General features: G+C 70.7%; 47 protein-coding genes (1 of these 47 running past the window's edge). 28 read left to right on the top strand and 19 right to left on the bottom strand.

Features of this window, described 5'->3' with window-relative positions:
• A protein-coding gene (locus tag ACWGDX_RS28820; RefSeq protein ID WP_453630171.1) for a DEAD/DEAH box helicase crosses the window boundary here: on the bottom strand, positions 1-2178 show its 5' portion. Its footprint begins 84 nt before the window's first position; only the first 2178 of its 2262 coding nucleotides appear in the window; the start codon lies at positions 2176-2178; its stop codon lies beyond the left edge, outside the window.
• Positions 2179-2359: 181 nt separating this feature from the next.
• Between ACWGDX_RS28820 and ACWGDX_RS28815 the strand changes: the two genes are divergently transcribed.
• Complete coding sequence (locus ACWGDX_RS28815) at positions 2360-3298, top strand: alpha/beta fold hydrolase (protein ID WP_453630169.1); 939 nt, start codon at positions 2360-2362, stop codon at positions 3296-3298.
• Here the strand turns inward: ACWGDX_RS28815 and ACWGDX_RS28810 are convergent.
• On the bottom strand, positions 3284-4024 hold the full coding sequence (locus ACWGDX_RS28810; protein ID WP_453630190.1) for a TetR/AcrR family transcriptional regulator: 741 nt from the start codon (positions 4022-4024) through the stop codon (positions 3284-3286). The genes ACWGDX_RS28815 and ACWGDX_RS28810 overlap by 15 nt on opposite strands.
• A gap of 140 nt (positions 4025-4164) precedes the next feature.
• On the opposite strand from ACWGDX_RS28810, the gene ACWGDX_RS28805 reads away from it, so the two are divergent.
• Together ACWGDX_RS28805 and ACWGDX_RS28800 are read left to right on the top strand one after the other, a co-directional pair.
• Positions 4165-4977 carry a VOC family protein gene (locus ACWGDX_RS28805; protein ID WP_453630167.1) on the top strand — a complete coding sequence of 271 codons (813 nt, stop codon included), beginning with the start codon at positions 4165-4167 and terminating at the stop codon, positions 4975-4977.
• A gap of 181 nt (positions 4978-5158) precedes the next feature.
• Complete coding sequence (locus tag ACWGDX_RS28800) at positions 5159-5443, top strand: WhiB family transcriptional regulator (protein WP_453630165.1); 285 nt, start codon at positions 5159-5161, stop codon at positions 5441-5443.
• Positions 5444-5486: 43 nt separating this feature from the next.
• On the opposite strand, the gene ACWGDX_RS28795 is transcribed toward ACWGDX_RS28800, so the two are convergent.
• From ACWGDX_RS28795 to ACWGDX_RS28765, 7 genes are all read right to left on the bottom strand, one after another.
• Positions 5487-6407 carry a chitosanase gene (locus tag ACWGDX_RS28795; RefSeq protein WP_453630164.1) on the bottom strand — a complete coding sequence of 307 codons (921 nt, stop codon included), beginning with the start codon at positions 6405-6407 and terminating at the stop codon, positions 5487-5489.
• Between the two features lie 193 nt (positions 6408-6600).
• Positions 6601-7575, bottom strand: coding sequence for an acyl-ACP desaturase (locus tag ACWGDX_RS28790; RefSeq protein ID WP_453630162.1), 975 nt, complete (start codon positions 7573-7575; stop codon positions 6601-6603).
• A 164-nt stretch (positions 7576-7739) separates the two neighbouring features.
• Positions 7740-8516 (bottom strand): dimethylargininase, encoded by a 777-nt coding sequence (ddaH, locus tag ACWGDX_RS28785; protein WP_453630160.1) that lies wholly within the window; start codon positions 8514-8516, stop codon positions 7740-7742.
• Positions 8517-8704: 188 nt separating this feature from the next.
• Positions 8705-10987, bottom strand: coding sequence for an ATP-binding cassette domain-containing protein (locus ACWGDX_RS28780; protein WP_453630158.1), 2283 nt, complete (start codon positions 10985-10987; stop codon positions 8705-8707).
• 130 nt (positions 10988-11117) lie between these two features.
• On the bottom strand, positions 11118-12761 hold the full coding sequence (locus ACWGDX_RS28775; RefSeq protein WP_453630156.1) for an ABC-F family ATP-binding cassette domain-containing protein: 1644 nt from the start codon (positions 12759-12761) through the stop codon (positions 11118-11120).
• 287 nt (positions 12762-13048) lie between these two features.
• Positions 13049-13465 carry a spore wall synthesis regulator SsgD gene (locus tag ACWGDX_RS28770; RefSeq protein ID WP_382859980.1) on the bottom strand — a complete coding sequence of 139 codons (417 nt, stop codon included), beginning with the start codon at positions 13463-13465 and terminating at the stop codon, positions 13049-13051.
• Positions 13466-13643: 178 nt separating this feature from the next.
• Complete coding sequence (locus tag ACWGDX_RS28765) at positions 13644-13931, bottom strand: YciI family protein (RefSeq protein ID WP_453630154.1); 288 nt, start codon at positions 13929-13931, stop codon at positions 13644-13646.
• Between the two features lie 154 nt (positions 13932-14085).
• Here ACWGDX_RS28765 and ACWGDX_RS28760 point away from each other — a divergent pair, with 154 nt between their 5' ends.
• From ACWGDX_RS28760 to ACWGDX_RS28745, 4 genes are all read left to right on the top strand, one after another.
• The gene (locus ACWGDX_RS28760) at positions 14086-14766 is read left to right on the top strand and encodes an endonuclease V (RefSeq protein WP_453630153.1); all 681 of its coding nucleotides are present in this window, start codon (positions 14086-14088) and stop codon (positions 14764-14766) included.
• 272 nt (positions 14767-15038) lie between these two features.
• On the top strand, positions 15039-16268 hold the full coding sequence (locus ACWGDX_RS28755; RefSeq protein ID WP_453630151.1) for a CaiB/BaiF CoA transferase family protein: 1230 nt from the start codon (positions 15039-15041) through the stop codon (positions 16266-16268).
• Between the two features lie 114 nt (positions 16269-16382).
• Positions 16383-17597: an acetyl-CoA C-acetyltransferase gene (locus ACWGDX_RS28750; protein WP_453630149.1), complete on the top strand. Its 1215-nt coding sequence runs from the start codon at positions 16383-16385 to the stop codon at positions 17595-17597.
• A 197-nt stretch (positions 17598-17794) separates the two neighbouring features.
• Entirely contained in the window at positions 17795-19993 is a 2199-nt protein-coding gene (locus ACWGDX_RS28745) for a 3-hydroxyacyl-CoA dehydrogenase NAD-binding domain-containing protein (protein WP_453630147.1), read from the top strand.
• A 163-nt stretch (positions 19994-20156) separates the two neighbouring features.
• Here the strand turns inward: ACWGDX_RS28745 and ACWGDX_RS28740 are convergent, their stop codons facing one another.
• Positions 20157-20891 (bottom strand): MerR family transcriptional regulator, encoded by a 735-nt coding sequence (locus ACWGDX_RS28740; protein WP_453630145.1) that lies wholly within the window; start codon positions 20889-20891, stop codon positions 20157-20159.
• Positions 20892-21044: 153 nt separating this feature from the next.
• Here ACWGDX_RS28740 and ACWGDX_RS28735 point away from each other — a divergent pair, with 153 nt between their 5' ends.
• On the top strand, positions 21045-21527 hold the full coding sequence (locus ACWGDX_RS28735; RefSeq protein WP_453630143.1) for a macro domain-containing protein: 483 nt from the start codon (positions 21045-21047) through the stop codon (positions 21525-21527).
• Positions 21528-21621: 94 nt separating this feature from the next.
• On the opposite strand, the gene ACWGDX_RS28730 is transcribed toward ACWGDX_RS28735, so the two are convergent.
• Positions 21622-22809, bottom strand: a complete 1188-nt coding sequence (locus ACWGDX_RS28730; protein ID WP_453630141.1) for a DUF3103 family protein — start codon at positions 22807-22809, stop codon at positions 21622-21624.
• Positions 22810-23304: 495 nt separating this feature from the next.
• Here ACWGDX_RS28730 and ACWGDX_RS28725 point away from each other — a divergent pair, with 495 nt between their 5' ends.
• Positions 23305-25560, top strand: coding sequence for a glycosyl hydrolase (locus tag ACWGDX_RS28725; RefSeq protein WP_453630139.1), 2256 nt, complete (start codon positions 23305-23307; stop codon positions 25558-25560).
• A gap of 100 nt (positions 25561-25660) precedes the next feature.
• Here the strand turns inward: ACWGDX_RS28725 and ACWGDX_RS28720 are convergent, their stop codons facing one another.
• Positions 25661-26701 (bottom strand): LacI family DNA-binding transcriptional regulator, encoded by a 1041-nt coding sequence (locus ACWGDX_RS28720; protein ID WP_453630137.1) that lies wholly within the window; start codon positions 26699-26701, stop codon positions 25661-25663.
• Positions 26702-27126: 425 nt separating this feature from the next.
• On the opposite strand from ACWGDX_RS28720, the gene ACWGDX_RS28715 reads away from it, so the two are divergent.
• Both ACWGDX_RS28715 and ACWGDX_RS28710 read left to right on the top strand, forming a co-directional pair.
• Entirely contained in the window at positions 27127-29133 is a 2007-nt protein-coding gene (locus tag ACWGDX_RS28715) for a Xaa-Pro dipeptidyl-peptidase (protein ID WP_453630135.1), read from the top strand.
• A complete protein-coding gene (locus ACWGDX_RS28710) occupies positions 29130-30431 on the top strand; it encodes a M14 family metallopeptidase (RefSeq protein ID WP_453630133.1) in 1302 nt (433 codons plus the stop codon). Before ACWGDX_RS28715 ends, ACWGDX_RS28710 begins: the two co-directional genes overlap by 4 nt.
• On the opposite strand, the gene ACWGDX_RS28705 is transcribed toward ACWGDX_RS28710, so the two are convergent.
• Positions 30432-31397 (bottom strand): FAD-dependent oxidoreductase, encoded by a 966-nt coding sequence (locus ACWGDX_RS28705; protein ID WP_453630131.1) that lies wholly within the window; start codon positions 31395-31397, stop codon positions 30432-30434.
• Between the two features lie 128 nt (positions 31398-31525).
• Here ACWGDX_RS28705 and ACWGDX_RS28700 point away from each other — a divergent pair, with 128 nt between their 5' ends.
• Positions 31526-33163: an ABC-F family ATP-binding cassette domain-containing protein gene (locus tag ACWGDX_RS28700; RefSeq protein WP_453630129.1), complete on the top strand. Its 1638-nt coding sequence runs from the start codon at positions 31526-31528 to the stop codon at positions 33161-33163.
• A gap of 165 nt (positions 33164-33328) precedes the next feature.
• On the opposite strand, the gene ACWGDX_RS28695 is transcribed toward ACWGDX_RS28700, so the two are convergent.
• The 3 genes from ACWGDX_RS28695 to ACWGDX_RS28685 all read right to left on the bottom strand — a co-directional run bounded on the left by ACWGDX_RS28695 (position 33329) and on the right by ACWGDX_RS28685 (position 37572).
• The gene (locus ACWGDX_RS28695; protein ID WP_453630127.1) at positions 33329-35749 is read right to left on the bottom strand and encodes a Tex family protein; all 2421 of its coding nucleotides are present in this window, start codon (positions 35747-35749) and stop codon (positions 33329-33331) included.
• Between the two features lie 75 nt (positions 35750-35824).
• Complete coding sequence (locus tag ACWGDX_RS28690; protein WP_453630125.1) at positions 35825-36688, bottom strand: SCO6745 family protein; 864 nt, start codon at positions 36686-36688, stop codon at positions 35825-35827.
• 92 nt (positions 36689-36780) lie between these two features.
• A complete protein-coding gene (locus tag ACWGDX_RS28685) occupies positions 36781-37572 on the bottom strand; it encodes an enoyl-CoA hydratase/isomerase family protein (protein ID WP_453630123.1) in 792 nt (263 codons plus the stop codon).
• Positions 37573-37825: 253 nt separating this feature from the next.
• Here ACWGDX_RS28685 and ACWGDX_RS28680 point away from each other — a divergent pair, with 253 nt between their 5' ends.
• Complete coding sequence (locus ACWGDX_RS28680; RefSeq protein ID WP_453630121.1) at positions 37826-38329, top strand: ATP-binding protein; 504 nt, start codon at positions 37826-37828, stop codon at positions 38327-38329.
• Here the strand turns inward: ACWGDX_RS28680 and idi are convergent.
• From idi to galE, 3 genes are all read right to left on the bottom strand, one after another.
• Positions 38304-38897 carry an isopentenyl-diphosphate Delta-isomerase gene (gene idi / locus ACWGDX_RS28675; RefSeq protein WP_453630119.1) on the bottom strand — a complete coding sequence of 198 codons (594 nt, stop codon included), beginning with the start codon at positions 38895-38897 and terminating at the stop codon, positions 38304-38306. The genes ACWGDX_RS28680 and idi overlap by 26 nt on opposite strands.
• 182 nt (positions 38898-39079) lie before the next feature.
• The gene (locus ACWGDX_RS28670; protein WP_453630117.1) at positions 39080-40018 is read right to left on the bottom strand and encodes a cation diffusion facilitator family transporter; all 939 of its coding nucleotides are present in this window, start codon (positions 40016-40018) and stop codon (positions 39080-39082) included.
• Between the two features lie 142 nt (positions 40019-40160).
• A complete protein-coding gene (gene galE, locus ACWGDX_RS28665) occupies positions 40161-41144 on the bottom strand; it encodes a UDP-glucose 4-epimerase GalE (RefSeq protein WP_453630115.1) in 984 nt (327 codons plus the stop codon).
• 329 nt (positions 41145-41473) lie between these two features.
• Here galE and ACWGDX_RS28660 point away from each other — a divergent pair, with 329 nt between their 5' ends.
• The 15 genes from ACWGDX_RS28660 to ACWGDX_RS28590 all read left to right on the top strand — a co-directional run.
• Positions 41474-43444, top strand: a complete 1971-nt coding sequence (locus ACWGDX_RS28660; protein ID WP_453630188.1) for a DUF5941 domain-containing protein — start codon at positions 41474-41476, stop codon at positions 43442-43444.
• Positions 43441-44190: a phosphocholine cytidylyltransferase family protein gene (locus ACWGDX_RS28655; RefSeq protein WP_453630113.1), complete on the top strand. Its 750-nt coding sequence runs from the start codon at positions 43441-43443 to the stop codon at positions 44188-44190. Before ACWGDX_RS28660 ends, ACWGDX_RS28655 begins: the two co-directional genes overlap by 4 nt.
• Positions 44178-45239 (top strand): iron-containing alcohol dehydrogenase family protein, encoded by a 1062-nt coding sequence (locus ACWGDX_RS28650; RefSeq protein ID WP_365905065.1) that lies wholly within the window; start codon positions 44178-44180, stop codon positions 45237-45239. The genes ACWGDX_RS28655 and ACWGDX_RS28650 overlap by 13 nt, the downstream gene beginning before the upstream one ends.
• Positions 45217-46002 carry a CDP-alcohol phosphatidyltransferase family protein gene (locus ACWGDX_RS28645; protein WP_365905064.1) on the top strand — a complete coding sequence of 262 codons (786 nt, stop codon included), beginning with the start codon at positions 45217-45219 and terminating at the stop codon, positions 46000-46002. Before ACWGDX_RS28650 ends, ACWGDX_RS28645 begins: the two co-directional genes overlap by 23 nt.
• Before the next feature lie 5 nt (positions 46003-46007).
• Positions 46008-46880 (top strand): glycosyltransferase family 2 protein, encoded by an 873-nt coding sequence (locus ACWGDX_RS28640; RefSeq protein ID WP_453630186.1) that lies wholly within the window; start codon positions 46008-46010, stop codon positions 46878-46880.
• Positions 46881-46986: 106 nt separating this feature from the next.
• Positions 46987-47916: an ABC transporter permease gene (locus ACWGDX_RS28635; protein ID WP_453630110.1), complete on the top strand. Its 930-nt coding sequence runs from the start codon at positions 46987-46989 to the stop codon at positions 47914-47916.
• Positions 47909-48694 (top strand): ABC transporter ATP-binding protein, encoded by a 786-nt coding sequence (locus ACWGDX_RS28630; protein ID WP_453630108.1) that lies wholly within the window; start codon positions 47909-47911, stop codon positions 48692-48694. The genes ACWGDX_RS28635 and ACWGDX_RS28630 overlap by 8 nt, the downstream gene beginning before the upstream one ends.
• 412 nt (positions 48695-49106) lie before the next feature.
• Positions 49107-50027 carry a squalene synthase HpnC gene (gene hpnC, locus ACWGDX_RS28625; RefSeq protein ID WP_453630106.1) on the top strand — a complete coding sequence of 307 codons (921 nt, stop codon included), beginning with the start codon at positions 49107-49109 and terminating at the stop codon, positions 50025-50027.
• Positions 50024-50974, top strand: coding sequence for a presqualene diphosphate synthase HpnD (gene hpnD / locus ACWGDX_RS28620; protein WP_363082395.1), 951 nt, complete (start codon positions 50024-50026; stop codon positions 50972-50974). The genes hpnC and hpnD overlap by 4 nt, the downstream gene beginning before the upstream one ends.
• A gap of 109 nt (positions 50975-51083) precedes the next feature.
• Positions 51084-52472, top strand: a complete 1389-nt coding sequence (hpnE, locus tag ACWGDX_RS28615) for a hydroxysqualene dehydroxylase HpnE (protein WP_453630104.1) — start codon at positions 51084-51086, stop codon at positions 52470-52472.
• A gap of 53 nt (positions 52473-52525) precedes the next feature.
• The gene (locus ACWGDX_RS28610) at positions 52526-53584 is read left to right on the top strand and encodes a polyprenyl synthetase family protein (RefSeq protein WP_453630184.1); all 1059 of its coding nucleotides are present in this window, start codon (positions 52526-52528) and stop codon (positions 53582-53584) included.
• A 103-nt stretch (positions 53585-53687) separates the two neighbouring features.
• Complete coding sequence (shc, locus tag ACWGDX_RS28605; RefSeq protein WP_453630103.1) at positions 53688-55691, top strand: squalene--hopene cyclase; 2004 nt, start codon at positions 53688-53690, stop codon at positions 55689-55691.
• Complete coding sequence (locus ACWGDX_RS28600; protein ID WP_453630101.1) at positions 55691-56344, top strand: phosphorylase family protein; 654 nt, start codon at positions 55691-55693, stop codon at positions 56342-56344. The genes shc and ACWGDX_RS28600 overlap by 1 nt, the downstream gene beginning before the upstream one ends.
• 5 nt (positions 56345-56349) lie before the next feature.
• A complete protein-coding gene (hpnH, locus tag ACWGDX_RS28595) occupies positions 56350-57369 on the top strand; it encodes an adenosyl-hopene transferase HpnH (protein ID WP_453630099.1) in 1020 nt (339 codons plus the stop codon).
• A gap of 7 nt (positions 57370-57376) precedes the next feature.
• Positions 57377-57551, top strand: a 175-nt coding sequence (locus tag ACWGDX_RS28590; protein WP_363086316.1) for a flavodoxin-dependent (E)-4-hydroxy-3-methylbut-2-enyl-diphosphate synthase, incomplete at its 3' end; no start/stop codon positions are given.

The raw sequence follows: 57551 nt of genomic DNA, 5'->3' as shown, positions 1-57551 counted from the left end.
CCGGCGGGCGATGTCCCGGTCCGCGACATCGATCGCGTCGGGCGTGGCATCGGCCATCTCGCTGCGCCGGGCGTAGGCGTCGAAGAGGCGGTTCTTGTCGGCGAGGATGTCCAGCAGACGCTGGTCCACACTGTCGACCGCGAGCAGCCGGTGCACCTGGACCGGACGGATCTGGCCCATCCGGTGCGCACGGGCCACCGCCTGATGCTCCAGGGTCGGTTTGACCTGGGGCTCGCAGAGGATGACGACCGACGCGGCCTGCATGTTCAGCCCGACACCGCCCGCCTGGATCTGGCTCAGCAGCACCGCGTGCCCCGGGACCGCGCCGAAGCGGTCCACGATCCGCTGACGGCGGTCCGCCGGGACATCGCCGGAGAGCGGACCGAACACGCCCTCGCCCAGCGCCTGGTGGACCGCGGCCAGCACCTCGCGGAAGTACGAGAAGACCACGACCTTCAGTTCGTTCCCCGCGGCCTCGGTGACCAGCTCCCGCAGCCGGCCCAGCTTGGCCGAGGTCTCCGGCCGCGCGTACGCCGCCCGGCGCATCCGCATGAAGTGCGCGTCGGCCACCGCCGAGCGGTAGGCCGCCAGATCCCCGGCGCTCAGCTCCTCCCACTCGTCCACCCGTACCAGCGCGGGCAGTTCGGCGAGGACGTCCTGCTGGTTGCGGCGCAGATAGGCCGGGGCGACCGCGCGGCGGAAGGCGTGCGCGCCCACGACCGCGTCGGCGCCCTGGACGGCCGGGGCCAGTCCGGGCTGGAGACGCCGGATCAGACTGCGGAACTCCGCCACGCGGTTCTCCATCGGAGTGCCCGTCAGAAACAGCACATGACCGGCGTGTTCGGCCCAGTCGGACATCGCGCGGGATCTGCGGGTGTCCGGGTTCTTCACATAGTGGGCCTCGTCGACGACGAGCATGCGCGGCTCGTCCCGAAGCGTGCCGGTCCTGTCCCCGGGCCCCTCGCGAGCCCGCAGCAACGGCAGTGTGTGCAGCGAGTCGAAGGTGGTGACCGCGACCCCGCCGCGCTCGCGCCACTCCGTGAACGCCTCCTGCCGCTCCGGGCCGTGCACCGGGATCGCCCGCAGTGTGCTCCGGGAGCCGATCTCCCGGGTCCAGTTGATCAGGACACTGCTCGGGCAGACCACCAGGAAGTGCGTACCGCCCAGGGCCGCGAGATGCGCGAGGGCGGCGATGGCCTGGACGGTCTTGCCGAGCCCCATCTCGTCGCCGATGATCACCCGGCGCTGGGCCAGCGCGAATCGCGCCCCGAACGCCTGATAGCCGCGCAGCGACACCCGCAGCCGGGTGTCGTCCAGCGGCTGGGCCCGTACCCGTCCGGCGATCTCGGACGGCATGAAGCCCTCGGCCGCGGCGGCATCGGGGGTCCCGCCCGCCGTCTGCGCCAGCACGCCGTAGTAGTCGGCCGAGCGCAGCTCGAAGTCGACCCAGGCCTCGATCTCCGAGGCCGGCTCCCGCAGCAGATCCACCGACATCTGCGCGAGCAGCAGCGGTACCTCCGCCTCCGCCGCCTCGTCCAGCAGCCGCCGGAGCCGGCTCACCGCGCCGAGCGCCCGAGCCCTGCCGTCCCGTCCGGACAGGGCCAGTCGCAGCCGGCCGCGTGCGGGAGCCGCCTCCGGCAGCAGCGCGCGCAGCTCCGTGGCGAGCCGCTCCGCGGTGTCATGCGCGCGCCGCAGCTCCGGGCCGGCCTCGACCAGCCGGTGCAGGGCGACGACCAGCGCGGTGGTCCGCGGCTCGGGGCGGTCGACATCGATCCGTACGGACACGGTCTCGCCGACGGCCTCGGCGATCCTGGTGGCCGCCGCCACCGCCTGGTCCGCGGTAAGGGCCCCGACCCCGGGCACCTGGCGCAGTGTGTGCCTGCCCGCCTCGTACACCTCGTGCACGGAGGTGAATCCCGCCTGTTCGAGGGCGCCGATGCGTAACCTGCCCGCGGTGACGTCCCGCAGCCGGGACACCGGGATCGCCCTCAACTCGGTCTCCATCAGCTCCCGTTGGAGCGGACCGAAGGCCTCCCGTATGGCGGTGACGGCACGGGTGTGGTCGTCGAGCAGCTGCCGCGCGGTGCCCAGCAGCCGCTCCGCCGCGTCGAGCGCGGCCCTCGCCCTTCTGCCCGCGGGCACCGGATCGTGTCCCGGCGCGACCCCCGCACCCTTCATGGCGCCACTCCGTCCGCCCCGCTCGACCGGTCCGGCCGACCCGTCCCGACCGGGTCATATGCTCCCACGTCCGGCACGGGCCGCCGGTCGGCGGAGAGCGTCACCGAATCCACCTCCAAACTAAACGAACGATCGTGCTAGCATCTTGCCAATTCGCTGGCCGACCAAGGAGATCCGGGCAATGGCACCCACGGCTGCGCTTCTTCGCACCGTCCTGAACACCACCTCGTATCTCGCCCCCGGTCTGGCCGGACGTGCCGCCTTCGCCGTCTTCCGCCGCCCCCCGGGCCGCAGCAGACCGCGCCCCGACGAGCTCGATGTGCTCGCCGCCGCCCGCACCGGACGGATCACGGTCAATGGCACGTCCGTCGTCACCTACCGCTGGGGCGACGGCACACGGCCGGTGCTGCTCGTACACGGCTGGTCCTCGCGCGCCTCACGCTTCTCGCGCTTCATCACCGCGCTGTGCGAACGGGGCTACAGCCCGGTCTCCTTCGACGCCCCGGGGCACGGCGACTCGGCGGGACGGGGTGTGACGCTCCTCGAACTCCGCGAGGCCATAAGGCAGTCGCACGCGGAGTACGGCCGGTTCGAAGCCGTCGTCGCGCACTCCTTCGGGGTGCTCGCGACCTTCTTCGCGCTGCGCGACGGTGTCGAGGCACGCCGGGTGGTCGCGATCGGCGGGGTCGCCGAGTTCGGCCACGCCGTGGAGGGGTTCCGCGCCAAGCTCGGTCTGCGCGAGCGCGTCATCGGGGAACTGCGCGGGTATACGGAGCGGACCCTGTTCCGGGGCGAGCCGGACGTCTGGCGGCGCCTCGACGCCACCTACCGGCCCGAGGAGATCGACGCCGACGTCCTGCTCTTCCACGACGAGGACGACGACACGGTGCCGCTGAGCCAGGCCAGGGCCCTCGTCCAGGCGTACGGAGGGCGTCCGGACGGGGGAGCCGGTGTCCGGCTGGTGGTCACCCGGGGGCTGGGCCACCGGCGGATCCTCGGCGACCCCGAAGTGGTCGCCGCCGCAGTGGACTTCGTACGCTCGGAACAGCCGGGGCCGGGGCCACGGTCCGCGTCGGAGGGGCCCGCCGCCGGTCCCCGCCCCGGCTCAGCCGTTCTCTGAGGCCCGCGCCGGTGCCGGCACCGGCGGCGGGGTCGCCACCGGCGCCGGTCCAGGCGCCCGCGGGGCGGTGAGGTCAGGGGTCTGCGGCAGGGTGTCCGGATCGGTCGCCGCGGCGCGCAGACGGTACAGAATGCCCCGGCCGGCCCGCTCGTAGGCGACCATGTCGCCGTGCAGTACCGACTGGGCGTTGGCCGCCTCCATCAGCGCGATGATCTCGAAGGCGAGCTGCGGTACGTCCAGTTCCGCGACGAAACCGCCCGCGCGCCGCGCCTTGTCGACGGTGCGTTCCACATATTCGACCCACTCGTCACGCGCCGCGGCGATCGCGTCGTGCACCGGTCCGCCGCGCGCGTCGAACTCCGCCGAGACCGCGTAGAAGAAGCACCCGCCGGTGAAGACACGGTCCGCCGAATACGCCAGCCAGTTGCGGCACAGCGCCCACACCCGGGCGGTACCGGGGCTCAGCTCGCGGGTCGGCCGGACGACACACTCGCTGTAGACGTCGCGGGCCGCCCGGACCGTCGCGAGCTGAAGCTCCTCCTTGGAACCGAAGAGCGCGAAGACACCGCTCTTGCTCAGCTTCAGCTCGGTGGCGATACGGCCGAGGGAGAGCCCTTCCAGCCCTTCCACCGAGGCGATGTCCATCGTCCGGCCGAGCACCAGCCGCCGGGTGTGATTGCCGCGCTCGACCCGTCCGTCCACGTGTCCGGCCGTCCGCCCGCCCATGGATGCGCTCATCTCCCCACTGTACTGAACGCACGGTCGTGCGCTCTCCTGCCGCCGACCGGCGGGACACGGTCTGCGGCGCGCCGCCCGCCGGGGGAGACTCGCGGGGAGAGCGGCGGGATCCCATGGAAGGGGTCCCCATGAAGGAGCGCACCATGCTCACCAGTCCCTTCGCCCCCGGATCCCCGGTCTGGGTCGAGCTCAGCACTCCCGACATCGAGGGCGCCACCGCCTTCTACCACGGGCTGTTCGGCTGGACCTTCGTGCCCACGGGTCCCGGCACCGGCGGCTACGGCCTGTTCCGGCTGGGCGGCAGGACCGCGGCCGCCGCCCTGCCCATGCCGGTCGACAAGGGGCCGACGGACTGGTTCCTGTTCTTCCGTACGCCCGACGCGGACGAGACGGCCAAAGCCGTGCATCAGGCGGGCGGTTCCGTTCTGCTGGGACCCATGGACGTCATGGAGTCCGGCAGGACGGCCGTTTTCACCGACTCCGTCGGCGCCCGGTTCGCGGTCTGGCAGCCGGGCTCGACCAAGGGCCTCGATGTCGTCGACGAGCCGGGCAGCCTCTGCTGGTGCGAGCTGTACACCCCGGACGAGAGCGCCGCGTACACCTTCTACAGCTCGGTCTTCGGCTGGGGGACCACCAGTATGCCGATGCCCGACGGCAGTGGTACGTACCGGATGACGCACCCGGCGGGCCGGGGCCCCGAGGCCATGTTCGGCGGCTTCGTCACGCTCGGGTCCGATCCGGCGGAGGCCGGCGGCGGACCGCACTGGCAGATCTATTTCGCGGTGACGGACTGCGACGCGGCCGTGGCGACGGCCGGAGAGCTGGGCGGTACGGTCAGGGTCGCGCCGACCGACATCGAGGGCGTGGGCCGGTTCGCCAAGCTCACGGATCCCTACGGAGCGCGCTTCGCGCTGATGCAGGGTGTGGACCAGCACACCTGACGGCCCCGCCCGTACGCGGGTCCCTTCCCCGGCATGGGCCCCTTCACCGGTGCGGTTCCCTTCGCCGGGTCGGATCCCTTCAGCGGTACGGGTCTCTTCAGCGGCGCCGACACGCCGGTGTCGCAAAGCCATTGACGCTTCGTCAAGCAACCGTTTATCGCGGCCCGGCAGGCTGTCGGGTATGCCGATCAACATCACCGACATCGCCACCCGCGTGACCGCAACGTCCCAGAGCACCGAGCACGAACTCTCCTGGCAGGAGAGCGCGTTGTGCGCCCAGACCGGTCCCGATTTCTTCTTCCCCGCCCCCGGCTCCTCCACCCGTGAGGCGAAGCGGCTCTGCGGCGCGTGCGAGGGCCGTGAGGCCTGCCTTCAGTACGCCCTCGCCAACGACGAGCGGTTCGGCGTCTGGGGCGGGCTCTCCGAGAAGGAACGCCAGAAGCTCCGGCGTACCTCGGGGAACTGACCCGGTCGCGGTGCGGCCGGGCCGGCCCCATGCCCGGCGGACCTCAGTGTGCCGCGATCCGGAAGGTCTCTCCGTACATCTGCCAGCTCAGCGGCGGGTCGAGGGCCATATTGCCGTCCCGCAGGAAGTCCCGCTGAGCGGTGTCGATACGGGACGAGTCGCGCTGCGTGGTGATGAGCCCGGCCTTGATCACGGAGCGCCCGCTGTCCAGGAAGGCGTTCAGATACGCCTTCTCGTCACCGCCCCGGTCCGGGGACTCCGCCCGCTTCAGCGCCGCCTGGCGGATGCCGTAGAAGCCGTGCGCGTCGACACCCGGGCCATGCAGCACCATCGCGTCGTAGTAGATGAACTGCCCGAGCGTGCCGAGTCCGTCCAGCTTGGCGAGCTGGACGGCCGGCTCGAAGTAGATCCGGTCGCGGGCCGCCTCCTGCGCCGCGCGGAAGTCCGGGGACCGCGCGGCCTTCGCCCAGGCGTCCCGGAAGCCGGGGTCGAGCCCCTCGTGCGAGTCGGTGCCGTCCACGGCGCGCAGCGCGGGGAGATACGGCGCGAGCGGGTTGTCCGGATGGCTCCCGGTGTACGACTCGACGAGTTGCAGCATGTCGTTGGTGCCCGAGCAGAAGCCGATGATCCCGGCCGTGTACCCGTTGCCGTCGTGGAAGTCCTCGATCGCGCCGTACAGGCTCCGCCAGTCGAGGGTGGAGCTCTCCGCGCTGGCCACGAGCCGCGCGGCGATCTCCTTCTTCTCCGGAGCCGCGAGGCCGGGGGGCATGCTGTCGATGCGCTCCCGTACCTCCTCCTCGTTCTCCAGAGCGCCGGGCGCCAGCGGATTGGGCGCGCCGCTCCGCCCGGCGTAGGACGGCGGATGGTCGGCGAGCACTCCGGTGTCGTCGCCGGCTCCCAGGATCACGGCGGCGGTCACGACGATGGGCGCGCCGATGAGGAAGAGGCGCGTGACAGGCTTCATCCGGCCCAGCGTACGAGGCGTTCGCGAGGATGGGGAACACTTCCCCGAATACCCGAAAACACGTACGACGGTAGGCCGGATGAAGCCTGGATGAGCGGTGTGCGACAGGGGCCGGCACTCGGCCCGCCGACTGCGGCCCGCCGCACACCGCTCACCGTGCCTGGCTCACAGCGCCCGGCTCAGCGTGCCCGGCTCAGCCGGCGGCGCGCGCGGCCATCCGCGCCTTGCGGGCGGCGAGCTTCTCGTCGAACTTGTTCGCCTCGCTGTTCAGCCCGCCCATGTACAGGCCGACCTCCTCCTGGGCCCGGAGCCCCTCCGGACCCAGCCCGTCGATGTCCAGCACCTTGAGGAAGCGCAGCACCGGCTGGAGCACGTCGTCGTGGTGGATCCGCATGTTGTAGATCTCGCCGATGGCCATCTGCGCGGCGGCCCGCTCGAAGCCCGGCATACCGTGTCCCGGCATCCGGAAGTTCACCACCACATCACGCACGGCCCGCATGGTCGGATCCGGCGCGATCTCGAAGGCGGCGCCCAGCAGATTGCGGTAGAAGACCATGTGCAGATTCTCGTCGGTGGCGATCCGCGCCAGCAGCCGGTCGCAGACCGGGTCGCCCGACTGATGCCCGGTGTTGCGGTGCGAGACCCGGGTGGCCAGCTCCTGGAAGGCCACGTACGCGACGGAGTGCAGCATCGAGTGGCGGTTGTCGGACTCGAAGCCCTCCGCCATGTGTGCCATCCGGAACTGCTCCAGCTTGTCCGGGTCGACGGCCCGCGAGGCGAGCAGATAGTCACGCAGCACGATGCCGTGCCGGCCCTCCTCCGCGGTCCAGCGGTGCACCCAGGTGCCCCAGGCCCCGTCGCGGCCGAAGAGGCTGGCGATCTCGTGGTGGTAGCTGGGGAGGTTGTCCTCGGTCAGCAGATTCACCACGAGCGCGATCTTGCCGATCTCGGTGACCTTCGACTGCTCGGGCTCCCAGGCCTCGCCATCCTCGAATATCCCGGGGAAGTTGCGGCCGTCCGTCCAGGGAACGTACTCGTGCGGCATCCAGTCCTTGGCGACCTTGAGATGACGGTTGAGTTCCTTCTCCACCACCTCTTCCAGCGCGTACAGCAGTCGGGCGTCGGTCCACGCGTCCGAACTGCCGAGGTGGGGAGAGACGAGTGTCACGGGTGCTCCTGGGGGACGGGAGATGTTTTACCTACGGGTTCGTAGGTTACGACACCGTAGGTTAAAGCCGTAGTAAGCCGGAGGCCAAGCCCGTGGCGCTCGAATCCCCTCACGCACAGCGATGGAAGCCCTGTGCGCGCCGCGGGATCGACCGTTACGCCCGGTCATGTGTGCAGGTCGCGCAGGCGTACGGAGAGACAGGTCACACATCCTTCGAGTTTCTCGAACTCACTGATGTCGACCGGTACGGGCTCATAGCCCAGTTTCCCGAACAGCTCCGCCGTCGCGGGCGCGCTCGCCGCCATCAGCAGCTTTCCGCCGCCGAGCAGCACCACATGCCCGCCGTGCTCCTCCGGCACGGGCAGGAAACGCGGGAAGAGGGCGGGCGTGTCGACCAGCGGCTCATGGCCGACGACCGTGCCGTCCGGCAGCGCGGTCACCGCGGACTTGAGATGGAGCACCTTGCTCACCGGTACGGCGACCACCCGCGCCCCGAGCGGTTCGAAGGCGGCGCGCAACTGCCGTACCCCCGCCGCGTTCGTCCTGCCGCCCAGGCCGACGTAGACCGTGTCACCGGCCTTGAGGACATCGCCGCCGTCGAGTGTGCCCGGCTCGCGCACCCGGTTCACCGAGCAGCCGAGCCGGGCCAGTTCCTCCTCCACCGCGGGTGTCTCGGGCCGGCGTGAGGGGGCGCCGGGCCGGGTGATGAGCGCGACGTTCCGGAACATCACGACGGCGTCCTCGACGAACACGCCGTCAGGACAGTCGTCGGCCGGCGCCACCTCGAAGGTCTCCCAGCCGTGCTCGCGCAGCGTCCGCGCGTACCGCTCCCACTGCGCGAGCGCGAGAGCGGTGTCGACGGGCTCGCGCGTGAGATGGGTGACCAGCCCCTCGGCGAGGCGCGGGCTCGGACGGCGGATCAGGGCTTTCCTGCTGGGCACGGGCGGATCTCCAGGTCGGTGGGCACGGGGACACCGCCCATCATGAGAGGTTCCGCTCCTCGTGCGGAAGGACGCCGTCCATCATGACCCGCCGCGCGGGAGCGGGCGAAATGCCCGTCGGTACGGGCGCCCCCCACTGCCACCCGAGCTGCTCACATCCCCCGCGCCCGCCCCTGGTCCTGCCTCCGTTACCGGCCCGGAGCCCGCCCCGGAGCCCGCCTCAGATCCCGCCTCAGATACTCGGCGGTGAACGACGTCGGGTGCTCGGCCAGCAGCCGTGGCGTGCCCTCGAAGACGATCTCACCGCCGTGCTTGCCGCCGTCGGGACCGAGGTCGATCACCCAGTCGGCGCTCTTGACCACATCCATGTTGTGCTCGACGCAGATCACCGAGTTCCCCGCGTCGACCAGCCGGTCCAGCAGCGCGACAAGGGTGTCCACATCCGCCATGTGCAGTCCGGTGGTGGGCTCGTCCAGGATGTACACACTGCCCGTACGGTGCAGCTGAGTGGCGAGTTTGATGCGCTGCCGCTCCCCTCCGGAGAGCGAGCTGAGCGGCTGGCCGAGCGTCAGATAGGTGAGCCCGACGTCATTGAGCGTCCGCAGCTTCCGCCTCAGTGTCCTGTCCTCGAAGAACTCCATCGCCACCGCCGCCGTCATATCGAGTACGTCGACGATCGAGCGGCCCCTCACCCGGTGTCCGAGCACCTCGTCGTGGAAGCGCCGTCCCTCGCAGACATGACAGGTCGTCGTCACCGGATCCATGAAGGCCAGATCGGTGTAGATCAGCCCGCGCCCCGAGCACTCCGCGCACGCGCCGGAGGAGTTGAAGCTGAACAGCCCCGGCTGGACCCCGTTCTCCTTGGCGAAGATCTTCCGGATGGTGTCCATGATCCCGAGATAGGACGCCGGTGTGGAGCGGGACGAAGCGGTGATCGCGCCCTGGTCGATGACGATCGTCTCCGGGTACGCCGTGGTGAGGACACCGGAGACCAGACTCGACTTCCCGGAGCCCGCGACCCCGGTCACCGCCGTGAGCACCCCGGTCGGGAACCGTACGTCGACGCCCTTCAGATTGTGCAGGGCCGCCCCGGTCACCGGGAGCCAGCCGTCCGGCGTACGGAACGCTTCCTTCAGGGGGGTACGGCGGCGCAGACAGCGGCCGGTGAGCGTATCGGCCTCCTTGAGCAGTTCCACCGGTCCCTCGTACACCGCGTGGCCGCCCTCGGTACCCGCTCTCGGACCCATGTCGACCACATGGTCCGCGATCGCCATCACATCCGGGTCGTGCTCCACCACCAGCACCGTATTGCCCTTGTCGCGCAGCCGGATCAGCAGATCGTTCAGCCGGCCGACATCGCGCGGATGCAGTCCCACGCTCGGCTCGTCGAAGATGAAGGTGAGACCGGTCAGTGAACTCCCCAGATGGCGCACCACCTTGAGCCGCTGGCCCTCACCGCCCGAGAGTGTGCTGGTCTCCCGGTCCAGACTGAGATAGCCGAGCCCGATCCCCACCAGCCGCTCCAGCCGTTCCCGGGCGGCGGCCGCGAGCGGAGTGGCCACCGGATCGTCGATCCGGCCCAGCACCTCCACCAGATCGGTGACCTCCATCCTGGTGTAGTCGGCGATGTTCAGCCCGTCGATCCGGGTCGCGAGCGCGGCCTCGTTGAGCCTGGCTCCCCCGCAGGCCTCACAGAGCCGCTCCACGGTGAAGCGGGCCGCCGTCTCCCGGCGCTTCTCGGAGAGACCGGCGGTGTCACGCTTGAGGAAGAGCCGGGTGAAGCGGCTCACTATGCCCTCGAACTTCACATCCACGGAGCCGGACCTCAGCTCCAGACGGACCTTGAAGTCCCCGCCGTGCAGGAGCAGTTCACGCTCCTCGTCGGTGTACTCGCCGATCGGTCTGGACCGGTCGAAGTGGCCGGAGTCGGCGTACAGGCTCCACTCCCAGCTCCCCACCGAGAGTCCGGGCAGCAGCAGCGCTCCCTCGTCGAGCGACTTCGTCCAGTCGATCGCCCGGTCGATGTCGAGCCTGACCACCCGGCCCACACCGTCACAGACGGCGCACATCCCCGAGGGATCGTTGAAGGAGTACGCCGTCGCGGCGCCGGCGCTCGGCGTGCCATGGCGGGAGAACAGCACCCGGATCACCGAGTAGATATCGGTCATCGTGCCGACCGTGGAGCGCACATTGCCGCCGATCGGTTTCTGGTCCACGACCACCGCCACCGAGAGATCGTCGATCGAGTCGACCTGGGGGCGCTCGTACTTCGGCAGGAAGCTCCTGATGAACGAGGTGAACGTCTCGTTGAGCTGGCGCTGCGACTCCACGGCGACGGTGTCGAAGACGATCGACGACTTGCCGGACCCCGACACCCCGGTGAAGACCGTGATCCTTTCCTTGGGGATGGTGAGTGACACGTCCTGGAGATTGTTCTCACGGGCGCCCGTGATGACGATGTTCTGAGGCATGCCCCGACGCTAACCGGGAATCCTGACATCTTCCGTCGAGTTTTCCGGTCGCGCCGGGGCGATGGATTCCGGCAACCTCAGCGGTTCCGGCGGCTCGGGTCGCTCGGCCGGCCGGGCACCCGAACACGTCCTAGGAGTAAGGCAGTTCCGTCTCCAGCACCTCCTCGGCGCTGGTGTCCCGCAGCTCCCCGTCGAGCAGCAGCCAGCGCGTGATGCCGATCGACTCCAGGAACGGCAGGTCGTGGCTCGCCACGATCAGCGCGCCCTCGTACGACTCCAGCGCGGCGGTGAGTCTGCGCACGCTCGCCATGTCCAGATTGTTCGTCGGCTCGTCCAGCATGAGCAGCTGCGGGGCGGGCTCGGCGAGCAGCAGGGCGGCGAGCGAGGCACGGAACCGCTCTCCGCCGGAGAGCGTCCCGGCCGGCTGGTCGGCCCGCGCGCCCCGGAACAGAAAGCGCGCCAGCCGCGCCCTGATCAGGTTGTTCGTCGCGGCGGGCGCGAGGCGCGCCACGTTCTCCACCACGCTCAGCGAGTCGTCGAGCACATCGAGCCGCTGAGGCAGGAAGCGCACCGGCACCTGGGCGAACGCCTCACCGGAGACCGGCTCCAGCTCCCCGGCGACCGTACGCAGCAGTGTGGTCTTGCCCGCGCCGTTGCGCCCCACGAGCGCGATCCGCTCGGGGCCGTGGATCTCGAACCAGCCCCTGGCCTCGGCTCCATGGCGCATCCGCAGCTCGCGCAGGGTCAGTACGCTCCTGCCCGGATGGACCTTGGTGTACGGCAGCTCGATACGGACCTCGTCGTCGTCCCGTACCGCCTCCACCGCCTCGTCGAGACGCTCCTTCGCCTCGGCGAGCTTCTCGGCGTGCATGGTGCGGTGTCTGCCCGCGGACTCCTGGGCGGCCCGCTTGCGCAGATTCATCACAATGCGCGGCTCCCGCTTGCTGTCGTACATCCTCTGGCCGTAGCGCGCCCGCTTGGCCAACTTGACCTGGGCGTCCGCCAGTTCGCGCTTCTGCCGCTGTACGTCCGCCTCCGCGACCCGCACCATGCGCTCGGCCGCGTCCTGCTCCTGGGCCAGTGCCTCCTCGTACGCAGTGTAATTGCCGCCGTACCACTTCACCTCGCCCTCGTGCAGATCGGCGATCTGGTCCACGCGCTCCAGCAGTTCACGGTCATGGCTCACCACGACCAGCACCCCGGACCAGGACGCGACCGCCGCGTACAGCCGCCGCCGCGCGTGCAGATCGAGATTGTTCGTCGGCTCGTCCAGCAGCAGCACACCGGGCCTGGCCAGCAGCAGCGAGGCCAGCCGCAGCAGCACGCACTCGCCGCCCGACATCTCGCCGATGGTGCGATCGAGCCCGATCCCTCCGAGGCCGAGCTGGTCGAGGGTGGCGCGGGCGCGCTCCTCGACATCCCAGTCGTCGCCGACGGCGGTGAAGTGCTCCTCGCTCGCGTCGCCCGCCTCGATGGCGTGCAGCGCGGCGCGGGTCGCGGCGATACCGAGGGCCTCGTCCACCCGTAGCCCGGTGTCGAGCACCACGGTCTGCGGAAGGTAGCCGATGTCACCGGCGACCCTGATCTTCCCTTCGGACGGGGCCAGTTCGCCCGCGATGAGCTTCAACAGCGTTGATTTTCCTGATCCGTTGCGTCCGATCAGGCCGGTTCTGCCGGGGCCGACGGCGAGTTGGAAGCCGTCGAGGACGCTCGTCCCGTCGGGCCATCGGAAGGACAGGGCGGTGCAGGTGATATGGGCGGGGGAAGGTGACATACAGGTCTCCGGTCGCTGCGCGGTACCGCGAAGTACCGCGAGAGGGGCAGGGCAACGGATGGAGACACCGCGGAACAGGAGAGGTCCCGGTCGGGGGAGGACGGCTCGACGGCCGAGGTCACACACGAGAACGCACGGACGAATCCGGTGCGGCACGGTGTCTCAGGACCTCAGACGAGCAACGTCCTACTCCAATCGACGACAACAGGACGGCACCCACGGTAGGAAGCGGCCGAGGTGGGTGTCAAAGCGATTATCGGAGGTGGCCGGGCACGGCCCGGGGGGCGTCAGCAGGCGTCGCGCAGCAGCTCGGTCAGATCGTGGTCCAGATTCAGATGGAGATGCTCGCGGCCGACCGGGACGAGGTCCTCGGAGCGCTCCAGGAAGCGGCGCAGATCGGAGGTGCGCAGATGCACCATCGCGGTGCCCTCGGGAGCGTGGAACTCCACGACCGTACGGCCGTAACCGAAGGGCCGCACCCGGACATCACCGAGACCGACCGGCTCGTACATCCCCGTGGTCAGCAGCTCACGGGAGAACTCCCAGGTCACTTCGGTGCCCTCCAGCGTCGCGAGCGGCGGGAACGCCATGCGGACGGCGAAGGGGTCGGTCCGGTCGTAGCGGAGTGTCGCGGCGACGGTCTCGGTCCTGGGGGCGGACGCGACCAGTCGGGCCTGTACAGCCTGCTCGATGACGGGTGACATGACCTGATCCCCTTCGTCGGACCGCTGGTGGATCGGCGCGGTTCTCTCTCCTACAGAGAGGACGGCTGAGCGGCCCGATCAGTGCTCCGGAAGGTGGGTGACGTACGTCACCTGACGGCGCCGGTTGAACAGGGCCGTGCCGCATGCCCGGCTCCCGGGGGCGGACCCGGCCCTGGATCTACCGGCGGTAGGCGTCCAGCGCGGGAACCGTCCTCGTCGCGGTGAACTCCGTGATCCGGTACGCGCAGACGCCGCCGGCCGTGAAGGGATCGGCCGCCGTCAGCCGCTCGATCTCCGCGCGGTCGTCCCCGACGGCCAGGATCACCCCGCCGTCGGGCGGATTCTTACGGCCCGAGGCCAGGAAGACGCCGGACTCGTAACCGGTGTTCAGCCAGTCCATATGGGCGTCGCGCAGCGCGTCGACCTGGTTGAGGGGCGCGGTGTAGGTCAGTTCCAGTACGAACATGATCGCCAGATTAGCCAGCAGCCGCGTCAGGTCCGGACCGGGGCCGCGACAGATCCGGGCCAGAGTCGCCTCAGATCCGGGTCCGGGTCGCCTCAGATCCGGGTCCGGCCGCTGGACAGGCTCCGGACAAGGGGCCCATTAGGGTGTGATCACCATGACGGAGATCAGGACGCCTCGGGACGAGGCCGAGGCACGCGCCGTCCAGGACGAGCTGCGCGGGCGTGTCGTGCTCGACGAAGCGGGGCCGCCGGCCGGTACGGGACTGGTGACCGGTGTGGACGTGGCGTACGACGACGCGCGCGATGTCGTCGCCGCGGCGGCCGTCGTGCTCGACGCCGCCACGCTCGCCGTGGTGGACGAGGCGACGGCCGTCGGCCGGGTCACCTTCCCGTACGTCCCCGGCCTGCTGGCTTTCCGGGAGATCCCCACGGTCCTCGCCGCTCTCGACGCCCTCGGCTCCGACCCCGGCCTGGTCGTCTGCGACGGCTACGGTCTGGCCCATCCGCGCCGCTTCGGCCTCGCCGCACACCTCGGAGTGCTCACCGGACTGCCGGTGTTCGGAGTGGCGAAGAACCCCTTCACGTTCTCGTACGCACAGCCGGGCACCCGGCGCGGTGACTTCTCGCCGCTGCTGGCCGACGACGGCGAGGAGGTCGGCCGGGCGCTGCGCACCCAGCCGGACGTCAAGCCGGTGTTCGTCTCGGTCGGCCACCGTGTCGACCTCGACACCGCCTGCGCCCACACGCTGCGGCTGACCCCCGCGTACCGGCTTCCCGAGTCCACCCGCAGAGCGGACGCCCTCTGCCGCCGGGCGCTGCGCGAGGCCACGGCGTAGGCCGCCGCTCCCGGCCTTCCCCCGCTTCCCGCTCAGCCTTCCCTCCCCGCTCTTCGCTTTCCCGCTCCCCGCTCCCCGCTGCCCGCCTTCCCGGGCTCCGGCCCGCTCGGTGCCCGTCCGCGTGCCGTGCGGGCCGGAGCGCTGTAGAACGGGAGGGATCTCCAGGACGCGGCGGAAAACCAAGCGCTTGCTCGCTCGGGGGTTGTGCGGAGTGCGGCACCTTCTTAGCATCACTGCTGTTACATCAGTTGTGTCACAGTGCTGGGGGCAGGATGGCAACGACGGAGAACGGCCCGCTGACCGGGGTACGCGTGGTCGAGCTGGCCGGAATCGGGCCGGGGCCGTTCGCCGCCATGACCCTCGCGGACCTCGGCGCCGATGTCGTACGGATCGACCGTCCCGGCGGGGCCGGTCTCGGTATCGATTCGGCCCACGATCTGACCAACCGCAACAAACGCTCCGTGCTGATCGACCTCAAGACCGAGGACGGCGCCGCGCGCGTGCTCGATCTCGCCGAGCGCGCCGATGTGCTGATCGAGGGCTACCGCCCCGGTGTCGCCGAGCGCCTCGGTATCGGACCCGAGGAGTGTCTCGGCCGTAATCCGCGCCTGGTGTACGGACGGATGACCGGCTGGGGCCAGGAAGGCCCGCTCGCCGACCGCGCGGGGCACGACATCGGCTATATCGCGGTCAGCGGCGCCCTCTCCATGATCGGGAAGGCCGGTGAGCCGCCGGCCGTCCCGGCGAATCTGCTCGGTGACTACGCGGGCGGCGCCCTCTACCTCGTGATCGGAGTGCTCGCGGCGCTCCAGCACGCCCGCACTCCGGACGGTACGGGCCAGGTCGTTGACGCGGCGATCGTCGACGGGACCGCCCATCTCACCACCATGATCCACGCCATGATGGGCGCGGGCGGCTGGCAGGACCGGCGGGGAGCGAATCTGCTCGACGGCGGCAGCCCGTTCTACGGCTCGTACGAGACCGCCGACGGCGAGTACATGGCGGTCGGACCGCTGGAGCAGCGGTTCTACAACGAGTTCATCGAGTCGCTCGGGATCGCGGACGAGGTCCCCGCCCGTAAGGACTTCGGCCGCTGGGACGAGCTGCGGGACGCCGTCGCGGCCCGGTTCCGGACGAAGACACGCGCGGAGTGGACGGCGGTCTTCGAGGGGACCGACGCCTGTGTCGCCCCCGTGCTCTCACTGCGCGAGGCCCCCGCCCACCCCCATCTCGCGGCCCGTGGCACCTTCGTCGACCACGGGGGGCTCGTCCAGCCCGCGCCCGCGCCCCGTTTCTCCGTCACACCCGGCTCGGTGCGCCGTGGTCCCGCCAGGCCGGGCGCGGACACCGCCGAGATCGCCCGCGACTGGGGACTGCCGTCGCTCGCCGGGCCCTCGCCCGCCGAACCCCCGCTCACGGAGTCCTCCCTCACGGAGTCCTCTCTCGCCGAGTCCTCCGTCGCCGAGTCCTCGCCGCCCGCGCTCGCGAAGGAGGACAGTTGAACCGAGCGTTGAAGCCGAAGGGGATCGGCGACCGGGCGTCGCCCTCCTGAGCCCCGCCCCGAACCGACCGTGCGCCCCTCATCGCGCCCCTCATCTCAGCGAAAGGCAGTCGCCGTGAGTACCGAAGCGTTCGTCTACGACGCGATCCGCACCCCGCGCGGTCGCGGCAAGGCCAATGGCGCCCTGCACGGCACCAAGCCCATCGATCTCGTCGTCGGACTGATCCATGAGATGCGCCGACGGCTGCCCGGACTCGACCCGGAGGCGATCGACGACATCGTCCTCGGTGTGGTGAGCCCGCTCGGTGACCAGGGTTCGGACATCGCCCGGATCGCGGCGATCGCCGCCGGACTGCCCGACTCCGTTGCCGGCGTACAGGAGAACCGCTTCTGCGCCTCCGGGCTCGAAGCCGTCAATCTGGCCGCGGCCAAGATCCGCTCCGGCTGGGAGGATCTGGTCCTCGCGGGCGGCGTCGAGTCGATGTCGCGGGTGCCGATGGGTTCCGACGGCGGTGCCTGGGCCATGGACCCGATGACCAGCTTCGCGACCGGCTTCGCCCCGCAGGGCATCGGCGCCGACCTGATCGCCACCCTCGGCGGATTCAGCCGGCGCGATGTGGACGAGTTCGCGGCGCTCTCCCAGGAGCGGGCCGCCGCCGCGTGGAAGGAGGGCCGTTTCGACCGCTCGGTCGTTCCCGTCCTCGACCGCAACGGACTGACCGTCCTCGACCGCGACGAGCATCCGCGCCCCGGCACCACCGCCGACTCGCTCGCCGCGCTGAAGCCGTCGTTCGCCGCGATCGGCGAGGCGGGCGGATTCGACGCCGTCGTCCTCCAGAAGTACCACTGGGTCGAGAAGATCGACCATGTCCACCACGCGGGCAACTCCTCCGGCATCGTGGACGGCGCGGCCCTCGTCGCCATCGGCTCCCGGGAGACCGGCGAGCGCTACGGACTCACCCCGCGCGCCAGGATCGTCTCCGCCGCGGTCTCCGGCTCCGAGCCGACCATCATGCTGACCGGACCCGCGCCCGCGAGCCGCAAGGCCCTCGCCAAGGCCGGACTGACGATGGACGACATCGACCTGGTGGAGATCAACGAGGCCTTCGCGGCGGTCGTGCTGCGCTTCGTCGAGGAGATGGGGGTGCCGCTGGAGAAGGTCAATGTGAACGGCGGGGCGATCGCGCTCGGCCATCCGCTGGGGGCCACCGGCGCCATGATCCTCGGCACGCTCATCGACGAACTGGAGCGCAGGGACCAGCGGTACGGACTGGTCACGCTCTGTGTCGGCGGTGGCATGGGGGTCGCCACCGTGGTCGAACGCCTCTGACCGTTCCGCCGGCCCCGGCCGTCCCCGGGCCGGTGTGCCTGTCGCGGCGGTCCGTCCCGGTCCGTCGGTCTCTCCGCCCCAGCGCGCCCAGCCCGTCCGCCCGTCCGCCCTTCCGCCCCTGCGCCCTTCTGCCCGGCCCGTCCGCCTCTCCGCCCCCCTCTCCCCTCGTCCCCCGCCATGGATTACGGAGCAGCAGCATGAGCGAGTCCACCACCCCGGCGTCCTCGGCCATCCGCTGGGAACAGGACGGATCGGGCATCGTCACCCTCGTCCTGGACGACCCCCGCCGGTCCGCCAACACCATGAACGAGACCTTCCGGCACTCCCTCGCGGCGGTCGCCGAGCGCGCGGAGGCGGAGCGGGACGGCATCCGCGGCATCATCGTCACCTCCGCCAAGAAGACCTTCTTCGCGGGCGGCGACCTCAAGGACATGATCAAGCTCGGCCCGGCCGACGCCCAGCAGGTGTTCGACAGCGGCATGGGCGTCAAGCACGCCCTGCGGCGTCTCGAAACCCTGGGCAGGCCCATCGTCGCCGCCATCAACGGGGCCGCGCTGGGCGGTGGTTACGAGATCGCCCTCGCCTGCCACCACCGGATCGCCCTCGACGCGCCGGGATCGCGGATCGGGCTGCCCGAGGTCACGCTCGGACTGCTGCCGGCGGCCGGCGGGGTCACCCGTACCGTACGGCTGCTGGGCATCACGGACGCGCTGCTCAAGGTGCTCCTCCAGGGCACCCAGTACTCCCCGCGGCGCGCGCTGGAGGCCGGGCTCGTCCATGAGGTCGCCGCCACCACGGACGAGATGCTCGCGGCGGCCCGTGCCTTCATCGACGCCCACCCCGAGTCCGCGCAGCCCTGGGACGTCAAGGGCTACCGGATTCCCGGCGGTACGCCGTCGAGTCCACGCTTCGCCGCCAACCTGCCGGCGTTCCCCGCCAATCTGAAGAAGCAGCTCGCGGGCGCCCCTCTCCCGGCGCCGCGCGATATCCTCGCGGCGGCCGTCGAGGGCTCTCAGGTCGACTTCGAGACCGCGCAGACCGTGGAGGCCCGCTACTTCACCGAACTGGTCACCGGGCAGACCGCCAAGAACATGATCCAGGCGTTCTTCTTCGACCTCCAGGCCGTCAACTCGGGGGCCGGCCGGCCCCAGGGCATTCCACCGCGCGAGATCCGCAGGGTCGCGGTCCTCGGCGCGGGCATGATGGGCGCGGGCATCGCCTATTCCTGCGCGCGCGCCGGGCTCGATGTCGTCCTGAAGGACGTCTCGCAGGACGCCGCCGACCGGGGCAAGGCGTACTCCGAGAAGCTGCTCGCCAAGGCGCTCTCCCGCGGCCGTACGACCGAGGAGCGGCGCGACGAGCTGCTCGCCCGTATCACGCCGACCGCCGACCCCGCCGATCTCGCGGGCTGCGACGCCGTGATTGAGGCGGTCTTCGAGGATCCGGCGCTCAAGCACAAGGTGTTCCAGGAGATCCAGGACATCGTGGAGCCCGACGCGCTGCTCTGCTCCAACACCTCCACCCTGCCCATCACCCTGCTCGCCGAAGGTGTCTCCCGGCCCGCCGACTTCATCGGGCTGCACTTCTTCTCGCCGGTCGACAAGATGCCGCTGGTCGAGATCATCAGGGGGGAGCGGACGGGCGACGAAGCCCTCGCCCGCGCCTTCGATCTGGTGCGCGCGATCAAGAAGACCCCGATCGTCGTCAACGACTCGCGCGGCTTCTTCACCTCACGGGTGATCGGGCAGTTCATCAACGAGGGGGTCGCGATGGTTGGCGAGGGCATCGAGCCCGCGTCGGTCGAACAGGCCGCCGCGCAGGCCGGCTACCCCGCCAAGGTGCTCGCCCTGATGGACGAGCTGACGCTCACCCTGCCGCGGAAGATCCGCGACGAGAGCAGGCGCGCGGTGGAGGAGTCGGGGGGCACCTGGGCCGGACACCCGGCGGACGCGGTCGTCGACCGGATGGTGGACGAGTTCGGCCGTACGGGACGCGCGGGCGGCGCGGGCTTCTACGAGTACGACGCGGACGGCAGGCGCGTCAGGCTCTGGCCGGGGCTGCGGGAGCACTTCGGAAAGGCGGACGCGCGCGACGCGCGGGACCTCTTCCCCGACATGCGGGAGCGGATGCTCTTCTCCGAGGCGCTGGACTCGGTGCGCTGTCTGGAGGAGAACGTCCTCACATCGGTCGCCGACGCCAATATCGGCTCGATCATGGGCATCGGCTTCCCGGCCTGGACGGGTGGGGTGCTCCAGTACATCAATGGCTACGAGGGCGGGCTGCCCGGCTTCGTCACGCGCGCCCGTGAGCTGGCGGGGCGGTACGGCGAGCGGTTCGAACCGCCCGCGCTGCTGGTGGAGAAGGCCGAGAAGGGGGAGACGTTCAGCGACGCGTGAGGCCTTGGCCGGGCGCGGCCCGGCGCGGCGCGTCGGGCGAACCCGCCGGCGCGTCGGGCGAACGCGTCCGTCGCCCCTGCCGGGCGCCCCCGCCGGGCGAATCGGTCAGGCGGTCAGGCGCGTGCGGGCCGCTCGGACGGCGTACGGCGGTACCGCCGCGTACTCACTCCGCCTCCGCCTGGAACGCGGCCCGCAGCTCCTCCTTCAGCGACCGCTGGAACGCCGTGACCAGCGCCTGCACCACCAGCGGCTCCATATGCGCGGAGAGCGACCTCACCGCCGCGATCCGCTCCGGGCCGGACCCGTCGTGTCCGTACGCGGGTGACACCTCGTCCCGGAACATCCGGGTCAGCTCGCGTGCCGCCTCACGGGTGTGCTCCAGCAGGACCGTACGGGCCGCGAGGATCGTCTCCTGCGAGATCGGCACGTCGAGCAGTTCGACGCAGAGCCGCAGCAGCGCGGGGTCCAGCCGGTAGGTGTCCGGGCGGTCGGCGCGGGCCAGGGCGCCCATCGCGGCGAGCCGGTCGATGTCCTCCTCCGCCAGCGCCCGTCCCGCCCTGCTCTCCAGCTCCGTCCGGGTCGCGTCCTCGGGCGCGTCCGGCGCCCAGGAGGCGACCAGCGCCCGGTGGATCGCCAGATCGCGCGCGCTGAGACCGGGCGGCAACTGCTCCAGATAGCGTTCGATCGCGGCGAGTGTCATGCCCTGGCGCTGGAGCTCCTCGATCAGGGCCAGCCGGGAGAGATGCCCGGCCCCGTAGTGCCCGACCCTGCGCGGCCCGATGACCGGCGGCGGCAGGAGTCCCCGGGTGCTGTAGAACCGCACGGTGCGCACGGTGACGCCGGCCCGCGCGGCGAGCTCGTCGACCGTGAGCGTAGGCCTCTCGGTCTCGGTGGCCATGGCCCGCACCTCGCTTCCGGCTGGCAAGGGTCGACAGATCGACTCGGTGGAACCCAGTGGAACAGTATTGCTGTGCCATCACCGTTGTGAAAGTGGCGGCCCGGGGAGAAAACCGCGGGGGTGGGTGTCAGTGCCCGCTCGTACGGTGGTGCCATGTCGGAGATCGGATACGTACGGGGGGACGCCACCGCCCCACAGGGCGAGGGCGTCAAGCTGATCACGCACGTCTGCAACGATCTGGGCGGCTGGGGCAAGGGCTTCGTCCTGGCCCTCTCCCGCCGCTGGCCCGAGCCCGAAGCGGCCTACCGCCGCTGGCACAGGGAGCGGGCCGGGAATGACTTCGGCCTGGGTGCTGTGCAGTATGTCCAGGTCGGCCCGTATCTCTGGGTGGCCAACATGATCGGACAGCGGGGCACCAGGAGGGGCGGTAAGGGGGTGCCCGTGCGGTACGACGCGATCGACAGGGCCCTTGCCTCCGTGGCGGAGCGCGCGGCCGAGCTGGACGCATCGGTCCATATGCCCCGTATCGGCTGCGGCCTCGCGGGCGGCGAGTGGTCCGTGGTCGAGCCGCTGATAGCGGAGCGTCTGCTGACCCGGGGCATAGCGGTGACGGTGTACGACATCGATGGGTCTTAGGTCTGTCTCGCCTTGCGCGTGAGGCGACGAGAACCCCGTCCGGTCGGTCGGTCGGTCGGGTCGTGGGACCCGGTGGACCGGACGGGGTTCGGGGTCAGAACTGCTCGACGAAGTACGGGCTGATCGTCATCCACCCGTTGCCCCGGGCGCCGTTGAGGCGGCCGGAGGAGTTCTTGCCCAGGGTGTACCAGGAGTCCACGTAGTCGGGGTCGTTGGTCCACCAGGACGCGGGGATGGCGTCGAGGATGGCGTTCACGAGGGGGATGTAGGCGCCCTGGTCGGTGATGGTGAGCAGGATGTCCGCGATGGCCTTGGCCAGGGCCTGGTAGTTGGTGTCGCCGTCGTCCTCCATCATCACGACATCGGCGAGGTTGTACTTGTAGGACGACCAGTTGACAAGGATCTGGTTCGGGTAATAGGTGGTCCCGTCGTTGTCCAGATACGGCATGGTCACCGTGTCGACCCGGACCTTGCCGTCGAATCCGAAGCCGCTGACGATCGAGAAGATCTCGGCGTCGCCGGAGATCCAGGGCTCCTCGTCGCTCGACAGATAGACGGCGTCGAGACGGGAGGTCCAGAAGCCGGCCGCGGCGGCGCGGTTCCCCGAGGCCCGGGAGCCCTCGGAGGTCCGGGAGCCCTCGGAGTCCTCGGAGACCTCGGCCGAGGACAGGCCGTGCTTGGCGAGTTCCTTGTCGACGACGCCCAGGCCCGCCGCCATGGCCTTGGTGACGTCGATGTCGACGACATAGACGGGCCGGTCCGGGGTCTTCCGCGCGTCCAGTGTGTGCGCCCGGCCCCGGCTGTCGTAGGCGGTGATCGTCTCGGCGTCGTCATCGGTGGTGGCGGCGGCGACCAGCGGGACCGTTCCCGCCGTCAGCGCGCCGCGCATGGAGTCGGCGGCCAGGCGCAGCCGCAGCAGTGAACCGGTGTCGGCGCTCAGCCCCTTGGCGGCGGCGATGCGCTGGTCGCCTTTGGCGACCGTGGACTTGAGGGCCTGTCCGGCCTTCGCCGTGGCCCGGTCGGTCAGCGCGCGCAGATCGACCTGGTCCGAGGCGAGGGCCGCCGAGCGTATCTGCGCCCGCCATCTCTGGTCGTCGAGCGAGGTGGCGATGGCACGGGCGGTCCGGTCCTCCACCAGACCGACCGCCGAGACCGGCGCGGCGCCGGACGGACTCGGCTGCGAGGCGCCCGCCGTCGGGGACACCACGCCCTGGAGGGCGGCGACGGTGACGGCGGAGAGAGCGAGAGCGGTGGCATGGCGGCGCGTGAAACGCGTGCTCAAGGGTTCCTCCTGGAGGCGTGCCGCGTCCGCCTGCGGCGGGGCGGCGGTTGGGGGGAAGCGTTCAGGACGGAGCCGGATCTATGCGGGTAGATTCCGCTGGGAAAAGCATGTCCGTAGCATGCCAATAACGCAAGGACTCCCCGCCTCGCAGTCCATAACCGTCAAGCGGTCGGGCCGGATTGCGCCGCCCTGGCCGCGTACCCCGGGAGGGAGAGTTTTCCTTGGCTTCGCCCCTTGGCCGCATCCTTTGGCTCGCTCCCCTTGGCTTCGGGTGCCGACGGGAGAGCCGTCTGAGAGCGCTCTCGCAAGAGGTCGGGGAGCGTGTCCCGGTGCCCCGCGCTTCGTCAAGACTCGAACGCACGACGGCTGCCGATCTCCGGTGAACTGCCGTCTATGTCAGATGTATTGACACTTCTGTTTCAGGAGTTTTACGTTTCATGGCATCTGAGAGCGCTCTCGGACGCCCTTTCCCCCCATGTCTTCGAGGTGCCGTCCATGTCCGTCTCCCGTGCCAGACCCGTCTCCGCGCTGGTCCTGGTCACCGCCCTGGCCGCTATCGGCCTGGGCCCCGCCGCCGGCCCGGCGATGGCCGCCAACGTCCCCGTGGGTGCGGGGAGTTACTCGGACACCCGCCCCGCCGGCACAGCGGGCCCCACGACCAACACCGGCACCCCGGTCACCCCCAAGGTGACCGAGGCCGCCAGGAACAAGCCCGTGCCCACGAACGACTGGTGGTCGTCGCTGGCCTTCCAGCGCTACGGCGACAACCCGTACTCCACCCCGATGTACGGCCACCCGCTCACCTACCAGGCGACCGCGGGCGGTCTCCAGGTCGGCTATCCGACCACCCCGACGGTCAGCGGCGACGGCCGTCAGTACGAGTACGCGCACAAGGCCGATCTCACACTCGGTCTGACCGGGCTCAACTCACCGGACACCAAGGCCGACAACTGGTCGGACTGGACCGTCACCCCGTACTGGTCGGACGGCGCCCGCACCCTGCGGACCACCATCGGCCACGGCCTGCCCTTCGTCTACGCCAAGGGCACCGGCGGCGACGCCAGGATCACCACCGCCGCCGCGCCCCAGGTCTTCGCCGACCAGGGCAATGTCCTCGGCATCACCGTCGCGGGACACCACTACGCCCTGTTCGCGCCGACCGGCAGCGACTGGTCCATAGCGGGATCCACGCTCACGGCCGGACTCGGCGGGCGTGACTACTTCTCCCTCGCGGTCCTGCCCTCCACGGACGCGCTGGCCACCTACCGGAAGTACGCGTACAGCTTCGTCACCGGCTCGAAGGTGAGCTGGAGCGCGGGCGCCGGCACGGTCAGGGCGACCTACAGCCTCACCACCGCACCGCAGGAGGGCACCGAGACCGGTACGCTCCAGGCCCTCTACCGGCACCAGTGGCTCTACACGACCGACGCGCTCACCCCGTACACCTATGTCTCCTCGCGCGGCACGATGAAGGTCCGTGAGGGCACCTCCTTCACCACCAGCCAGCAGTCGGCGGGGGTGCTGCCCGCCCTGCCGAAGGCCGGCGGGGTCGACCAGGCACGGCTCAGGGGCCATCTGAACGAGGTGGCGAACGCGGCCGATCCGTTCTCCGGCGCGGTCGACACCTACTGGACCGGCAAGGCGCTGGGCAAGCTCGCCCAACTGGTGCCCATCGCCGAGCAGATCGGTGAGACCGCCACCCGCGACAAGCTGGTCGGACTGCTCAAGGGCCGGCTGGAGCAGTGGTTCACGGCGGGCGGCGCGAACGAGTTCTCGTACGACAGGAACTGGAAGACGCTGACCGGCTACCCCGCCTCCTACGGCAGCGACACGGAACTCAACGACCACCACTTCCACTACAGCTACTACGTCTACGCGGCGGCGATCGTCGCCCAGTACGACCGGGCGTGGGCCGCCGACTCCGCCTGGGGCGGCATGGTGAAGACGCTCGTGCGCGACGCGGCCAACCCCAGCCGCGACGACACCGCCTTCCCCTTCCTGCGCGGCTTCGACATCTACGCGGGACACAGCTGGGCCTCGGGGCACCAGGGCTTCGCCGCGGGCAACAACCAGGAGTCGTCGTCCGAGTCCACCAACCTCAGTGCCGCACTGATCCTGTGGGGCTCCGCGACCGGTGACACCCAGCTGCGCGACCTCGGCAGCTACCTGCTGACCACCGAGTCCGAGGCGATCGGCCAGTACTGGTTCGACGCCGACCAGGCGGTCTTCCCGTCCTCCTTCGGGCACGACACGGTCGGCATGGTGTGGGGCAGCGGTGGCGCGTACTCCACCTGGTGGACCGCCAATCCGGAGGAGATCCACGGCATCAACGCCCTCCCGCTGACCGGTGGTTCGCTCCATCTCAGCCGCGAGAAGGACGCGATCAGGCGCAATCTGGCGGAGATGACGCGGGAGAACGGCGGTCCCGCCGTCGAATGGCGGGACATCCTCTGGGAGTTCGAGGCCCTCGCCGATCCGGCGGCGGCCAAGGCCAAATGGGACGCGGGCAACGCGGGCTACACACCCGAGGCGGGCGAGTCCAGGGCTCATACGTACCACTGGATCACCACACTGGACTCGCTGGGCGCTCCCGACGCGACCGTGACCGGATCGATCCCGACCTCCGCCGTCTTCACCAAGGGCGGGGTACGGACGTACGCGGCGCACAACTTCGACTCGGTGGCGCGTACGGTCACCTTCTCGGACGGCAGGACGCTGAACGTACCGGCGCGTTCGACAGCGACCGGATAGGCACCGGGCAGGGGCCACCGCGGCCGTGCACGGCCCGCAGGACACGGCCCGCAAGGCACTGCTCACCAGGCACGGCCCACGACGGACGGCGGGGCTCGGCTCAGGCCGAGGCCCGCCGTACCAGTGTGGTCGGAGTGATCACCGAGGCCGGCGCCGAGGCACCCTCGCGGTCCCGGTCCAGACCGCGCAGCAGCAGCCGCGCCATCAGCCGGCCCTGCCCCTCTATGTCCTGCTGAACGGTGGTCAGCGGCGGGTCGGTGGCCTCCGCGACCGAGTCCATGTCGTCGAAGCCGACCAGCGCCACATCGTCGGGCACCGTACGGCCCCGCTCCTTGAGCACCCGCAGCGCGCCCGAGGCCATCAGATCGTTGGCGGCGAACACCGCGTCCAGATCGGGGAACCGCTCCAGCAGTTCCGCCATCGCGCGCGCCCCGCTCTCCTCGGTGAACGTCCCCTCGGCGATCAGCCCGGCATCCGCGTCCAGCATCACATCGCGGTAGCCGTCGAGCCGGTCGGTGGCCGAGGTCTGGTCACGCGGGCCCGCGATATGCGCGATCCGCCGTCGGCCCAGATCCCGCAGATACCGCACGGCCGCGCGGGCGCCGCCGCGGTTGTCCGCGTCCACATACGGCACGGCCTGGTGGTCCTGGGCCGCCGTCCAGCTCGGCCGGCCTCCGTAGACCGTCGGCACCCCGGACCGCCGGGTGATCTCGGGGATCGGATCGTCGGTGTGCAGGGAGAAGGCGAGCGCGCCGTCGACATGGCCGCCCGCCAGATAGCGGGCGATCCGGTCGTAGTCACCGGGACCTTCGAGCAGGAGCAGTACCAGCTGGGTGTCGCGCGCGGTCAGTTCCTTGCTGATACCGCGGATCTGCTGGGAGAAGAACGGATCGGAGAAGATCCGGATCTCCGGCTCGGCGATGATCACGGCGACGGCGCCGGTGCGCCGGGTGACCAGGGTGCGGGCCGCGTGGTTCGGTACGTATCCCAGCTCGTCGACCGCCCGGCGCACCTTGTCGACCAGCGGCTGCCGTACCCCCGCACCGCCGTTGACGACCCGCGAGGCCGTGGCCCGGGAGACGCCGGCGCGCGCGGCGACAGCTTCCAGAGTGGGACGGAACCCAGGGGACGGCTCGGGCAAGGCGTGCGCTCCTCGTCGGGGACGGATACGGCTGACGGCGCCGGTACGGGTACGGGCGGGCGTCGGGACCTGACGGACGTGCGGGCACGGCCGGACGACAGGACCGATACGGCGGTACCGTACGGCAGCGCCGCATACAGGGGCGAGACGGGCTGCCGCACCACTACACCCTAACCGCTGCGGCGCTGTGGATGAGAGCGCTTCCAAAGCGTCTCATCAGGGGAGTCCCGGCAATCCTGTCACCCGGGAGGGGCACGCCCACGCTCCCGCGTCCCAGCGGCGGGCCGTCGCCGACGCCGTACGGCGGCCGCGCGCCCGACACCCGTACACGCGCGCGGCCGACACTTCGTATACAGGCCTGTGCCTCTCGCGGCCCGCCGACTGCCCTCTTTTGCACGGGAGTTCACCGGGGTACCTTCCGCCCCATGGAGATCCGTGCGCGGCGAGCCCGCTGGTCGTACAGAACCCTGGTCGCGGCGGTCTCCGCCGCTCTCATGGGGGTGCTGCTCACTCCTGCGGGAGCACTGGGCGCGCAGCCCACCGCGGGGCCGGGCGGACCGCGGGTGAAGGAGAGCCAACCGGTCTACTCCTACGACGACGCCATCCGGGAGTCCATCTGGGTGGACACCGGGATCGACGGTGACGGGAACGGCGGGACCGACCGGGTCGCCGTCGATGTGATCCGCCCGAGCGAGCCGGCCGAGCGGGGCCGCCGGGTGCCCGTGATCATGGACGCGAGCCCCTACTACTCCTGCTGCGGACGGGGCAACGAGAGCCGGCGCAAGACCTATGACGCGGACGGGAACCCCCTCGGCTTCCCCCTGTACTACGACAACTACTTCGTACCGCGCGGCTATGCCTTCGTCGCCGTCGATCTCGCGGGCACCAACCGCTCCGACGGCTGTGTCGATGTCGGCGGGCGCTCCGACATCCAGTCGGCCAAGGCCGTGGTCGACTGGCTGAACGGCCGCGCCCGCGGCTACGCCACCCGCACCGGCACCGAGCGCGTACGCGCCGACTGGACCACCGGCGCCACCGGCATGATCGGCAAGAGCTACGACGGCACCATCGCCAACGGGGTCGCCGCCACCGGGGTCGAGGGGCTGGAGACCATCGTCCCGATCAGCGCGATCTCCTCCTGGTACGACTACTACTTCCAGCAGGGCGCCCCCCTCTACGACTCGGGCCCCGATTGGCTCTCCGACTATGTGGAGAGCCCCGAGGCCCGGACCCGCTGCCAGGCGGTGCAGCGACGGCTGATCGACGAGGCGCCGCGCACCGGCGACCGGACCGGTCTCTGGGACGAGCGCGACTACGCGCGGAACGCGAAGAAGGTCCGGGCCAGCGTCTTCGCCGTCCATGGCGCCCAGGACCTCAACGTCCGTGCCAAGCACCTCGGCCAGTGGTGGGACGCGCTCGCCGACGCGGGCGTGGAGCGCAAGATCTGGCTCTCCCAGACCGGCCATGTCGACCCGTTCGACTTCCGCCGTGCCACCTGGGTCACCACCCTGCACCGCTGGTTCGACCACTATCTCCTCGGCTACGAGAACGGCATCGACCGCGAGCCCATGGCGGACATCGAGCGCGCCCCCGACCAGTGGTCCACCGACCGGGTCTGGCCGCCGCGCACCACCGCGACCACCTCGCTGCGTCCCGGTGCGGGCGATGTCGCCGGGGTCGGCACCCTGGGCCGTACGCCCGCGCGGCCCGGCACCACCGAGACCTTCACCGACGACCCGGGACGGAGCGAGACCGACTGGGCCGCCGAGATCGATCTGCCGACCGCGGCCAAGTCCGGCTTCATCACCCGGCCCCTCAGCCGTGATCTGCGGCTGTCCGGCTCCGGTACGGTCACCGTGACCGCCACCCCGTCCACCTCGACGGCCCATCTCTCGGCGGTCCTCGTCGACATCGGCCCCGACACGATCCGGGACTACGCCGCGTCCGGCGAAGGCATCAGGACGCTGACCGAGCGCACCTGCTGGGGTCCGAGCACCACCGCCGACAGCTCCTGCTACCGGGAGACGGAGGCCAGGACGGCCGAGGTCGGCCAGACGGTCTTCAGCCGGGGCTGGGCCGATCTCGGCACCTACGCGTCGGCCGGCCACGGCCGCCCGCTCACACCCGGCAGGCCGTACACCCTCACCGTCGAGCTCGCCGCGACCGACCATGTCGTCCCCGCCGGACACCGGCTCGCCCTGATCATCGCCGGTACCGACCAGGACCTCATCGACCCGCCGTCCACCACCCCCACCCTCACCCTCGATCTGGCCAGGACCAGCGCCGGACTGCCGCTCGTCGGCGGCGCGGCGGCCTTCGCCCGCGCCACCACCGGCGCCGTCCCGCCGTACAGCGCACCCCGTGAGTCCCGTCACCACGGCGTGGCCGAGCCGCGCCGGACCCCTCCGATCCCGGGAGACAGCAGCCGATGACCCGACCACGCGCCACCACGTCCCGTATACGCGGACTCGCTCTGGCGATCACCGCCACGGCCCTCGTCACCTCGCTGGCCGCCGTCCCCGCCCAGGCCACCACCTCGCCCGCCCCGCCGCGCACCGAATTCGAGACGAACGGCGGCGCCGACTGGACCAGCCAGCCGCAGGAGCAGCGGTTCCTGAAGGCCGTCGACCGGGGGAGCGAGCGCGCCACGCTCACCACCATCGGCACGACCGAGCAGGACCGTCCGGTCCAGCTCGTCCGGATCGGCGCCCGGCACACGGCCACCACCGTGCTGCTCGTATGCAGCCAGCACGGTGACGAACCGTCAGGCCGCGAGGCGTGTCTGACCACGGTCCGTGATCTCGCCTACACCGAGGACCGCGACACCCTGCGCTTCCTGGCCCGTACGAGCGTGCTCGTCGTCCCCACCGCCAACCCGGACGGACGGGCCGCCGACACCCGGGGCAACTCCGACGGCGTCGACATCAACCGCGACCACATCGCGCTCAAGACGGCCGAGGGCCGTGCCCTGGCCGCCCTCATCCGTGACCAGCGGCCCGATGTCATCTACGACCTGCACGAGTACGGCGCCACCCCGCCGTACTACGACAAGGACCTGTTCGACCTCTGGCCGCGCAATCTCAACACCGCGACCGCCGTCCACGACGAGTCAAAGGCGCTCTCCGAGCGGTATGTACGGCCCGCCGCCCGCGCGGCCGGCCACACCATCGGCACCTACGGGATCTGGACCGACCCGGTGACCGACGAGCCCATCCGGCAGACCGCAGGTGACGGCCAGGAGCGCATCCTGCGCAACGCGGCGGGTGTCAAACACTCGCTCGGACTGCTCATCGAGAGCCGGGTCAACGCGCTCACCGAAGCCGAGGAGGCCGACCCCGCGCTGAACCACCGCCGCCGGGTGGCCAGCCAGCTCGACTCCCTGGAAGGGCTGTTCACCTTCACCGACGAGCGCAGGGGAGCGATCGTGAGCGCCACGGCCACCGCGCGGCTGGCCGGACTCAAGGACCGCGGCCCGGTCTATCTCGGCGGCGCCGACAACGAACCCGCGGCCCCCGAGCAGATCATCCAGAACCCGCCGTGCGGCTACCGCCTCGACGCGGCGCAGTACGCCGACGTCAAGGACGAACTGGCCCTCCACGGGGTGCTGTCGCTGCCGCTCGGCAAGGGCGCGTTCGTACCGCTCCGCCAGTCGCAGCGGAATCTGGTCCCGCTGCTCCTCGACGAACGCGCGGCGTACCACCTGACCGCGGCGGTACCCGGCGACTGCTGATCAGGAGTCCAGCGCCAGCCGGGCCGCGTCCCGCGCGCAGCCCCAGGCCACGGTGACCCCCGCGCCGCCGTGTCCGTAGTTGTGCACCAACCGCGCGCCCCCGGGCAGGGTCACGGCCTCCAGCCGGACCCGGGGGCGCGCGGGCCGCAGCCCCACCCGGTGCTCCAGTACCCGCGCTCCGGCCAGCGCGGGGTGGATCCGGGCACAGCGCGCGACGATCGCCTCGGCCTCGGCCGGGTCGGGGCGCAGATCCCAGGAGTGCTCCGTCGCCGTACCGCCGAGCAGCACCCCGTACGGCTGGGGCATCACATACGTCATATCGGCGGAGCCGGGGAGGGACGCCACGAACCACTCGTCGATCCCCGGGTTCTCCACGACCACCACCTGCCCGCGCACCGGATACAGCGACGCGTCCGCCATCAGCACCCGGGCACCGATCCCGGTGCAGTCCACCACCACGGGCGCCAGCTCCGCCGGTTCCTCGAAGCCCGTGACCGTGCGCCGCTCCACCGTGCCGCCCGCCGCGCGCAGCCGTTCCTTCAGATAGCGCAGATGGACGGGCATGTCGATCAGCGGGACAGTGGCCCGCAGCGCCTGGCCGAAGCCGGCCGGCAGTTCCTCCCCACGGGCCTCACGCAGTCCGGGGACCCGGGCGGCCCAGCTCCCCAGATCCGTCATCGGGGTGTCCGTCATCAGCCCGGGGACGATACGCACCCCGGTCTCGTCCGGCCGCCGCGCGAGCTGTTCGTACTGGTTCAGCGACCGCTCCAGCCAGGCGCCCACCTCGGCCTCGGGCTCGATGCGATAGGGCCAGAACAGCGCTCCCGCCACCGCCGATGTGGTGCGCCCCAGCGGATCGCGGGTCCACAGCCCGACCCGGTGACCGTCCTCCGCGAGCACCACCGCCGTCGTCAGACCGATGACTCCACCGCCGACCACCAGTACATCCCTCTTACCGCCGTCCATGTCCGGACCGTAGCGGAATCCGGCCTACAGGCCCATATTCCGGTGGACGGACGGGTCGCTCGTCCGCGATCCTTCTCCCCGGCACCCCGGCACCCCCCACCCAGCACCTCGTTAGGATCAGCGGTCTGATGACTGCCACGCTCGTAGCCAAGGATCTCGCCGCCGGACACGGCGACCGCTCGCTCTTCTCCGGACTCGACCTCGTGGTCGCACCCGGCGATGTGATCGGACTCGTGGGCGCCAACGGTGCCGGAAAGTCCACCCTGCTCCGGTTGCTCGCCGGACTCGACACGCCCGAGGACGGGGCGATCAGGCTCTCCCCGCCCACCGCCGCGGTCGGTCATCTCCCCCAGGAGCCGGAGCGGCGCGCGGGCGAGACCGTACGGGCCTTTCTCGGCCGCCGTACGGGAGTCACCGCCGCGCAGACCGCGCTCGACGAGGCCACCCAGGCGCTCGTCGACGGCGCACCCGGCGCCGACGACGCGTACGCCATCGGGCTGGAGCGCTGGCTGAGCCTCGGCGGCGCCGATCTGGACGAGCGGGCCGAGGAGACCGCCGCCTCGCTCGGCCTCACCGTCGGACTCGACCAGCCGATGACCACCCTCTCGGGCGGCCAGGCGGCCCGCGCGAGCCTCGCCTCGCTCCTGCTCTCGCGGTACGACATCTTCCTGCTGGACGAGCCGACCAACGACCTCGACCTCGAAGGCCTGGAGCGGCTGGAGGGATTCGTGACCGGTCTGCGCGCCGGTACGGTCGTCGTCAGCCACGACCGCGAGTTCCTCGTGCGCACCGTGACCAAGGTCCTGGAACTCGACCTGGCCCAGCAGAAGATCACCCTCTTCGGCGGCGGTTACGAGGCCTATCTGGAGGAGCGGGAGACCGCGCGGCGCCATGCCCGTGAGGAGTTCGACGAGTACGCGGAGAAGAAGGCGTCCCTGGAGACACGGGCGCATACCCAGCGCGCCTGGATGGAGAAGGGCGTCAGGAACGCCCGGCGCAAGGCGACCGACAACGACAAGATCGGCCGTAAGCTCCGCGCCGAGTCGAGCGAGCAGCAGGCGGCCAAGGTGCGCCAGACACAGCGGCTGATCGAGCGCCTCGACACGGTCGAGGAGCCCCGCAAGGAGTGGGAGCTGCGGATGGAGATCGCCTCCGCGGACCGCTCGGGCGCGGTCGTCGCGGTGCTGCGCGCCGCCGAGGTCAAGCGTGGCGACTTCCAGTTCGGTCCTGTCACCCTTCAGATCGACCGGGCCGACCGGATCGCCATCACCGGGCCCAACGGTTCGGGCAAATCCACTCTGCTCGCCGCCCTGCTGGGCCGTCTCCCGCTGGACGCGGGCCATGCCTCGCTCGGTTCGGGCGTGGTCGTGGGCGAGGTCGACCAGGCACGCGCCCTCTTCCACGGCCCGGAGACACTGCTGGACGCGTTCCGCCCGGCCGTCCCCGACACCGAACCGGCCGAGATCCGTACACTGCTCGCCAAATTCGGGCTGAAGTCGGACCATCTGCTGCGCCCCGCGACCACCCTCTCCCCGGGCGAACGCACCCGCGCCGCACTGGCGCTCCTCCAGGGCCGGGGCGTCAATCTCCTCGTCCTGGACGAGCCGACGAACCATCTCGACCTGCCGGCGATCGAGCAGCTCGAATCCGCGCTGGACTCCTACGACGGCACCCTGCTCCTGGTCACCCACGACCGCCGCATGCTGAACGCGATCCGCACGACACGTCGCCTGGATGTGGCGGCGGGCCAGGTGACCGAGAGCTGAGGGCGAGCGCTCCGGCCACCGCCCCGCGTCCAGGCGTCCGGCGCGTCCGCGGGCGCGGAGCGGGCCTGGTCCTCGCCACACGCCCGCATCACGCCCCGGACCCGCGCCACGCCCCGGACCGGCCGCCCCCTCGCGGGGCGGCGCGCTCCACGCGAGAGGGGAACCTCAGCCGCGCCGACCGCCTCCGCGGCCCCCGCTCCCGCCCTTCGGATCCGTGAGCCCAGCACGCCGCAACGCGTCCGCCATCGCGCTGTTCGCCGGAGGCGGCGCCGACGCCTGGCGCCCGCCGCCCCGCTCACCGCCGCCCCGGCCGCCCGCACCGCGCCGCTGCTGCGGCGGACGTCCGCCCCCGCCCGTCCCGCCCGACCGCTCGCGCTCCGGCTTCGCCCCCACCTCGTCGTCCAGGCGCAGTGTCAGGGAGATGCGCTTGCGCGGGACGTCGACCTCCATCACCTTCACCTTGACCACATCGCCGGGCTTCACCACTTCCCGGGGATCCTTCACAAAGTTCCTCGACATGGCGGAGACATGGACCAGTCCGTCCTGGTGCACACCGATGTCGACGAAGGCGCCGAACGCCGCGACATTCGTCACGACCCCCTCCAGCACCATCCCCGACGCCAGATCCCCGATCTTCTCCACGCCGTCCTTGAACGTCGCGGTCTTGAACGCCGGACGCGGGTCCCGCCCTGGCTTCTCCAGCTCACGCAGGATGTCCGTCACGGTCGGCAGTCCGAAGGACTCGTTCACGAAATCGGCCGGCTTCAGCGAGCGCAGCAGCGGCGCGTTCCCGATGAGCGAGGCGACCTCGCCGCCGTTCGTCCCCACCATCGACCGCACGACCGGATACGCCTCGGGGTGGACGCTCGACGCGTCCAGCGGGTCGTCACCGTCACGGATACGGAGGAAGCCCGCGCACTGTTCGTACGCCTTCGGGCCGAGCCGCGGCACATCCTTGAGCGCCCGCCGGGACCGGAAGGGGCCATGGGTGTCGCGGTGGGCGACGATGTTCTCCGCGAGTCCCGTCCCGATGCCCGAGACCCGTGAGAGCAGTGGCGTCGACGCGGTGTTCACATCGACACCCACGCCGTTCACACAGTCCTCGACGACCGTGTCCAGCGAGCGGGAGAGCTTCACCTCGGACAGATCGTGCTGATACTGGCCGACACCGATCGACTTGGGGTCGATCTTCACCAGCTCGGCGAGCGGGTCCTGGAGCCGGCGCGCGATCGAGACGGCGCCGCGGATCGACACATCGAGACCGGGCAGCTCCTGCGAGGCGAACGCCGAGGCCGAGTACACCGAGGCGCCCGCCTCGGACACCATGACCTTCGTGAGCTTCAGCTCCGGGTGCTTCGCGCACAGCTCACCGGCCAGCTTGTCGGTCTCCCGGGACGCCGTGCCGTTGCCGATGGCGATCAGATCGACCGCGTGGGCCTTGGCGAGCCGCGCCAGCGTCGCGAGCGACTCGTCCCACCGGTTCGCGGGGACATGGGGATAGATCGTGTCGGTGGCGACGACCTTGCCCGTCGCGTCGACCACGGCCACCTTCACGCCCGTACGGAACCCGGGGTCGAGCCCCAGCGTCGCGCGCGTGCCGGCCGGCGCGGCCAGCAGCAGATCGCGCAGATTCGCGGCGAACACCCGCACCGCCTCGTCCTCGGCGGCCGTCCGCAGCCGCAGCCGCAGATCCATTCCGAGATGCACCAGGATCCGGGTGCGCCACGCCCACCGCACCGTGTCCGCGAGCCACTTGTCACCGGGCCTGCCGCGGTCGGCGACCTCGAAGCGCCGCGCGATCATGTTCTCGTACATCGTCGGGCCGGGCCGCTCCGAGGACTCGGACGGGTCCTCCGGCTCCAGCACCAGATCGAGGACATCCTCCTTCTCGCCCCGGAACATGGCCAGCACCCGGTGCGAGGGCAGCTCGGGGAACGGCTCGGCGAAGTCGAAGTAGTCGGCGAACTTGGCGCCCGGTCCCTCCTTGCTGTCGTCCTTGCCGTCCCGGACCTTCGAGACGAGCCGGCCCCGCGTCCACATCCGCTCCCGCAGCTCGCCGATGAGATCGGCGTCCTCGGAGAACCGCTCGGTGAGGATGGAGCGCGCGCCCTCCAGCGCGGCGGCGGGGTCCGCCACGCCCTTGTCCGCGTCGACGAACGCCGCGGCGGCGGCCAGTGGCTCCACCGACGGATCCTTCAACAGCCCCTCGGCGAGCGGTTCGAGACCCGCCTCACGGGCGATCTGCGCCTTCGTGCGCCGCTTCGGCTTGAACGGCAGATAGATGTCCTCCAGGCGCGCCTTGGTGTCGGCGGCCCGGATCCGCGCCTCCAGGGCATCGTCGAGCTTGCCCTGCTCGCGCACGGAGTCCAGGATCGCGCTCCGCCGCTCCTCCAGCTCCCGCAGATAGCGCAGCCGCTCCTCCAGGGTGCGTAGCTGCGCGTCGTCGAGCATCTCGGTCGCTTCCTTGCGGTAGCGCGCGATGAACGGCACCGTCGATCCGCCGTCGAGCAGCTCGACGGCCGCCTTCACCTGCCGCTCCCGTACGCCGAGTTCCTCGGCGATCCTGCCTTCGATGGACGTCGTCACGATCACGCTCCGCTGTTCTGTGGTCCGCCGACTGCATTGTGGCAGGTGGCGGTGACATCGGCGGGCAGGACCGGCTCAGCTCCTGCCGATGAGATCCGCGGGAAACGCGCCCGCCGCCCGCGCCGCGCCGGCGAATCCACCCGCCAGCCCGGTGAGCCGGACCACTCCGGCCGCGCCGAGATATTCGTACGGTGCCCGGTCGAGCCGGTCGGTCTCGTCCTCCAGGGCGCCGCGCAGTTCCCTGCCCGCCTCGGTCAGTCCGCCCTCCCCGTCCATCAGCCCGCGCCCGCGCAGCCGCTCCCGGGCCGCCTCCCACTCCTGGGCGCTCCAGCCCCGGGTGGCGAGGATCCACTTCGGTGACATGCCACGGCCGCTCGCGGTATGGCTGGCCAGCGACTCAAGAGGGTCGAGACCGGCATGCGTCAGTGCCGTCAGATGGCCGTCGCCGCGGTATTCGCGCAGCAGGGTGGCGGCGTGCCAGTAGGCGAGATGCGGCGCGTCCGGGACCGGCAGATCGGCGTTGGCCGAATAGAGCGGACGCGCCGGGCGTGTACACGCCTCGGTGGCGCGCAGGGCCAGTTCCGCCGCCTCGGCCAGTTCCTTCGAGGCCAGGACCTCCTCGCCCAGCAGCCGCCGCAGCAGTGAGTCGACCGCGCGCAGCCGCGCGTCGAGCGAGTCCTCGGGGGAGAGGACATCCCATACGCGTGGCAGGTGGCGGGCGACCAGATCGTGCTTGAAGTTGTGGAAGGTCGCCGTGACGATGCCCGCCCCGACCCGGCCCAGCGGCGCCGAACGGGCCGCGAAGTAGGCGGCGTTGATGTCGTCGAGACCCGCGCGCGCGAACTCGCGGCCCAGATCGGGGGAGAAGTAGAGAGCCGAGTGGATCGGGTTGACGACGGCGTGACAGCGCCGCGCGGCGTGCTCGGGCAGAGTGGTCATGACGGCAGGTTACCGACTGGTCGGTATGGATGGCGACGGCCGGACGCGAGGTGGCTTCCGTCCGGCCGTACGCCGGCACCCGCCGCGGCGCCTCACGCGCGCACGGTCCGGTCGAAGCGCGGCTCCCGGCGCTCCAGGAACGCCGCGACCCCCTCCGCGGTCTCCCCGCTGGAGCGCGCCCGCTCCGTCCAGTAGGGGGTACGGTCGGCGCCTCCCGAGGCGGACTCCTTGGCCGCCGCCTGGGTCAGCCGGGAGCGCGAGACCAGCACCCGGGCGAACTCCGCGACCCGTCCGCCCAGCTCCCCGGCCGGCAGCACCTCGTCCACCAGCCCGGTGCGCAGCGCGCGCTCCGTACCGATCAACTCGGCCGAGAACAGGAGGTACTTGGCGGTCGAGGGCCCCACCAGCGAGACCAGACGCCGGGTGGACGACGCCGGGTAGACGATCCCGAGCCGCGCGGGAGTCACCCCGAACAGGGCGCCCTCCTCGGCGAACCGCAGATCGCAGGCCACGGCGAGCTGGCAGCCGCCGCCCACGCAGTGACCGCGCACGGCCGCGAGGCTCGGCTTGGGGAAGGCGGCCAGCGCCTCCTCGGCCCGTACGGCCAGCGACCGTGGATCGTCACCGGGCTCCATGGGCCCCTCCCCGCGCTCCTCCCGCGATTCCTGGGGCTCGCGCAGCGAGGAGATGTCGGCGCCCGCGCAGAATGTCGGCCCCTCGCCGGTGAGCACCAGCGCCCGTACGGCGGGATCCACCGCCAGCCGCCCCAGCAGCGGCGGCAGCTCCCGCCACATCGGCGTGGTCATCGCGTTGCGCTTGGCGGGATGGTGGATCACGACGGTCGCGATGCCGTCGGAGACGGTGTGCAGCAGCTGCGGCTCCATGCGCCGGATGCTATCCCCGGCCCCGCGTTGCCCGACGTGCCCTCTCGACCGCTCCTGAAGCAACAGCGGATGATCGTCTGCGATCACCCTGGCTGTCCGCTCGCTCGGATGCGGTCATCCTCCGCCAATTACGGCTGACTTCTGTTCAGTTGCCCGGTACGGACCAGCTCGTTCCCAACACTCGGTACCCGATGGACGACACCGGCCGAGCCGGTCGAGCCACAGGTCGAGACCAAGGGTGGGTGCCGCAAGGATGGAGAGCCGCGGGAGAGTTCCGGCCCGGCCGCTGTCGTACGAGGGAGTCTGGCGGTTCACCGCTCCGGCCGTCGACGTCTCCGTACCGCAGGCCAGGCACGCCGTACGCGATCTGCTCAGACGCCAGCGCGTACCGGTCAGGGACACGGTCGTCCAGGGGCTGCTGCTGATCGTCTCCGAGCTGGTCACCAATTCCGTACGGCACGCGGCCCTGCTCTCCCCGGAGATCGGTGTCGAGGTCACCATCGGCGCGGAGTGGGTCAGGGTCGCGGTCGAGGACAACCATCCCTACCGGCCCAAGGCCCTGGAGACCGATCACGCCCAGACCGGCGGGCGCGGACTGCTGCTCGTACGGGAGATCACCCGCGAGGCCGGCGGTAGCTGCGCCGTCGAGCACACCGCCGGCGGCGGGAAGATCATCTGGGCGGCGCTGCCGTTTCTGGCCCCGCTCGGCGAGGTACCGGCGCGCGGGGGTGTCACCAGCCCCCGGCAGGCCCTGTGAGCTCTCTGATCGCCGGGCGCGCCGAGTCCAGCACGGTCATGAACCACGCCGAGAACGGGTCCCGGTCATGCCGGCCCGCCAGCTCCGCCGGGGTCACATAGACCGTTTCGCCGACCTCTTCCGGGTCGGGCCGCAGCGAGGACTGCGCCATCCCGACGAAGAGATGGTTGTACTCCTGCTCGACCAGCCCCGACAGCGGGTCCGGGTGGTTGTAGCGGACCGTGCCCGCCTCGGCGAGCAGCGAGGCCGAGATACCCAGCTCCTCGTGGGTACGGCGGGCCGCCGCGGTGAACGGGGCCTCGCCCGGGTAGGGATGTCCGCAGCAGCTGTTCGACCAGACACCGGGGGAGTGGTACTTGCCCAGCGCGCGCCGCTGGATCAGCAGCCGTCCCCGCTCGTCGAAGAGGAAGACGGAGAACGCCCGGTGCAGCCGGCCGGGCGGTTCATGGGCCGAGAGCTTCTCGGCGGTGCCGATGGTATTGCCGTTCTCGTCGACCAGCTCCAGCATGATCGTTTCCTGAACGCCGTGAGACGAGCTCTTCGCCGTGGTGACTGGTGTGGTCGGCATAACCATCCTTCGCTTCGGGCCTCAGCCCCCAAGTCTGCCGCACAGGACCCCCCTGTCCGCACTTCGGGAGCGTGGGCATGTCCGTTCTCCCAGGCCCCCGGAGGTGTCGCCGTCAGGCTGCCGGAGTGCCAGGACTTCAGTGGCGGTGGCAGTGGCAGTGGCAGGGAGTCGGTGGCAGGGAGTCAGTGGCAGAGCCTCGCCTCGTGCTCGGCATGTCCCCTCGGTTCGAGCTGGAAGGTGCAGTGCTCGACATCGAAGTGGTGGCCGAGACATCCCTGGAGGTCATGAAGCATCTTCTCGTGGCCCACCGCGTCCAGCGCGTCCTGGTCCACCACCACATGTGCCGAGAGCACGGGCATACCCGATGTGATCGTCCAGATATGGAGATCATGCACGTCGGCCACGCCGGGCAGTCCGAGCATATGCGCGCGTACCTCGGCCATGTCCACGTCCTTGGGCGCGGCCTCCAGCAGCACGTTCAGTGTCTCCCGCAGCAGCTTCACCGTACGCGGAACGATCATGAGCCCGATCAGCAGGCCCGCGATCGGGTCGGCCGTCTGCCACCCCGTGAGCAGGATGACACCGGCCGAGACGAGCACCGCGAGCGAGCCGAGGGTGTCCGCGAGCACCTCCAGATACGCCCCGCGCACATTGAGGCTGTCCTTGCGCCCGCGCATCAGCAGGGAGAGGGAGACCAGATTGGCGGCCATGCCGATGAGGGCGAAGACGATCGTCAGGCCGCCCCTGGTCTCGGGCGGCACGATGAAGCGCTCGACGGCCTCGTACAGCAGGAATCCGCCGACCCCGAGCAGCAGCAGACAGTTGGCCAGCGCGGCGAGGATCTCGGCCCGCGCGTAGCCGAAGGTGCGGTTGTCGTCCGCGGGCCGGCCCGCGAAGTGGACCGCCAGCAGTGCCATCCCGAGCCCCACACCGTCGGTGGCCATATGGGCCGCGTCGGCGAACAGGGCGAGGGAGTCGGCGGCGATACCGCCGACGATCTCCACGACCATCACGGAGAGCGTGATGGACAGCGCGATACGCAGCCGCCCCCGGTAGGCGGCGGTCGCGGTGCCCGTCGGCGGCCCGCCGTGGGTGTGCCCGTGGTCGTGCCCTGCCCCCATGTGGCCGCCTTCCGGTCGTGCGTGCGATCTGCCGACCACGCCAGTGAACTACGGGTGGGGGGTATGCGGCAACACGGCAGTGAACACCGTTGTCATATGCTCTGACCTGCGGAAATGATCGCAGGTCAGAGCAGTGGCAAGATCATCCGACCGCTGTCGCCGGGTGATGCAGCCGCCAGCCCTCCCAGGCCGATTCGACCATCTCGCGTACCCCGTGGCTCGCCGTCCAGCCCAGCTTCCCGGCGATCAGCCCGACCGAGGCGACGGCCCGCGCGGCATCGCCGGGACGGCGCCCCTCCACCACCGGCGCGGCGCGGTGGCCGGTGACCTCGGCCACCAGATCGGCCAGTTCGCGGACCGAGACACCCTCGCCGCGGCCGATGTTGACCGTGAGGTCCCCGGCGCCCTCCTGGGCGGCCAGGAGGCGCGCGGCGGCGAGATGGGCGCCGGCGAGATCGGCCACATGGATGTAGTCGCGGATGCAGGTGCCGTCCGGTGTCGGATAGTCGTCACCGAAGATCCGGGGCGCCTCGCCCCGGCTGATCCGGTCGAAGAACATCGGGATGATGTTGAACACCCCGGTGTCCGCCAGCTCGGGCGCCGCCGCCCCCGCCACATTGAAGTAACGGAGACAGCCGGTGGCGATTCCGTGCGCCTGTCCGGTCGCCCGGACCAGCCACTCGCCCGCGAGCTTCGTCTCCCCGTACGGATTGATCGGCACGGTCGGGGTCCGCTCCGTGATCAACTCCACATCGGGCACCCCGTACACGGCCGCGGAGGAGGAGAAGAGAAAGCGCCGTACGCCCGCGGCGACCACACCGTCGAGCAGCACCATGAGTCCGTGCAGATTCTCCCGGTAGTACCGCAGCGGCTGTTCCACCGACTCCCCGACCTGCTTCTTCGCCGCGAGATGCACCACACCGGTGACCTGGTGCGTGGTGAGCGTACGGTCGACCACGTCCCGGTCCAGCAGGGAGCCCCGCACCAGCGGAATCCCGGCGGGCAGGCGCTCGGGCACACCGGTCGAGAGATCGTCGAGAACGACGACCCGCTCTCCCGCCGCGGTCATCGCCCGCGCCACATGTGCCCCGATATAACCCGCTCCGCCTGTGATCAGCCACGTCATGCCCGCAACCCTAGAGCTTGTCCGGCACCCCCCGCCCGCCTCGCCTCCAGAGGGGCGGCGCCATGTGCCCGGAGGCGGACGGCGCTGTGTGCCGGACAGGTCCTGGAGGGTGCCCTCGGGGCGCCGGCCGTCGTTTGTCCGGGAGACGGTCGGTGGTCGATGATGATCATCGCGGAGCGTTTCCCGATCAGACTTTGGCATCCGGAGCGTAAACGGGCGGTGAACTCGGCCTTCAGTTCATCCGATAGCCTCTGCCGACGTGCCGCCACCCGTATCCCGGGTCCCGTCGCCGCGCACCCAGCCCTGTCAGCGCCAAGGAGTGAGTTCGTCTGCCGACCGCCATCCTCACCGGTCCCCCGGTCCCCGGATCGCCGCTCGAAGGCCATCTGAGGTCGCTGGGTTACGACGTACGGACCGCGCCGGGCGCCGAAGAGGCGCTGACCCTGCTCGCCTCGGCCCCCGCGGCCGACCGGGTCGCCCTCGTCGACTCCCGTTTCGTCGGTCATGTCCACGCGCTGCGCCTGGCCCTCACCGACCCCCGCTTCCCCGCCGCCGCCGTGCCCGGAGCGCTCACCGCCAGGCCCGAGGCCCGCACCGCGCTGCTGAGCGCCGTCACGGCCCTGGCCGACGGCGGCCCCCAGCCACCGCTGAGCGGCGCGGCCGGAGCACCTCACACCGGAGCACCTCACGCCGAAGCACCTCACACAGAGGCTCCTCACATCGAGGCTCCTCGGACCGGGGCTCCTGAGGCCGGGCCCCACTCCGGGGTCACCGTCACCGCCCCGGGCGAGCCCTTCGCCGACCGGGTGGCCGCCGTGCTCGACGCCCGGGGCACCCGCGTCCACCGTCCCGAACTGGGTTCGCTCGTCGCCGCCGTACCCGCCGACGCGGACGCCCGGGAGCGGGCCGGGACCGCTGTCGCGGCCGTCGACGACGAGGCCGTACGGCTGCGCTCCGCCGTGAAGGCGCGCGACGGCTTCTTCACCACCTTCTGCGTCAGTCCGTACTCCCGCTACCTGGCCCGCTGGTGCGCCCGCCGCGGTCTGACCCCCAACCAGGTCACCACCGCGTCCCTGATCACCGCCCTGATAGCGGCGGCCTGCGCGGCCACCGGCACCCGCGGCGGCTATGCGGCGGCCGGCGCGCTGCTGCTCCTCTCCTTCGTGCTGGACTGCACCGACGGGCAGCTCGCGCGCTACTCGCTCCAGTACTCCACGATGGGCGCCTGGCTGGACGCCACATTCGACCGCGCCAAGGAGTACGCCTACTACGCGGGCCTCGCGCTCGGCGCCGCCCGGGGCGGCGACGACGTATGGGCGCTCGCGCTGGGCGCGATGGTCCTCCAGACCTGCCGGCATGTCGTGGACTTCTCCTTCAACGAGGCGAACGCCGACTCGGCCGCCGCCGGCGCGGCCGGCAAGAGCGTGGTGGGCACCCCCACCGCCGCGCTCTCCAGCAGGCTCGACCGTGTCGGCTGGACCGTGTGGGTACGCAGGATGATCGTGCTGCCGATCGGTGAGCGCTGGGCGATGATCGCCGTGCTCACCGCCCTCACCACGCCCCGCACCGTCTTCTACGCGCTGCTCATCGGCTGCGCCTTCGCCGCCTGCTACACCACCGCGGGCCGTGTGCTGCGCTCGGTGACCCGCAAGGCCGTCCGTACCGAACGCGCCGCGCGGGCCCTCGCCGATCTCGCCGACCCGGGTCCGCTCGCCGAGGGGACCGCCGCGCTGCTGCGGCGCCCGGCCCGCCGGCTCCCCGGCCCCCTGCCGTTCCTGATCGCCCTCCTGGGCGGGGCGGCGGTCGTCGCCACCGCCTCCTTCGCACCCCTCGACGGCCCCTGGCCCGTGCTCGCGGCGGTGCTGTACGTGCTGACCTCGGGCCTCGCCGTCGCCCGACCCCTGGGCGGCGCGCTGGACTGGCTCGTACCGCCGGTGTTCCGCGCGGCGGAGTACGGCACGGTCCTGGTGCTCGCCGCCCGCTCCGAGGTGAACGGAGCGTTGCCCGCGGCTTTCGGGCTGGTGGCGGCCGTCGCCTACCATCACTACGACACGGTGTACCGCATCCGCGGCGGCAGCGGCGCGCCGCCCCAGTGGCTCGTCAGGTCGGCCGGCGGGCACGAGGGCCGCACCCTGCTGGTGACCGCGCTCGCCGCCGTCCTCGTGACCCGGCACACCGGCTTCCCGATGGCTCTGACGGCGCTCGCGGTCGCCGTGGCGCTGGTCGTGCTCCTGGAGTCCATCCGGTTCTGGGTGTCCTCCGGAGCCCCCGCCGTACATGACGAAGGAGAACCCGCATGATCGGCCTCGTACTCGCCGCCGGTGCCGGACGGCGTCTGCGCCCCTACACCGACACGCTTCCGAAGGCCCTCGTGCCCGTGGACCCGGCGGGGGAGGGGACCACCACGGTCCTCGATCTGACCCTGGGAAACTTCGCCGAGGTCGGGCTGACCGAGGCCGCGATCGTCGTCGGCTACCGCAAGGAGGCCGTCTACGAACGCCGGGCCGAACTGGAGAGAAAGTACGGTCTGAAGCTCACGCTCGTCGACAACGACAAGGCCGAGGAGTGGAACAACGCGTACTCCCTCTGGTGCGCCCGTGACGTCCTGACGCGCGGTGTGATCCTCGCCAACGGGGACACCGTCCACCCGGTCTCCGTCGAGAGGACCCTGCTCGCCGCCCGCGGTGCGGAGCGGCGGATCATCCTCGCCCTGGACACGGTCAAGCGCCTCGCCGACGAGGAGATGAAGGTCATCACGGACGGCGCCAAGGGCGTACGCCGGATCACCAAGCTGATGGACCCGGCCACCGCCACCGGCGAGTACATCGGGGTCACCCTGATCGAGCCCGAGGCCGCCGCGGATCTCGCCGACGCCCTGCGGACCACCTTCGAACGGGACCCCGACCTCTACTACGAGGACGGCTACCAGGAGCTGGTGAACCGCGGTTTCACCCTCGACGTGGCCCCCATCGGCGACATCCCCTGGGTCGAGATCGACAACCACGACGACCTCGCGAAGGGCCGTGAGATCGCGTGCCAGTACTGACCCGGCTCATCCCGTCCCCGGTCGTCGTCGACATCAGGCCCGGCGCCCTGGACGATCTCGCCGGTCTCCTCGCCGACCAGCGGATCTCCAGCTCGGGCCGGGTCGCCATCGCGGTCAGCGGCGGCTCGGGACAGGCGCTGCGCACCCGGCTGGAGCCGGTGCTCACCGCCGCGGACTGGTATCTGGTGGCCGACGGCACGATCGACTCCGCGGTCCGGCTCGCCGACGGCATCAAGGGCAAGCGGTACGACGCGGTGGTCGGCCTGGGCGGCGGCAAGATCATCGATGTGGCGAAGTACGCGGCGGCCCGGGTGGGTCTGCCCCTGGTCGCCGTCGCCACCAATCTCGCCCACGACGGGCTCTGCTCCCCGGTGTCCACGCTCGACAACGACAACGGCCGCGGTTCCTACGGTGTCCCCACCCCCATCGCGATCGTCGTCGACCTCGACGTCATCCGCGACGCCCCGGTCCGGTTCATCCGCTCCGGTATCGGTGACGCGGTCTCCAACATCTCCGCCATCGCGGACTGGGAGCTGTCGCACGGGATCAACGGCGAGCCGGTCGACGGACTGGCCGCCGCCATGGCCCGTACCGCGGGCGAGGCCGTGCTGCGCCACCCCGGCGGCGCGGGGGACGACGAGTTCCTCACCGTCCTCTCCGAGGCGCTGGTGCTCACCGGTATCGCCATGTCGATCAGCGGCGACACCCGCCCCTCGTCGGGCGCCTGCCACGAGATCAGCCACGCCTTCGACCTGCTCCACCCCACGCGCCGCGCGCTCCACGGCGAGCAGGTCGGCCTCGGCGCCGCCTTCGCCATGCATCTGCGCGGCGCCCACGAGGAGTCACAGCTCTTCACCGAGGTACTGCACCGGCACGGGCTGCCCGTACTGCCCGAGGAGATCGGCTTCTCCCCGGAGGAGTTCGTACGGGCCGTCGCCTACGCGCCGCAGACCCGCCCCGGCCGCTTCACCATCCTCGAACACCTCGACCTGTCCACCGACCAGATCAGGGACGCGTACGCCGACTATGCCAAGACCATCAGTAGCTGAACTCCGTCCGGTCGTTCACCCGGAGGGCGTGAAGGACCGGCGCAGCGGAGAGCACTGGGCCGGGCGACTGTACATGCGGGAGATCTCGCTGCACATCGACCCGTACCTGGTGAACACCCGGATCACGCCCAACCAGCTCACCTATCTCATGGTGGTCGTGGGGGTCATCGGCGGTGCCGTGCTGCTCGTACCGGGACTGACCGGCGCGATTCTCGCGGCGGTCCTGTTCCAGATCTATCTGCTCCTCGACTGTGTCGACGGCGAGGTGGCCCGCTGGCGCAAGCAGACCTCCATCACCGGGGTCTATCTGGACCGGATAGGCCACTATCTCTGCGAGGCCGCTCTGCTGATCGGCTTCGGTGTGCGCGGCGCGGACGTCTTCCATCAGAACGGCACGGCCACGAACTGGCTCTGGGCCTTCCTGGGCACGCTCGCCGCGCTCGGCGCGATCCTGATCAAGGCCGAGACCGATCTGGTCGATGTGGCCAGACAGCGCAGCGGTCTGCCGGCCGTCAAGGACGAGGCCTCCGTACCCCGCTCCTCCGGTCTGGCACTGGCCCGCAGGGCCGCGGCCATGCTCAAGTTCCACCGGCTCGTCGGCGGCATCGAGGCCAGCCTCTTCATCCTGGCCGCGGCCGTCCTCGACATGGTGCGGGGAGATCTGTTCTTCACCCGGCTCGGTATCGCGATCCTCGCCGGTATCGCCGTCGTCCAGACACTGCTGCACCTCGTCTCCATCCTGGCGTCGAGCAGGCTGAGGTGAGCGGCATGCGGCTCGGCGCGGTGATCATCACGATGGGTGACCGCCCCGCCGAGCTGCGTGCTCTCCTCGCGTCGGTCGCGCGGCAGGACGGCGATCCGATCGAGATCGTCGTGGTCGGCAACGGCGCCCCGGTGGGTGAGGTTCCCGACGGGGTACGGACCGTCGAGCTGCCGGAGAACCTCGGTATCCCGGGCGGCCGCAATGTCGGTGTCGAGGCCTTCGGCTCCGCCGGTTCCGAGGTTGACGCCCTGCTCTTCCTCGACGACGACGGCCGGCTCCCGAAGACCGACACCGCCGAGCTGATCCGCGCGGCCTTCGCGGCCGACCCCGCACTCGGCATCATCAGCTTCCGGATCGCCGATCCCGGGACAGGGCTCACCGAGCGCCGGCATGTCCCTCGGCTGCGCTCCTCGGACCCGCTGCGGTCGTCCCGGGTGACGACCTTCCTCGGCGGGGCCAACGCCGTACGGACCAAGGTCCTGGCGGAGGTGGGACCGCTGCCCGGCGGTTTCTTCTACGCCCACGAGGAGACCGATCTCGCCTGGCGGGCCCTGGACGCGGGCTGGATGATCGACTACCGCGCGGACATGGTGCTCAGCCATCCCGCGCTGCCGCCCTCCCGCCATGCCGGCCACCACCGAATGGTGGCCCGTAACAGGGTCTGGCTCGCCCGCCGGAATCTGCCCGCGCCGTTCGTCCCGCTCTATCTCGGGGTGTGGCTGCTGCTCACCCTGCTCCGGCGCCCCTCGCTGCCCGCGCTGAAGGCCTGGCTCGGCGGGTTCAGGGAGGGCTGGGTGACCCCGTGCGGACCGCGCCGCCCCATGAGGTGGCGTACGGTATGGCGGCTGACCCGGCTGGGCCGACCGCCTGTCATCTGACAAGCTTCGGATCTGAGAGCATCGGGGCTACTCCCAACTACCGGGGCCTGGCCTTCCGTGCCTGTGCCCGTCCGGCTGCGCATCTTGAAGACGAAAGTTTCAACTTGTGAGTGACACAACCCAAGAGGGCGCGATCGCCGTGAGCGCCCCGCCGTCGTCCGACGACGGTCTGACCTCGGCGGAGCTCGCCGCCAAGTACGGTCTCGCGGTGAGCGGCGCCCGGCCCGGTCTGCGTGACTACGTCCAGCAGCTCTGGGGCCGGCGCCACTTCATCCTGGCCTTCTCCCAGGCGAAGCTCACGGCCCAGTACAGCCAGGCCAAGCTCGGCCAGCTCTGGCAGGTGGCGACGCCCCTGCTGAACGCCCTGGTCTACTACTTGATCTTCGGGCTGATCCTGGGCACCAGGAAGGGCATGCCGCAGGAGGTCTTCATCCCCTTCCTGGTCACCGGGGTCTTCGTCTTCACCTTCACCCAGAGTTCGGTGATGGCGGGCGTCCGCGCGATCTCCGGCAATCTGGGGCTCGTACGGGCCCTGCACTTCCCCCGGGCCGCGCTGCCGATCTCCTTCTCGCTCCAGCAGCTCCAGCAGCTCCTGTACTCGATGATCGTCCTGGTGGCGGTGGCGGTCGCCTTCGGCAGCTATCCGAAGCCGGGCTGGATCCTCGTGATCCCCGCGCTGGTGCTCCAGTTCTTCTTCAACACCGGTCTCGCGCTGATCATGGCGAGGCTGGGCAGCAGGACCCCGGACCTCGCGCAGCTCATGCCGTTCGTGATGCGTACCTGGATGTACGCCTCCGGCGTGATGTTCTCCATCCCGGTGATGCTCAAGGACAAGCCGGCCTGGATCGCGGACATCCTCCAGTACAACCCCGCCGCCATCTACATGGACCTCGTCAGGCACGCGCTGATCGACGGGTACGGCTCGTCGAATCTCCCCGCGCACGTCTGGTTCGCCGCACTGGTGTGGGCCGTGCTGCTGGGAATCGCCGGCTTCGTGTACTTCTGGAAGGCTGAGGAACGGTACGGGCGTGGCTGACGAGAACAAGCAGGGACGTATCCCCACGGTCATCGCCGACGAGGTGCACATCGTGTACCGCGTCAACGGCGGAGGCGGCGGGAAGGGCAGCGCCACCGCCGCGCTCAGCCGCATACTCCGCCGCGGCAAGGGGGAGTCGCGGGGAGTCCGCAAGGTCCATGCCGTACGGGGAGTCTCCTTCACCGCCTACCGCGGCGAGGCGATCGGTCTGATCGGCACCAACGGATCCGGCAAGTCGACACTGCTGCGCGCCATCGCGGGACTGCTGCCCACGGAGAGCGGCAAGGTCTACACCAATGGCCAGCCCTCGCTGCTGGGGGTGAACGCGGCGCTGATGAACGATCTGACCGGCGAGCGCAATGTCATCCTCGGCGGGCTCGCCATGGGTATGACGCGCGAGCAGATCCGGGACCGGTTCGAGGGCATCGTGGACTTCTCCGGCATCAATGAGAAGGGCGACTTCATCACCCTCCCGATGCGGACGTACTCCTCCGGCATGGCCGCCAGGCTCCGCTTCTCCATCGCGGCGGCCAAGGACCATGACGTCCTGATGATCGACGAGGCGCTGGCCACCGGCGACCGCAAGTTCCAGATCCGTTCCGAGCAGCGCATCCGTGAACTGCGCAAGGAGGCCGGCACGGTCTTCCTGGTCAGCCACAGCAACAAGTCGATCAAGGACACCTGCGACCGTGTGCTCTGGCTGGAGAAGGGCGAGCTGCTGATGGACGGCCCGACCGACGAGGTCATCAAGGCGTACGAGAAGGAGACGGGCAAGTAGTCCGGCAGCGCGACCGAGGCCTCCGCCGGATCACTCCGGCGGGGGTCTCGTCGTGAGAACCGGTCGTTTTCGGACCGCGGTGATCAGGCACTGATCGTCAGCGAACGGTCAAGTCCCCTGCGGGCGGGGAAGGTTGGTCCGTATCGCAGCGTTCTTGTAATGCGCGCAACACCCCGGAGCGGTCCTCCTGGTTGTACAACGTAAGCTGTGCTGGTGCTGATTCGCGGCAAGTGGGGCGATACCTGCTGAGCACCCCGCCGGCGAGGCGGCGGCCTTCTTACTCGGAAGGACGGGCGGCGTGTCCGAAATGGGATGTATTGGGTCAGCAGTGTAGAACGGGAGATGTGACGGCAATGACGGGAAATCTCCAGCTCTGTGAGGGTTCCGCCGTCCCCGTGCCGGGCAGCCGGCAGTGATGGACACTCCCCAGGCGCGCTCCGACGCCACCGCACGCCCCACACTCGACAAAGCCGCCGACGAGAACTTTCCGGTGGCACCTTTCTTCCTGCCCCGCGCCTGGCGCGACGATCTGATGGCGGTCTACGGATTCGCCCGGCTCGTCGACGACATCGGCGACGGGGATCTCGCCCCCGGCGGCGCCGATCTGCGCCATCTCGGGGTCGACCCCGGGCGGGCCGACGACCGGCCGGCCGTGCTCGACGCGTTCGAGACCGATCTGCGACGGGTCTTCGACCCCGCGGGCCCGCGTCCCGCCCATCCCCTGCTGCGCGGGCTGATCCCGACCGTACGGAGCCGCGCGCTCACCCCCGAACCGTTCCTCGGGCTCATCGCGGCGAACCGCCAGGACCAGCTGGTGCGACGGTACGGGACCTATGACGACCTCCTCGCCTACTGCGAGCTGTCCGCCAACCCCGTGGGCCGTCTCGTCCTCCTGATCACCGGGACCGCCACCCCCGAGCGTGTCCGCCGCTCCGACGCCGTCTGCACGGCGCTCCAGATCGTCGAACACCTCCAGGACGTGGCCGAGGACCTCGGCCGCGACCGGATCTATCTGCCCGCCGAGGACATGAAGCGCTTCCATGTCTCCGAGGACGATCTGGCCGCCCCCACCGCGAACGCGTCGGTGCGCGCCCTGGTCGCGTACGAGGCGGAACGCGCACGGCGGCTTCTGGATGAAGGCACACCGCTGGTGGGTAGCGTCCATGGCAGGCTCCGGCTGCTGCTGGCGGGATTTGTGGCCGGAGGGCGCGCCGCCCTCGCTTCGATCGCGGCCGCCGGGCACGATGTGCTCCCCGGTCCGCCCAAACCCACCAAGCCGCGTCTGCTGCGTGAAGTGGGAGCTGTCTTGCGAAGAGCGCACAGAGAGGGGTGAGCCGGAACGTGGAGGGACAGACACCCATGTCCGCGCCGGTACTGGCGGCCTACAGCTACTGCGAGGCCGTCACCGGACAGCAGGCCCGCAACTTCGCCTACGGCATCAGACTGCTGCCGACCGAGAAGCGGCAGGCCATGTCCGCGATGTACGCGTTCGCCCGGCGGGTGGACGACATCGGCGACGGCACACTCGCGCCCGAGGCCAAGCAGAGACGGCTCGAAGAGACCCGCGCGCTGCTCGGCAGAGTCAGGGCGGGCGAGGTGGCCGAGGACGACACGGACCCCGTCGCGGTCGCCGTCGCCGACGCGAGCCGCCGCTTCCCGGTTCCGCTCGGCGGGCTGGACGAACTGATCGACGGCGTTCTGATGGACGTTCGGGGCGACACCTACGAGACCTGGGACGACCTCAAGGTCTACTGCCGGTGTGTCGCGGGTGCCATCGGCCGGGTGTCGCTCGGCGTGTTCGGCCCCGGCCCCGACGCGCCGGGAGCGGAGCGCGCCGCCGAGTACGCCGACACCCTGGGACTCGCCCTCCAGCTCACGAACATCCTCCGGGACGTACGCGAGGACGCGGCCAACGGCCGTACGTATCTGCCCTCCGACGATCTCGCCAAGTTCGGCTGCTCCGCCGGTTTCCACAGCGCGACCCCGCCCGCGGGTTCCGACTTCACCGGTCTGGTGCACTTCGAGGTCCGCCGCGCCCGCGCCCTGTTCGCCGAGGGGTACCGGCTGCTGCCGATGCTCGACCGGCGCAGCGGCGCCTGTGTCGCGGCCATGGCGGGCATCTACCGCCGGCTGCTCGACCGTATCGAACGCGACCCTGAGGCCGTGCTGCGCGGCCGGGTCTCGCTGCCCGGACACGAGAAGGCGTATGTCGCCGTACGCGGACTCTCGGGTCTCGACGCCCGGCACATCTCGCGGCAGACCGTCAGGAGGCGCGGCTGATGCGGCCCCTCGCACGGCTCGGCCTCTTCACCGCACATCCGCGCCGGACTCTCGCAACCCCGGCTCGGGATGACGCGTCCCTGACTGCGACAGCCGGAGGGGGACACGCATGACCACAGCGGATGACCTGCGGCCCCGCCACGCCGTGGTGGTGGGCGCGGGACTCGCCGGCACCACCGCCGCGCTCCAGCTCGCCGACGCCGGAGTACGGGTCACCCTCGTCGAAGGGCGGCCGCGGCTCGGCGGTCTCGCCTTCTCCTTCCGGCGCGGCGATCTCACCGTCGACAACGGCCAGCATGTGTATCTGCGCTGCTGCACGGCGTACCAGTGGTTCCTCGACCGGGTCGACGGCGCCGCGCTCGCACCCCTCCAGCACCGGTTGGACGTGCCCGTCCTCGATGTCGGCGGCCCGAGCGGGCCCCGGCTGGGACGGCTGCGCCGCAACGCGCTGCCCGTACCGCTGCATCTGGCCGCGGGACTCGCGACGTATCCGCATCTCTCGCTCGCCGAGCGCGCCTCCGTCGGGCGTGCCGCGCTCGCCCTGAAGCGGCTCGACCCCGCCGATCCCGCCCTGGACGGCATCGACTTCGCCACCTGGCTGGGCCGGCACGGACAGTCCCCCCGGACCATCGAGGCCCTCTGGGACCTCGTCGGCGTGGCGACCCTCAACGCCACCGCGCCGCACGCCTCCATGGGGCTGGCCGCGATGGTCTTCAAGACCGGGCTGCTCTCCGAACCGGGCGCCGCCGACATCGGCTGGGCGAGTGTCCCGCTGGGCGACATCCACGACACGCTGGCACGCAAGGCCCTCGACTCCGCGGGCGTACGGACCGAACTGCGCACCCGCGTCGGCGCGGTCACCCGCGCGGCGGACGGCGGCTGGCATGTCGACGCGGACGGCGAGCGGCTCGACGCGGACACGGTCGTCCTCGCGGTACCGCAGCGCGAGGCACACGGGCTGCTGCCCCAGGGCGCGCTGGAGGACGCCGACCGGCTCCTCGACATCGGCACCGCGCCGATCCTCAACGTCCATGTCGTATACGACCGCAAGGTGCTGCGCCGCCCCTTCTTCGCCGCGCTGGGCAGCCCCGTCCAGTGGGTCTTCGACCGCACCGACGCCTCCGGGCTCACCGAGGGCCAGTATCTGGCGCTCTCGCAGTCGGCCGCCCAGGACGAGATCGACACGCCCGTGGCGGAGCTGCGCGCACGCTATCTCCCCGAACTGGAACGGCTGCTGCCCGCCGCGCGCGGCGCGGAGGTACGGGACTTCTTCGTCACCAGGGAACGGACGGCGACCTTCGCGCCCACACCCGGTGTGGGCAGGCTCCGTCCCGGAGCCCGTACGGGAGCGCCCGGCCTTTTCCTGGCCGGCGCGTGGACGGCCACCGGCTGGCCCGCGACGATGGAGGGTGCCGTACGGAGCGGCTTCAGCGCCGCGGGGGCCGCCCTCGCCCAGCTCGGCCGCCACTATGAACACCCCTTGCAGGAGGCGGCATGAGCCCGAATACCGCACCTACGAGTACTGGAACAAGAGGAGAGACCGTGCCGACCGTGCCCCCGGTGAACCCGGCTGTCGACACCGCGGACGTCTACGCGCTGCTGGAGCGGGGACGGAGCCTGTCCGCCCCGGTGCTGCGCTCCGCTGTCGGCCGGCTCGCCACGCCGATGGACACCGTCGCCGCCTACCACTTCGGCTGGATCGACGCCGAGGGCCGGCCCGTCGACGGCGACGGCGGCAAGGCGGTACGCCCGGCGCTCGCGCTGCTCTCCGCCGAGGCGGCGGGCGCCGCGCCCGAGATGGGGATCCCCGGCGCGGTCGCCGTCGAGCTGGTCCACAACTTCTCCCTGCTGCACGACGACCTGATGGACGGTGACGAGCAGCGCCGCCACCGTGACACCGTCTGGAAGGTGCACGGTCCCGCGCAGGCGATCCTCGTCGGCGACGCCCTCTTCGCACTCGCCAACGAGGTGCTGCTGGAGATCGGCACCCCGGAGGCGGGCCGGGCCACCCGCCGGCTGACCACCGCCACGCGCAAGCTGATCGACGGTCAGGCCCAGGACATCTCCTACGAGCACCGCGAGCGGGTCACCGTCGAGGAGTGCCTGGAGATGGAGGGCAACAAGACCGGCGCCCTGCTCGCCTGCGCCGTCTCCATCGGCGCGGTCCTCGGCGGCGCCGACGACCGTACGGCCGACGCGCTGGAGGCGTACGGCCACCATCTCGGTCTGGCCTTCCAGGCCGTGGACGATCTGCTCGGCATCTGGGGCGACCCCGAGGCCACCGGCAAGCAGACCTGGAGCGATCTGCGCCAGCGCAAGAAGTCCCTGCCGGTCGTCGCCGCGCTCGCCGCGGGCGGTCCCGCCTCGGCTCGGCTCGGCCAACTGCTCGCCGCCGACGCGAAAAGCAATGATTTCGAGACCTTCTCGGAGGAAGAGTTCGCGACCAGGGCGGCGTTGATCGAAGAGGCGGGCGGCCGGGAGTGGACCTCGCAGGAGGCCCGCAGGCAGCACGCCGTCGCCGTCGAAGCCCTCGACGGCGTCGATATGCCAGCACGTGTCAGGGCGCAGTTCACGGCGCTCGCGGACTTTGTCGTCGTACGAAAGAGATGATCACTATTCCCATATGACCGCAGTCGCCGTCCACAGCCCGTAGGGCGCCGGACGACGGAGACCCCAGCACAGCAGAAGCTCACCACTGCACGAAGGGGAAGCCATGACAGCGACGACCGACGGAAGCACCGGGGCCATGGGACCCCGCGCGGCCTCGGCCAGCGGACCGACCAGGACCACCCCCGCCGTGGCCGGCGACCTCCAGGTCGCCGCCGAGCGGGCCACCGCACGATCCGTCGAGTATCTCCTCGGCAAGCAGGACGCCCAAGGCTGGTGGAAGGGCGACCTGGAGACCAATGTGACCATGGACGCCGAGGATCTGCTGCTGCGGCAGTTCCTCGGCGTCCAGGACGCCCGTACCACCGAGGCCGCGGCGCTCTTCATCCGCGGTGAGCAGCGGGCGGACGGCACCTGGGCCACCTTCTACGGCGGCCCCGGCGAACTCTCCGCCACCATCGAGGCCTATGTCGCGCTGCGGCTGGCCGGGGACCGTCCGGAAGACCCGCATATGGCGCGCGCCTCCCAATGGGTGCGCGAGCAGGGCGGGATCGCCAGGAGCCGGGTCTTCACCCGTATCTGGCTGGCCCTGTTCGGCTGGTGGAAGTGGGACGACCTGCCCGAGCTGCCGCCTGAAATGATCTTTCTGCCCAAGTGGTTCCCGCTCAATATCTATGACTTCGGCTGCTGGGCCCGGCAGACCATCGTGCCGCTGACCGTCGTCTCGGCGGAGCGGCCCGTACGGCCCGCACCCTTCGCCCTCGACGAACTGCACGCCGACCCGGCCCGGCCCAACCCTCCCAAGGCGACCGCCCCGGCCGCGAGTTGGGACGGTGTCTTCCAGCGCCTCGACAAGGCACTGCACGTCTACCACCGGATCGCGCCGCGCCGGCTGCGCCGCAGCGCGATGAACTCGGCGGCCCGCTGGATCATCGAGCGCCAGGAGAACGACGGCTGCTGGGGCGGGATCCAGCCGCCCGCCGTCTACTCCATCATCGCCCTGCATCTGCTCGGATACGACCTCGACCATCCCGTCATGCGCGCCGGACTGGAATCGCTCGACCGGTTCGCCGTCTGGCGCGAGGACGGCGCCCGGATGATCGAGGCCTGCCAGTCGCCGGTCTGGGACACCTGTCTGACCATCATCGCCCTCGCCGACGCGGGCGTGAGCCCGGACCATCCGGCCCTGGTCAAGGCCGCGGACTGGATGGTCGGGGAGCAGATCCTGCGCCCCGGCGACTGGACCGCGCGCAGACCCGGACTCGCCCCGGGCGGCTGGGGGTTCGAGTTCCACAACGACAACTACCCGGACATCGACGACACCGCCGAGGTCATCCTCGCACTGCGCCGGGTCGAGCATCCCGAGCCCGAACGGATCGACGCGGCCATCGAGCGCGGCGCCCGGTGGAATCTCGGTATGCAGTCGAGAAACGGGGCCTGGGGCGCCTTCGACGCCGACAACACCAGCCCATTCCCCAACCGGCTGCCCTTCTGCGACTTCGGTGAGGTCATCGACCCGCCGTCGGCGGATGTCACCGCGCATGTCGTGGAGATGCTCGCGTACGAGGGCAAGAGCCACCATCCGGGCACCCGGCGCGGAATCGAATGGCTTCTCGCCGAACAGGAGACCAGCGGCGCCTGGTTCGGACGCTGGGGGGTCAACTACGTCTATGGTACCGGGTCGGTGGTGCCCGCCCTGACCGCGGCCGGACTGCCCCCCTCCCATCCCGCGATCCGCAGGGCCGTGCGCTGGCTCGAATCCGTACAGAACGCGGACGGCGGCTGGGGCGAGGATCTGCGCTCGTACCACGACACGGAGTGGGCAGGCCGGGGAGCCACCACCGCCTCGCAGACCGCCTGGGCGCTGCTCGCGCTGCTCGCGGCCGGGGAGCGGGAGAGCAAGGCCGTCGAACGGGGCATCGCCTGTCTGGCCGAGACCCAGCGCGAGGACGGCTCCTGGGACGAGCCGTACTTCACCGGCACCGGCTTCCCCTGGGACTTCTCCATCAACTACCACCTCTACCGGCAGGTCTTCCCGCTGACGGCGCTCGGCCGGTATCTCCACGGGGAGCCGCTCGCCGCCCGTACGGGAAACCGCAAGGGGGGCTGATGGAACGGTCTTCCGGGCCCGCCGGCCCGCCACCGCCGCTGCTGATCGCCTGCGCGCTCGGTATCGAGCGCTTCGCGCTGCGCGGCGGCGGTCGCGGTGACACGGCGGGACCGGTGACCGTCCTGCGTACGGGCATGGGGCCCAAGAACGCCGAGCGCGTCGTGGCGCACGCGCTCGGAGAGACCGGGAACCGGGACGCGGCCGTCATGGCGTCCGGGTTCTGCGCCGGACTCACCCCGGGGATGCACCCCGGGGATCTCATTGTCGCCGACGAGACCCGGGACCCGGAGGGCTCCACGCCCTGCACGGGCACCGGGCTGCTCGTCGACACGCTGACCCGGATCCTGCCCGGCCGTACGGTCCACACCGGTCCGCTGACCGGTTCCGACCATGTGGTCCGCGGGCAGGAACGGGCCGCCTTGAGCGGTACGGGAGCCATCGCGGTGGACATGGAGTCCGCCGCGACACTCCGCAGTGCTCTGCGTGCCGGCACCCGTCCGGTCGCGGCCGTGCGGGTGGTCGTGGACGCTCCGGAGCATGAGCTCGTCCGTATCGGCACCGTGCGCGGAGGAATATCGGCTTTCCGTGTCCTCCGTGCCGTCCTACCTGCTTTCCATGAATGGCACCGTTCTTTGCTGCTCCCCAGGAGGTGAGCTAGATGGCCATGCCGCTCCGTCAGACCATCAGGGTCGGGACGTACCTCTTCGAACAGAAGGTCCGCAGGCGTGAGAAGTTTCCACTCATCGTTGAGCTGGAACCCCTCTTCGCCTGCAATCTGAAATGTGAGGGCTGCGGCAAGATCCAGCATCCGGCAGGCGTCCTGAAGCAGCGTATGCCCGTTGCCCAGGCAGTCGGCGCGGTGCTGGAGTCCGGGGCGCCCATGGTCTCCATCGCCGGTGGCGAGCCGCTGATGCATCCGCAGATCGACGAGATCGTGCGGCAGCTCGTGGCCAAGAAGAAGTATGTCTTCCTCTGCACCAACGCGATGCTGCTGCGCAAGAAGATCGAGAAATTCACTCCCTCGCCGTACTTCGCCTTCGCCGTGCATATCGACGGGCTGCGGGAGCGGCACGACGAGTCCGTCGCGAAGGAAGGGGTGTTCGACGAGGCGGTGGAGGCCATCAAGGAGGCCAAGCGGCGCGGCTTCCGGGTGACCACCAACTCCACCTTCTTCAACACCGACACCGCGCAGACCGTCATCGAGGTGCTGAACTACCTCAATGACGAGCTGAAGGTGGACGAGATGATGATCTCGCCCGCCTACGCCTATGAAAAGGCTCCCGACCAGGAGCACTTCCTCGGCGTCGAGCAGACCCGCGAATTGTTCAAGAAGTCGTTCGCCGGCGGGAACCGGGCCCGCTGGCGCCTCAACCACTCGCCGCTCTTCCTGGACTTCCTCGAAGGCAAGGCCGACTTCCCGTGCACCGCCTGGGCCATTCCCAACTACTCCCTCTTCGGCTGGCAGCGCCCCTGCTATCTGATGAGCGACGGATATGTCCCGACCTACCGTCAGCTCATCGAGGAGACCGACTGGGACAAATACGGCCGCGGCAAGGACGCGCGCTGCGCCAACTGCATGGCGCACTGCGGCTACGAGCCGACCGCCGTACTCGCCACCATGGGCTCCCTCAAGGAGTCCCTGCGCGCGGTCCGCGAGACGGTCGCCGGGACGCGGTGACGACGTCATGACTACTGGAGAGCCGGTCTCACTGGGGCTCCCCGGGTTGCCGGCCCGGCCTGTCGCGGTGCGTCGTGTTTCGCGCCGGATCCAGGTCGGGTCGGTGGCGGTCGGTGGGGATGCGCCGGTGTCGGTGCAGTCGATGACGACGACGCGTACGTCGGATGTGGGTGCGACGTTGC

The organism is Streptomyces sp. NPDC055025 (assembly GCF_053608565.1).
The sequence above is the reverse complement of the archived record's forward strand: the minus strand, read 5'-3'. Positions and strand labels throughout refer to the sequence as shown.

Bases quoted from the DNA above. Each gene is read 5' to 3' on its own strand.
- ACWGDX_RS28655 (WP_453630113.1), top strand. From the start codon at position 43,441: ATGATCGGCCTCGTACTCGCCGCCGGTGCCGGACGGCGTCTGCGCCCC.
- idi (WP_453630119.1), bottom strand. From the start codon at position 38,897: ATGCCGACCACACCAGTCACCACGGCGAAGAGCTCGTCTCACGGCGTT.
- hpnE (WP_453630104.1), top strand. From the start codon at position 51,084: ATGACCACAGCGGATGACCTGCGGCCCCGCCACGCCGTGGTGGTGGGC.
- ACWGDX_RS28740 (WP_453630145.1), bottom strand. From the start codon at position 20,891: ATGGCCACCGAGACCGAGAGGCCTACGCTCACGGTCGACGAGCTCGCC.
- ACWGDX_RS28800 (WP_453630165.1), top strand. From the start codon at position 5,159: ATGCCGATCAACATCACCGACATCGCCACCCGCGTGACCGCAACGTCC.
- ACWGDX_RS28780 (WP_453630158.1), bottom strand. From the start codon at position 10,987: ATGCCTCAGAACATCGTCATCACGGGCGCCCGTGAGAACAATCTCCAG.
- ACWGDX_RS28775 (WP_453630156.1), bottom strand. From the start codon at position 12,761: ATGTCACCTTCCCCCGCCCATATCACCTGCACCGCCCTGTCCTTCCGA.
- ACWGDX_RS28640 (WP_453630186.1), top strand. From the start codon at position 46,008: ATGCGGCTCGGCGCGGTGATCATCACGATGGGTGACCGCCCCGCCGAG.
- ACWGDX_RS28770 (WP_382859980.1), bottom strand. From the start codon at position 13,465: ATGTCACCCGTCATCGAGCAGGCTGTACAGGCCCGACTGGTCGCGTCC.
- ACWGDX_RS28700 (WP_453630129.1), top strand. From the start codon at position 31,526: ATGACTGCCACGCTCGTAGCCAAGGATCTCGCCGCCGGACACGGCGAC.
- ACWGDX_RS28680 (WP_453630121.1), top strand. From the start codon at position 37,826: ATGGAGAGCCGCGGGAGAGTTCCGGCCCGGCCGCTGTCGTACGAGGGA.
- ACWGDX_RS28795 (WP_453630164.1), bottom strand. From the start codon at position 6,407: ATGAAGCCTGTCACGCGCCTCTTCCTCATCGGCGCGCCCATCGTCGTG.
- ACWGDX_RS28760 (WP_453630153.1), top strand. From the start codon at position 14,086: ATGACGGAGATCAGGACGCCTCGGGACGAGGCCGAGGCACGCGCCGTC.
- hpnH (WP_453630099.1), top strand. From the start codon at position 56,350: ATGGCCATGCCGCTCCGTCAGACCATCAGGGTCGGGACGTACCTCTTC.
- ACWGDX_RS28715 (WP_453630135.1), top strand. From the start codon at position 27,127: ATGGAGATCCGTGCGCGGCGAGCCCGCTGGTCGTACAGAACCCTGGTC.
- shc (WP_453630103.1), top strand. From the start codon at position 53,688: ATGACAGCGACGACCGACGGAAGCACCGGGGCCATGGGACCCCGCGCG.
- ACWGDX_RS28815 (WP_453630169.1), top strand. From the start codon at position 2,360: ATGGCACCCACGGCTGCGCTTCTTCGCACCGTCCTGAACACCACCTCG.
- ACWGDX_RS28810 (WP_453630190.1), bottom strand. From the start codon at position 4,024: ATGGGCGGGCGGACGGCCGGACACGTGGACGGACGGGTCGAGCGCGGC.
- ACWGDX_RS28600 (WP_453630101.1), top strand. From the start codon at position 55,691: ATGGAACGGTCTTCCGGGCCCGCCGGCCCGCCACCGCCGCTGCTGATC.
- ACWGDX_RS28705 (WP_453630131.1), bottom strand. From the start codon at position 31,397: ATGGACGGCGGTAAGAGGGATGTACTGGTGGTCGGCGGTGGAGTCATC.
- ACWGDX_RS28765 (WP_453630154.1), bottom strand. From the start codon at position 13,931: ATGTTCGTACTGGAACTGACCTACACCGCGCCCCTCAACCAGGTCGAC.
- ACWGDX_RS28735 (WP_453630143.1), top strand. From the start codon at position 21,045: ATGTCGGAGATCGGATACGTACGGGGGGACGCCACCGCCCCACAGGGC.
- ACWGDX_RS28805 (WP_453630167.1), top strand. From the start codon at position 4,165: ATGAAGGAGCGCACCATGCTCACCAGTCCCTTCGCCCCCGGATCCCCG.
- galE (WP_453630115.1), bottom strand. From the start codon at position 41,144: ATGACGTGGCTGATCACAGGCGGAGCGGGTTATATCGGGGCACATGTG.
- ACWGDX_RS28690 (WP_453630125.1), bottom strand. From the start codon at position 36,688: ATGACCACTCTGCCCGAGCACGCCGCGCGGCGCTGTCACGCCGTCGTC.
- ACWGDX_RS28725 (WP_453630139.1), top strand. From the start codon at position 23,305: ATGTCCGTCTCCCGTGCCAGACCCGTCTCCGCGCTGGTCCTGGTCACC.
- ACWGDX_RS28710 (WP_453630133.1), top strand. From the start codon at position 29,130: ATGACCCGACCACGCGCCACCACGTCCCGTATACGCGGACTCGCTCTG.
- ACWGDX_RS28670 (WP_453630117.1), bottom strand. From the start codon at position 40,018: ATGGGGGCAGGGCACGACCACGGGCACACCCACGGCGGGCCGCCGACG.
- ACWGDX_RS28645 (WP_365905064.1), top strand. From the start codon at position 45,217: ATGCCAAGACCATCAGTAGCTGAACTCCGTCCGGTCGTTCACCCGGAG.
- ACWGDX_RS28755 (WP_453630151.1), top strand. From the start codon at position 15,039: ATGGCAACGACGGAGAACGGCCCGCTGACCGGGGTACGCGTGGTCGAG.
- ACWGDX_RS28745 (WP_453630147.1), top strand. From the start codon at position 17,795: ATGAGCGAGTCCACCACCCCGGCGTCCTCGGCCATCCGCTGGGAACAG.
- ACWGDX_RS28685 (WP_453630123.1), bottom strand. From the start codon at position 37,572: ATGGAGCCGCAGCTGCTGCACACCGTCTCCGACGGCATCGCGACCGTC.